Below are 42,142 nucleotides of genomic sequence, written 5' to 3' on the forward strand. Positions count from 1 at the left end.
GTCGGCGCCCGCCCCCCTTTTCGGACCGAAGGTGACATCTGGTCACTCTGAGTGACCGAGGGGCGCCCTCGCAGGAATCCGGGACCGGGCGCCGACCGGACCGAGGGCCTCCCTTGCTCACTTGGAGTGAGCAAGGGAGGCCTTCGGTCGTTCGCGGGTCCCGCCTGGGTACGTTGAGCGCTATGGCCGAACCTTCCGCGAAGGATGTCAAGAGGTGGCGACGCTACCTCGCCGACGAGCGTGCGGAGGCCGCCGTCTATCGCGACCTCGCGAGCCGACGCACCGGCGAGGAACGCGAGATCCTGCTCGCGCTGGCCGATGCCGAGGGTCGTCACGAGGAACATTGGCGACGGTTGCTCGGCGATCGCGTCGGGAAGCCGCAGCCGGGTAGTCGACGTACGCGACTTCTCGGTCTGCTGGCCAGGCGATTCGGTTCGGTGTTCGTGCTCGCGTTGGCGCAGCGCGCCGAGACACGGTCGCCGTACGCGTCGGATTCCGACGCCACCGACGCCATGACGGCCGACGAGCAGATTCACGCCGAGGTGGTGCGCGCGCTGGCGGCGCGTGGTCGCAACCGGCTGTCGGGAACGTTCCGCGCCGCGGTATTCGGCGCGAACGACGGGCTCGTCAGCAACCTCGCGCTGGTGTTGGGCATCAGCGGAAGCGGGGTGTCGAACCATATCGTGCTGGTCACCGGCCTTGCCGGTCTACTCGCCGGTGCACTGTCGATGGGCGCGGGCGAGTACGTATCCGTCCGTTCGCAGCGGGAGTTGTTGGAGGCGTCGTCACCGGATCGGTCGGCGCGTGAAGCCGTCCAGCATCTCGACGTCGACGCGAACGAGCTCGCGCTGGTGTATCGCGCACGAGGAATGACGCCCGACGAAGCCGAAGCTCGCGCGTCCGAAGTGCTCAGGAACCTCCGTCCCGACGACGAGATGCAGTCGTCGGTCGACGCTCACGAAGCCGTCGGAACCGGCCTCGGGGCCGCGTCGGCCAGCTTCTGTTTCTTTGCATCGGGTGCAGTGATTCCGGTGCTTCCGTATCTGTTCGGGCTGGAAGGCTATGTGGCGCTGGTAGGTGCATCGGTGTTGGTGGGCATTGCTCTGTTGGGGACGGGCGCGGTGGTCGGTCTGCTGAGTGGAGGCCCGCCGGTCAAGCGTGCGTTGCGTCAGCTCGCGATCGGCTACGGAGCTGCCGGGGCGACCTATCTGCTGGGCATGGTGTTCGGCGGCGGTGCCGGATAACAAATCACGCGCTTTTTCGGGTCGACGCGCGTTACTGTCATTGCCATGTCGACTCTCTCTCGTTCGCTCGTCGCTGTCTGCGCGACCGCATCTCTGGTGTTCGCCGGGGCCACTACCGCATTCGCGGACGAGGTCGATCGGACGCCGGGCACCGTCGTCGCGGTCGAGGAGTTGGCACCGGAACTGTGGCTTCCCGGCACTGCCGAGGCCAAGCGCATCACGTACTGGACCGTCGGGTCGGACAATCGGCCCGCACTGAGCACCGGTGCGTTCTTCGTCCCCGAAGGCACTGCGCCCGAGGGTGGTTGGCCTGTCATCGGATGGGCGCATGGCACCTCGGGTGTCGACGACGCGTGCGCGCCCTCGTTGGTCGGCCCTGCCGATCCCGAGCGTGACCGACAGTACCTGGGGGCCTGGCTCGGACAGGGGTACGCCATCGCGGCGACGGATTACGTCGGCCTCGGGACACCGGGCATCATGCCGTATCTCGATGGCAAGGTCTCCGCGCACAGCGTCGTCGATTCGGTGAAGGCATCGCGAGCGGTCGACGCGTCCCTGTCCGACAAGTGGGTCGTCGTCGGCCAGTCGCAGGGCGGTGGCGCAGCGATCACAACGGCCCGCTACGCGACGGAATACGGTGGCCCCGAACTGGATTACCGCGGCGCCGTCGGCACCGGTGTTCCGGCGAACATCGAATTGGCATTGCTGCCACTGGGGCCCGGTGTGCTGCCGGTATCGGCCAGCAAAGCGCTGACGACGTATCTGCTGTACATCCTGTCCGGGCTGCGCGAGGCGCATCCGGAGGTCGACATCGACTCGTACCTCACCGAGGAAGGAAGGCGAGCAGTCGACAAGGCCGAAACGTTGTGCGTCATCGAGGCCGAGGAAGAGTTCGATGGCCTGGTGTCGGGTGATCTGTTCTCGAGACCGCTCAACCAGATTCCCAACTATTACGGCCTGCTCAACGACTACATGGGTGTGCCGACGAGTGGCTACGACCGACCGGTCTTCATCGGCCAAGGTCTGACCGACGTGGATGTGCCTGCGCCGGCGGCGCTTTCGCTTGTCGCCCAGATGAGACTGAACGGCCAAGACGTCCGTCTTCACACCTATCCCACCGACCACAGCGGTGCACTACTTCAGTCACAGGCGGATTCCATCCCGTTCGTGAAGCAACTGTTCGAATAGCGCCTCCTCCTCCGAGGGGGCTGAAAGGAAACATCATGCCCCCGAAGAAGGTGGGCTCGAAGCTGCTCAACTGGGCTTCCCACATCGAGGACAACACGCTTGCGCAGGCGCGGGAGACCGCGTCCATGCCCTTCGTGCATCCGCACGTCGCCCTGATGCCCGACGCGCACAGCGGTATGGGCAGTGCCGTCGGCACGGTCATCCCGACGCTCGGCGCGGTCATACCAGCGGCCGTCGGTGTCGACATCGGCTGCGGAATGATCGGTGTACGAACGGGATTCACCAAGTCAGACCTCGGGGACCGCAACCTCGCCGACCTCCGGGCGGCGATCGAGCGGGCTATCCCTGTGTCCATGGGCAACTACAACCGTGGATTCGACGTATGGGACTTCACCGCCTCGAAGCTCGCGGAGTTGGAGGGACTTGCCGAGGCCAACGGCGTCGATCTGTCGCACTCGCCGAAGTGGCGTGAGCAGCTTGGATCGTTGGGATCGGGCAACCACTTCCTCGAATTGTGTTTGGACACAACTGATTCTGTGTGGCTCTTTCTGCACAGCGGATCCAGGGGTGTCGGGAACAAGATCGCGAAGAAGCACATCGCGATTGCGCAGCGGTTGTGCAAGCAGTGGTGGATCGATCTGCCGAACAAGGACCTCGCCTACATTCCCGAGGGAGTGCCCGAATTCGGCCGGTACATCGAGGATTTGAAGTGGGCGCAGCGGTTCGCCTACCTCAACCGGGCCGAGATGATGGACCGGTTCGCTGTCGTCTTCGCCCAGTGGATGGGTGTCGACGATCACCACGAACTCGAGCGAATAAACTGCCATCACAACTACACCGTGAAGGAGAAGCACGGAAACAAGGACGTGTGGCTGACGCGTAAGGGCGCCGTCGATGCGCACGAGGGCGTCAAGGCGATGATCCCCGGCTCGATGGGGACGAGGTCGTACGTCGTCGTCGGCAAGGGGAGTGCCGCAGGTCTGTGCTCGGCGCCGCACGGCGCCGGACGGAGGTTCTCGCGGACCGAGGCGAGGAGGCGCTACACCGTCGAGGATCTGCGGAAGCGAATGGTAGGCATCGAATTTCGCGACGGCGAAGAGTTCGTTGACGAAATCCCCGACGCCTACAAGGACATCGACATCGTCATGGCCGACGCGGTCGATCTCGTCGACATCGAGCACGAGTTGCGGCAGATCCTGAATGTGAAGGGGACATAGCGCTTGAAAGCTCGGCGTCGGGCCGTCGCAAATTTACCCTCCTGTTGTGTGGCTTTCGGTGCTCGAACCGCACAATAGGAGGGTGAATTTTGCTCGGCGGGGCGTCACAACCATTTCTGACGCTTGAACACGAGGTACAGCACGCCGGAGCAGGCGAGCATCGTCAGCAATGCGAGCGGATAGCCGATGTGCCACTTCAGTTCTGGCATGTAGTCGAAGTTCATCCCGTAGATCGCAGCGATCAGCGACGGTGCGAACAATATCGCGCCCCACGACGAGATCTTCTTTGTCTGCTCCGTCTGATCTAAGCTGACCTGCGTCATCGCGCGCATCTCGTCGTTCTGTTGTTGCGCAACGAGAGTCGCGTTCGTCTGCAACGCATTTTGCAGGTTGACGCGGAACGCTTCCACACGTTCTGCGATGCGCACACAATGGTCGAGCACATCGCGGAGATTACGCTGGAGTTCGATGTCGACGTCGTACTTGTCTTCACCACGCTTGAGCGATTCGATCATGGCCACCAAGGGTGCGGCGGCGCGTTGGAATTCGGTTACCTCGCGCGAGAGGGTGTAGATGCGTCGGGATACCGAGGGATCGCGGGAGAAGAGCTGGTCCTCGATTTCGTCGATGTCGTTCTGCAGCCCCACCACGACGGGTTCGTACTCGTCGACGACCTGGTCGAGAATGGCGTAGAGGACGGCTTGCGTTCCCTGCCGTAACAGGTCGGGTGTCTCTTCGAGTCGTTTGCGGACCGTCCCCAGCTCGGGGGACTCGGCGTGGCGGATGGTGACGACGAAGTCCGGACCGAGGAACACATGGAGTTCGCCGAATTCGACCTTTTCGGTCTCGTCGATGTAGCGAGCGGGCCGCAGCACTACGAACAGCTGGTCGCCGTAGCGTTCGAGCTTGGGCCGCTGATGTGCTGCGATTGCGTCCTCGACAGCAAGGTGGTGCAGACCGAATTCGGCTGCGATGGAAGCGATCTCATCGTCGCCGGGTCGATAAAGGCCGATCCAGGCCATGCCGTTGCGCTCGCGCATCGCCTCGTAGGTGTGGTCGAGGCTGTCGGGGTCCGCGGTGCGCACGCCGTCGACGTAGACAGCGTTGTCGACGATCGGCAACGTTCCTCACTCTGGTCTGTGGGAGTTCGTACAGTGCAAAGCCTGCCAGACCGGTGCGTCAGCCGTCAGAATGGGTGGATGGATCAGCGCATTCACTTCACGACGCTTGCGACCCCTGACCTCGACGCTGCCCGCGCCTTCTACCGCGATGGCCTCGGCTGGACCGCCCTGTTGGACGTCCCCGGCGAAATCCTGTTCTTTCAGATCGGCCCAGGGCTGGTCATGGGGTTGTTCGACGCGCAGAGGTTCACGGAGGACCTCGGGCACGATGGCGGCCCGGCCAAGGTCAGCGGGTTGACGTTGTCGCATAACGTCGACGGTCCCGCCGAGGTCGACGAGATCGTCGACCGCGCTGTCAAGGCCGGCGCGACGCTGGTGAAGCCGCCCCAGCAAGCGGCATTCGGTGGGTATCACGGGCATTTTTCCGACCCGAACGGTGTGCTGTGGGAAATCTGCCACAACCCGGGCTTCTCCATCGCCGACGACGGGACCGTTCGGCTGCAAGAGCTGTAGCCGCCCCCCCAAGCGCGCAGGTTGCAGTGACTGCGCGGGTTGCAACGTGCGCGCCGGCTGGAAGGTGCGCGGGGGGTGGGGCGGGTCGAATCCTCACCCCGATTCCCAATCCTCAGCCCATGCATCGAGTGAGAATTCGAGTTTCGCATGAGCCTGCGGTGCCCCGGTCGTTCATAGCCGGGAGCGGAGCTACCTCGGGCCCTGCGCCGAGATTCCCGACGCGTTCTCCCGATCGGTATCTGCAGTGTCGGTAAAGAACTTCCTGAATACCGCTTGCATGGCCATGACAACGTCGATGTGACTTTGCAGCACGTCGACAAGGTTGTTCGGGCCGCCTGCTGCTTTCTCGGAGAAACGTGTCGCAAGACTAATTCCGGATGGAAGGCTGCCGAGCCCCTTCACGTCTGCTAGCAGACCCGCTTCAAGTTGGTGGTCGGAGAGCTTGGAGAGGAAGTCGGTGCACGCGTAATCACACTTTCGAGCCGCCTCTGGCGACAAGTACAGTTGCCCGGACTCCGCGGCTTCTGATAGCGAATTCCAATATGCGACAGCGGGACCCACTGAATTCATTGCGGCTCATCTCGTATGGGGCGGGAAGGAGGCCAACAGGTCAGTTGCATGCGCGAGCAGTACCGTGCATGGGTCGAGCTTTGCGCGCTCGCTGCCTATGACATCGACCGAGGTTTTGATTGTTCCGTCTACCGATGCCATTGCAAGGTTGCAGTTCTCAGGCTGACCACGGATGTTCGTTTGGTAGCGAACTGCCTGTCGCTCTTGCACAGCTACGTCGATAACGTCTGAGTATGTCGAGTCCGCACGGGCATCGTCGAGAGTGTAGTCATTTGAGAATCGCACACTGAAGAAGTACCAAGGTGTGCTAATCGGGCCCCGCCAAGCGCACATGGTCCAGTCGTCAACGACCACACCATCGGACCACGTTTTCTGGCTGGCCGGATCCAACCCCGTCCCCGCGATGGCGTCTGCGGGGATGCTGCAGGGATCCCAACGCTCCTGAGGGACCCCCGTGACCTCGACCCCATCTACGCCGCTCCCACATCCGGCGGTCAAAAAGGTAACAGCAGCGATCACCGCCCACTGTTTTCGCATCGGCCCCCCTCGTCGCTGTCGAGGGTTTAGACGCAGAGGCAGGCGGCGCGGTTCCATGACGTAGTCGGCCGATAAGCCGCATCCGGCCCTGAACGACCACTATGGCCAACGACGGCAGCTCTCAGTCGCTCGGTACCAACAAGATCACCGTCGTGTCCTCGTCGGCCAAGGTTCCAGCTCGGGGCGTCGTACCGGCGACCAGACCCGTCGCATCGGGGGAGCTGGCGATCACGTTGTCGAAACCGGCCTCGCTGAGTCTTTCCGTCGCACCGAACACCGACATCCCCGTCACGTTGGGTACCCGGATCAGCTCACCAGCCTGTGCGACCCCGGCCGCGCCGAACGATATGGCTCCCGCGACCACCACACCCGCCACAACCTTTCTCATCGAAGTTCTCATGTCCCCATCGTCATCCGCACCTGGGATGGCTGGCAGCGTTCGAGGTACCAAGCCCATACCGATCGACTCTCGGAGGTCACGGCCGAGTCAAGTGCGACCATTACCCCGTGCTCGTAGATGTCCTCGGTTATGTCGGTATCGCCGCGTTCGCGGCCTCCGGTGCGTTGATCGGTGTCCGGAAACGCTTGGACCTGTTCGGCGTATGCGTCGTCGGCATCACGACGGGCATCGGCGGCGGCATCATCCGCGACCTTCTGCTGGGCATTCATCCGCCGACGTCGCTCGACCAGTGGCCGAACATCGCGGTGGCGTTGGCGTCGTCGCTGCTGGTGTTCGTCGCGCATCCCGCCATGAGCCGGGTACGTCGTGGCGTCCTGATCTTCGACGCATTCGGAATGGGCCTGTTCGCGTCGACGGGTGCAACGATCGCCCTCGACACCGGCGGCAGCTCACTGGCCGCCTGCCTCATCGGTGCGACGACGGCCGTCGCCGGTGGCGTCATCCGTGACGTCCTGGTCAACGAGGTTCCGTTGTTGCTTCGTCGTGACCTCTATGCGGTGCCCGCGTTGCTCGGCTCGACGACGGTAGCGGCCGTCGTGGGCTTCGGGTGGCCCGTGAACATCGGACTGATCGCGGGGACCGTCATCGCGACCGGCCTGCGCCTTCTTGCGCTGTGGCGACGCTGGAATCTACCGATTGCTCGACGCTTGCCCGCCGAAGACTAGGACCCTCTCAGACATATCTCAGTCCGTCGGGCCAAACTGTAACGATGCGCATCCTGGTTGTCGACGACGATCGAGCCGTCCGCGACTCGCTTCGGCGGTCCCTCACCTTCAACGGTTACACGGTCGAGCTCGCCGTCGACGGCTTGGATGCGCTCGAGAAGATCGCGGCGGCTCGCCCCGACGCGTTGGTTCTCGACGTCATGATGCCGCGCCTCGACGGCCTCGAAGTGTGCCGCCGGCTGCGCAGCACCGGCGACGACCTTCCGATCCTCGTCCTCACCGCCCGCGACTCGGTGTCCGAGCGCGTGGCAGGTCTCGACGCGGGTGCCGACGACTATCTGCCGAAGCCTTTCGCGCTCGAAGAACTTCTCGCTCGACTCCGCGCCCTTCTCCGTCGGACGGCGATGGAGGCAGGCGAAGAATCGGAAGCGATGGAATTCGCCGACCTCTCGCTGGACCCGGTGACGCGCGAAGTCACACGCGGCGGCCGCTCGATCAGCCTGACCCGCACCGAGTTCTCCCTGATGGAGATGCTCATGATGAACCCGCGTCGAGTTCTGACGCGCAGCCGCATCCTCGAAGAGGTGTGGGGCTACGACTTCCCGACGTCGGGCAATGCCCTCGAGGTGTACGTCGGGTATCTGCGTCGCAAGACCGAGGCCGACGGCGAGCCGCGCCTGATCCACACTGTCCGTGGTGTCGGATACGTTCTCCGCGAAACGCCTCCGTGATGGTCGCTCCTTTCGCTCGACGGCCTCCTGGCCCACTCACCACCGACTCGTCGATGCGTCCGCCGATGCCGTTGACCCGGTCGGTGTCGCTGCGTTGGCGCGTGACGCTCCTCGCGGCGTCGGTGGTGGCCATCGCCGTCGCGGTGATGGCGATCGCGGCCTACGCAGTGGTGTCCCGCGCCCTGTACGGCGACGTCGACAACCAATTGCGGAGTCGCGCAGACGCGTTGATCAACAGCAACGTCGTCACGTTCGACCCGCGGTATGTGGCCGGTGCGACGCTGTACAGCACCGATGTGTCCGTCGCGCTGATCTTCCCGGACCTCACCAAGTACGTCCCGCCTGGCTCGAAGGTGCCGATCGGCGAGGACGAGATCGCCGTCGCCGAGGGCAAGGTCGACAGTTCGCTGCGCACGGTCGACGGACAACGCGTCCTCAGTCAGCGCACGATGGACGGCAGCGCAATCGTCATCGCCCAGAGACTCTCTCCCACAGGGCAAGTGCTCGACCGGCTCGCATGGGTTCTGCTCATCGTGGGTGGCTGCGGTGTCGTACTCGCAGCAGGGGCGGGAATGGCCGTCGGCAGAACAGGTCTGAGGCCGATCGCGCGACTGACCGCGGCCGCCGAACGCGTCGCGCGCACCGATGACTTGACGCCGATTCCAGTAACCGGCGACGACGAATTGGCCCGGCTCACCGAGAGTTTCAACACGATGCTTCGGGCTCTGGCCGAATCCCGCGGCAGGCAAAGCCGTCTCGTCGCCGACGCTGGTCACGAACTCCGGACGCCGTTGACGTCGCTGCGCACGAACATGGAGCTGCTGATCGCGTCGGGACGTCCTGGGGCGCCGTCGATTCCGGACGAGGACATGGCAGAACTGCGATCCGACGTCGTCGCACAAATTCAGGAATTGTCGACGCTCGTCGGCGATCTCGTCGACCTGGCCCGTGAGGATGCGCCCGAGACGGTGTTCGAGCGGGTCGATCTCGCCGACGCCGTCGAACGCAGTCTCGAGCGTGCGCGACGTCGCCGCAACGAGATCGAGTTCAAAGCCGTCCTCGAACCGTGGTTCGTGTACGGCGACCAGGCGGGACTGTCACGCGCCGTACTGAACATTCTGGACAATGCGGCCAAATGGAGTCCCAGTGGCGGTGAAGTGCGCGTCATCATGCGTCAGATCGGCAATGGGCTCATGGAATTGACCGTCGACGACGCGGGCCCCGGCATTCCGGAAGAAGACCGCGAGCTGGTGTTCGAGCGCTTCTACCGTTCGACGGCGTCTCGCTCGATGCCGGGCTCCGGACTGGGACTCGCGATCGTGCGTCAGGTCGTCATCAAGCACGGTGGGACGATCGGCGTCGAGGTCTCGGACCGTGGTGGGGCTCTTATTCGGGTCGTGTTGCCTGGTGAAAGTGGTATCGACCCGTCCGGAACAGTCTCGGCAAACTGATAGCTCTGTCTCAGCGCGCTCTCAGTCCCGCACGGCAAGCTAGTCGTTAACAAGGCGGGCGACCTCGTCCTCAGGGCGAGGTTTCTACTGAAAGAAGCGACAAGCCGATGACCGACGATCGTAAAGACTCCGAGCAGAACGACTCCGAGTCGACGCAGCAGCATCCGACCCAACAGAGTTCGGCACAGCAGAATTCGACCCAGCAGTTCCCGACGCAGCAGCATGCGCCGCAGGGTGGGTACGGCCAGCAGGCCGGACAATACGGTCATTCCGCCTACGGCCACAACGCTTATCAGCAGCCGAACTACGGCTACAACCAGCAACACGCTGCGCCGCAGAATCACCAGCCGTCGCAGCAGGCCCCGGCAGCCGTCAAGAGTCGGCCGGGCCGCACCACTCTCGTGGCCGGAGCAATCGCTCTGGTTCTCGTCGGTGGCGGAATCGGCGGTGCGGTAGGCGCTTTGGCGACCAATGGTGCCAATGGCACTGGCGCGGCCACCAATTCGCTGAACTCCACTGTCACTGCAGCGCAGCCGGCCGCAAACATTCCGGACGGCTCGATCCAGGCCGTCGCGAACAAGGTGTTGCCGAGCGTCGTGCAGATCCAGGTCAAGGGCAGCCAAGCAGAGGGCGAAGGTTCCGGCGTCATTCTGTCCTCCGACGGCCTGATCCTCACCAACAACCACGTGGCGACGGGTGCGGGTGCCAACGGCAAGCTGACCGTGGCATTCTCGGACGGATCGATTGCCGACGCAACGCTCGTCGGCGCCGACGCGGTCTCCGACATGGCCGTCATCAAGGCCGAAGGCAAGACCGATCTGACGCCGATCGAGCTCGGGACGTCGTCGAATCTGCAAGTGGGACAACAGGTCGTCGCGATCGGTTCCCCGCTCGGGCTCGCCGGAACCGTCACCACGGGCATCGTCTCCTCGCTGAATCGTCCGGTGTCGACGAGCGGCGAGTCGGGCAACCAGAACTCGGTCATCGACGCGATCCAGACCGACGCGGCCATCAACCCGGGTAACTCGGGTGGTGCGCTCGTCAACACCGACGGTCAGCTGATCGGTATCAACACGGCCATCGCGACGCTCGGCGGCAGCGAGTCCTCGGGCACGCAGAGCGGTTCCATCGGCCTCGGCTTCGCGATCCCCGTCGACCAGGCCAAGCGGATCGCCGACGAACTGAGCACGACCGGCAAGGCTACGCAGGCCATGATCGGCGTCCAGGTGCCGTCGCAGGACGACGCCAACGGCGCGACGGTCGTCGAGGTCACCGAAGGCGGTCCGGCGGCGTCGGCAGGTATCCCGAAGGGCGCAGTCATCACCAAGGTCGACGACCGCGTGGTCTCGAGCGGCGACGCCCTCATTGCCGCCGTGCGGTCGCACGCACCCGGAGACTCGGTGAAGATCACTTACACCGAAGGTGGCAGCGAGAAGACCGTGGACGTGACGCTGGGAACTGCCGAGCCGCAGACCGCGTCGGTGCAGACGCCGTCCTCGGGCTCGCAGTCGCCGTTCGAGATCCCTGGCTTCCCCGGAGGCCGCTGATGCTGTCGGACATCGACCGCCTGGCGACCGTTGCAACGATTTACGCACAGCGTGAGACCGAGCAGAGGGCTACTACTACGGTGAGCAGTATGGAACTCGAGACCCCTCTGGCTGGCCGAGCGTTGGTAGTGATCGTCGACGACCGCACCGCGCACAGTAATGGACAGGATTCGACCGGCCCGCTGGTGACGGAACTCCTCACCGAAGCAGGTTTTCTGGTGGACGGAGTCGTGGCTGTCACGTCGGATGAGGTGGATGTTCGCAACGCTCTGAACACCGCGGTGATCGGCGGAGTCGACCTCGTCGTGTCGGTCGGAGGCACCGGGGTGTCTCCGCGCGACGTCACCCCGGACGTGACCGCCGAGATCCTCGACCGTGAGATTCCTGGCATCAGCGAGGCGCTGCGTTCGTCCGGGCTTGCAGCTGGAGCGATGGACGCCGGCCTGTCTCGGGGGCTCGTCGGAGTGTCGGGAAGCACCCTCGTCGTCAATCTCGCGTCCTCGCGCGCGGCGATTCGCGACGGCATGGCCACCCTGACCCCGCTGGCGAGCCAAGTGATCGCAGAACTGTCCGGGCTCGATGCTTGACCGCACCTGAACATGACAGAGAACAACAACGACGAGAGCCGGGCCCGTATCGATCGGGCCCGGCTCGCTCGCATCTTCGGGGACGTTCTGCCCGACACGACGAGCGATGAGCGCTCGCGCCGCGACGAGGGCACGACGGACGATTGGTTCGATCGAGAGCGCCCCCCGCACCACATGTGATGTGATCCACAACACATTTGGGAATGTAAATCACATCCGTGTTGGGCGAACGTTTACCTGGTGTTAGCGGGACGCGGCCCGCGGTGCCGAGCTTTCGGGTTCGAATCACGATGAGCAGAAGTGCGTCTCAAAAGACCGATTGATCCGCTTCCCGCCCGTCCCCTGCAATGTCTGCCCATTTCAGAGCCGTTTCAACTAGCGGTGAGGTTTGTAACGGAACGGCAACAACGGTCATTTTGTGACGCAGGTTACCCGCAAGTATGGTGTGAAAGCCGTTCACACACAGGAAACACATCACGATTCGGCCATGTTTGGCGCCGCTCCGTAGGGATTGTCACGATCCGGCAACTCCTCTAATGTTCCCCTCAGCTTCGGCAGCAAGGGCGTGGAACACACGCTCCGAGCCCCTGTGTCGGGACTACTTACGAACGTGATCCCAAGGATCTAGTTCTGCTCGGGAACCTTCGGCAACATGCCGACTGGCCTCGAGGGTGCAAGCCACAAGCTTCCCGTGCGAACGCGCTTGGGACTGAACATGATGAGGATTTAAATGACGGAGATCCAGAAGCCGCGGCGCAGCCGTGGACTGAAGTCCCTCGGCGCTACGGTTGTTGCCGGCGCTTCGGTTGCCGGCCTGGTGCTCGGTACCGGAACCGCGTCCGCTGCAGTCGACAGCACCAACACGGTCGTCGACGCCAACGGCAACACGATCACCGTGTCGCTGTCCGACACCTTCATCAACAGCGTTCCGCCGCTCGACGGCAACCCGCTCACCCGTGAGTGGTTCGCCAACGGCGTTGCCGGCTGGACCGTCACCGGACCTGACGCTGACGACTTCGAGGGCACGGTGACCGTCGGCTACCAGGTCGGATACCCGGCTAGCCTCGGCGGATCGATCACCTTCGGATACTCGACCCCGAACTTCAGCATCGGCGGTAAGAGCAGCAGCAACGCGGCAGGCCCCAATGGCGGAGAGTCCTCCTTCTCCACCAACGACCTCCTCCCGTCGCTCGGCTTCGAGGCCGAGATCGCTCCCGGCCCCGGCATCGTCGATGCAGTGGGCGCCTCGGGCAACGTTCAGGGCACCGAGGGCGACGCTGAAGGCCCCTCCGGCACCATCCAGATCGCCAACGTTCACGGCACAGCGACCGGCATCCTCGGCAACGTCCGCGTTCGCCCGTACGTTTCGGTCACCAGCTCCACCGGTGACGTTGCTGTCACCTACGGTCAGCCGTGGGTCTTCAACTGATCTCGATCAGTTGATCTGAGCTTCACCACCTCAGCGCTCAGGCGCTGACTACACTCGGGCCCGTCCGGAATCCTCCGGGCGGGCCCGATTTGTGTGTCCTTCCTTGTTCTCTCGAAAGCGCATGCCGACGTCAGCAAGCGTCGAGCGTGCGGGAAATGGCTGAAATTTCATGCGTCTCACACTGACTTCGGTAGTTGCCGTCTCTGCTCTGCTCGTCCTCGCGGGTTGCGGCAGCGACTCGGGCGGTGACTCGGGTTCGGGTGCAAACGCTGACGCGTGTACTCAATTCGAGGCTGCATACAATGACATCGCTGAGCTCTCCGAGGCTGGCCCCGTCGGTGGTGACGTCGAGAAGTGGACTGCGGACAAAAACGCAGCCATCGCGAAGTTCGAGCTTCTCGGTGACCAGGCGGAGGGCGACGTTCAGGCGGTTATCAAGGACGTTGCATCCGGCATGCCCGTTGACTCGCTGGAGCTGACCGAGGCTGATAGTGCTTCGGGTCAGGCGTTCGTCGACAACTCGGCTGCTGTCGCCTCGGCGTGTGAAAGCGATGGCAACCCAATAACACTCGCTGAGTTCCCGCTGCAGAAGTTCAACTGATCGAGTGCTTCGGATCACAATCCTGACACCCCAACACCTCCTGAGGTTAGGTTATGTTTGCCTTGCCTTTAACCGAAGGTAAATAGTCAGCATCTCGTTGCTCGGCGTGAGATGACTTGTCTCCGAACGCTTTGGCGTCGGAAGTGAAGGGGTACTCGAACGATGAGTTCTTGGGTTGGTCGTCGCCTGCTGGTCGGCGCGGTAGTAGCGTCTGGTGTAGTCATCCTGGCTGGGGGCACAGCGCACGCGGACGAGGACCGTGTCGACTCGTTCGTCGACGGAAGCGGGACCGCGGTCACGGTCACGCAATCCGACACTTACATCAACGGCGTCGTTCCCCTCGACGGAAACCCGTTGACGCGCGAATGGTTTCACAACGGCCGCATCGCCGTTGCTGCGGACGGTGCAAACGCGGCGGACTTCGTCGGCACAGTGAGTGTGGGCTACCAATTCGCTTACCCAATGAGTATCGGCGGTTCGGTCAGGGTGTCGTTCAACAGTCCAACTGCGTCTGTCTCCAGTTATCGCAGTACCGAAATCGATGAAAAGACCGGTGGTTCCAAGACGACGACAACGACGGATTCGGAGTTCAAAGCTGAAACCCCCAGGGCTGTCTCCGAGCTGAATCTCTCCCCAGGACCGGGTACCCAGGAAGTCGAAGTTGGCAGCGCAGATGTTGCGGGTGAATTGTCGGAACATCAGTTCGCAGGAATTCATGGCACTGCGACCGGTGTGTTCGGCAATGTCACCATTCGCCCGTACGTGAAGGTGACGTCGGCGAGCGGCAGCAGCGTGGTGTCGTACGGCGCGCCGTGGCGGCTCAACTAACAGACGCCTCGGCGCTGTGCTCGACCAGACCCGTTTCCGTTTCAAGTGCGGAAACGGGTCTTTCGCCCTTTGTGCACGGACTCGATCTGCGCGAGAGTGAATCGAGATTGCACGAATTCGTGTTCCGGGCCGCGCACGCAGTCCGTCGGACAAGGGGGCTGCGATGTGGAACAAGGGTGTCTTTGCGATGGGGGCGGCAGCGTTGCTGGCGCTGGGGGTGAGTGGGGTGGCTCAGGCTGTGCCCACCGGCCCACCTCCGTACGTGGTGGGGATGGAGTTGGATGACGCCATCGGAACGCTGGCGGTGGCCGACTATCAAGGTGTGGTCAGCACGCGTATCGGTGGGGGTGATGAATGCACGGTATTGAGTCAGTCGCCTACGACGCGGCCGCCGGACTTCGAGAACGAGTTCGAAGGCGAGTTCACCATCCTTCTAGGCGTCCGATGTGGCATCGAAGAGGACGACTGAACCCCGCAGCAAAGAATTTCGAACGAAAAGCCCGCTTTCCCGGGGAATACGGGAAAGCGGGCTTTTTGGATTCCGTCGAAAGTTATGGCTTCGCGTGCTGACCGCTGGGTGCCGAACCGTCGGTGTCGCCGATTGCCTCGCCGCTGCCGCCGGTGTCGTCGGCGGGCGTCGACAGTTTCCGTCCGACGTCGGTTCCGCCGGCCAGGATGTCCCGGATCTGGACGAGGACGTCGACGTCACTCAGTTCCTTCTCGGGCTGGCTGACGAAGCGCTTCTTCGCGGTGTTGACCGGAAGGATGAGGACGAAGTAGACGACGGCGGCGATGATGATGAAGTTGATCGCCGCGGTCACGACAGCGCCGACATTGATGAAAGTCTCTGGGCTGGAGGTGATCTGGAAGCCCCAGCCGTACTCGTTCGACCCGCCGATCGCCGCCACGAGCGGGTTGACGATGTTGTTGGTGAACGCGGTGACGATGGCCGTGAACGCTGCACCGACGACCACTGCGACGGCGAGGTCGACGACGTTTCCGCGAAGCAGAAAATCTTTGAACCCCTTGAGCATGAACCCTCCCGGATGTCGATGGTGCGGACGAGATGTTGACGCTCCCCACGAGGCTAGCCCACGTGCGGTTGCTTGGAAATGTATGTATTTCCCGGATACAGCAAAATTAATGGACTCTTGTCAATGACTGTGAGGCATTCGTCCCGTATCCTTCCCCGGGAGAATGTGCCTCGTTTCTCGGTTCGAGGTAGTCGGAGTCGTGCTTTTAAGGGGAACCATGGGAAAGTCTCGTTCGTCGGCGCTGCGCAGGTTCGGCCGCCTGGCCTCGATCGGTGCGGCAGCGGCAGTAGCCGTCGGATTGATGTCGCCGGGTGCGGCCAATGCCGAAACCTTCGTCCCGCTGCCGGGTGGTGAAAAGGTCGCGGGTCCGTACAAGATCGCCCGGTTCGACGAGTCCGCCAAGGTCGCCCCGCAGATCGCGTTCAACGGTCTGAACCGCAACGCATGGGCAACGGGCACCGCTCTCGCCGAGGTCCCCGCAGGCTCGACGGGCACGCTGAAGACCGGCTACCTCGTCGGCTGCCAGCTCGACATGACCGACCTCGAACTCGGCCTCGAAGCGGGCGCGGGCATCGAAGGCGGCAACACCAACATCGTCACGCTGTTCCCGATCCCGTTCCTCATCGGCGGCGCCGGCTGGACCGAGAACACCATCGAAGGCGGCGCGGAGTTCAACATCCCGCTGCAGGACCGTGAGGTCGCAGCCGTCGAGATCGCGTCGAAGGACGTCACCGGCCCCACGACGGCCATCCAGTACCAGGACGTCGGCATCTCCGTGCAGAACTGCGGCGGATACGCACAGGCTCGTGCGTACACCACGCTCGAGCTGACCGGAAACTACCGCTACAAGGGCACGCTGTACGGCCAGCCGTTCAGCATCGGCTGATCGATGCGCTCCCCAGACTTCGCACGAACCTCACGACGGGATGGAAAGACGTTGAAGAACAACAAGACTGCGGCTGTTCGTATGGCAGCCGTCGGTGCGGTGGGTGCCGTCGCGATCGGTTTCTGGTCCGCGGGTGCGGCCAGCGCCGACACGTTCGTACCGCTGCCGGACAACGAGATCAGCAAGACCCTGATCGACGGCACGACCGTCACGGTCAAGGGCTTCGGCCAGAGCGGACTCATCTCGCCGTCGATGAGCGCGACCCCGACACAGCGCAACGTCTGGGTCACGGGTAACTACACGGTCGAGACGTCCAACGCGACCGGCGGAAAGATCGAGCCGGGATTCCTTGTCGGATGCCAGGTCGACTTCGGTGCAGGCATCGGCGGCGGCGCCGGCGCATCGTTCGGACAGGGCAACACCGTGGAGATGGATCCCGGAAACCCGTTGTCGCTCAGCATCGACCGCACCCAGCCGAACACCTACAACATCGGTGCAGGCGTCTACCTCGACCTCGCTCCCGGTCAGCTGAACGACGTCAAACTGGTCGGCGACGAGACCACGGCCACGATCGACGGCGTCGACGTCGCCACCCAGGTCGACAATTCCTTCTCGTTCGACGGCAACGGCGGCGGATTCACCTACGCCGACGAGACGCTGAGCGTCGCAGGCTGTGCCGGGTTCGCCGAAGCCCGGTCGTACGTCGACGTCACCATCGAGACGCCGACCGTGACGTCGACCGTCACGCTGTGGGGACAGCCCTTCAGCATCGGCTGATCAGTGCAGTGTCACGGTCAGTGAGCTGACCAACGACGCGGCGGCCACGGTCGTCGCGTCGTCGGGACGCATCGCGATCAGCACGACGCGGTCGCTGCCGCGTTCCCGCGCGTCCTTCGGCGACACGAGTACGACGACCGATCGCGTCGCCAGAATCCGTGCTGCCTGATCCTCGGTGCTGGCGACGGTCAGGACGTCGACGGTGTCGCCCTCACGCAGCAGATCCGTCACGCCTGCGTCGGTGAGTCGGATCGGAACGATCCTGGCGTCGGCTGTGCCCAGCGCGGCCCCGGCGAGCCGGGAACCAAGCAGTCGGACGTCGGTGAGGGGTTCGCCGGCACGAATGGGACCTGCGACGGTGTGATCCGTCGCGTCGGCGATGTCGGTGAGAGCGCCGGACGGCGTCGAACTCGGGTCGAATTCGGCGATACGGACGTCGGCTTCGGTCAGCGGCTCACCCGGCGCGAGATCGCGAGCGGCGACGACGACGGCCGCCCGATCACTCGCGGACGCGTCTTTCACGAACAGGACCACCGCGACGAGCGCGAGTACTCCCGCAACGATGCGACGAGCCGTCGCAGTCCGAGTCCAGCCAGGTCGGAGCAGAAGCCGATCGAGCAGAGTGGCGTCGAGTCGCGATGATCGCTGAGGCATGGCGTCACGCTAGCCGGGGAGCGGACCCCCGAGAGCCGCCACAGGCCCCGGCTGTGGATAGCCGGGGCCTGTGGATAAAGCGAAGATCTACGAGCTGGCAGCAGCTGTGGACGTCGTCGACGAGGACGAACTCGACGACGTGCTCGATGTCGAGGAAGTGCTGGTGGACGTCGTCGACTCGGTCTTGGTGCTCGACTTGTCGCTCTTGGACTCGCCTGCACTCTCGCTGGCCGTGCTCGATCCGCCGCGGCTGTCGGTCCGGTAGAAGCCGCTGCCCTTGAACACGATGCCGACCGAGTTGAAGAGCTTGCGCAGCTTGCCGCTGCACTGCGGGCAGACGGTCAGCGAGTCGTCGCTGAACGACTGCACGATGTCGAATCGGTTGTCGCACTCGGTGCAGGCGTACGAATAGGTGGGCATCGATGTTCCTCCGCGCTGGTCCACTGGTCACCAAGGAGACGTCGCCTTACTCGGTCGAGACCATGGTGTGCCGAAAAACTGCTGAAAACTGCAAGAGCATTAGCACTCTACAGTCAAGACTGCCAACACAGCGATTCGGTCGGCTATTCCTTGCTCAACGTCACGAGTCCGCGCGACGGCGTGAGCGCGTGCGTCGCGCGACGATCGTGCGGTTCCTCCGGCAATTCGTCGACCAACTCCCCGTCTCGGACTACCGCCACGATCGGAACGCCCGGTCCGACGAGGTCGAGCGTCCTGTCGTAGAACCCCGCGCCGCGGCCCAAGCGAACGCCCCGAAGATCCACCGCGAGAGCGGGCACGAACACGACATCGCACCTGCTCACCGACCCTGGGTCCAGTATTTCTCCGGTCGGTTCGAGCAATCCGTACCGAGCGGATCGGAGGCTGTCTCGGCCTGTGTACTCTGCCCAGTGAAGCGGCCCTGGTTCACGTGCGACCGGCACCAGAACCTCATTCGATTCTCGGCGTAACGCGTCGAGCAGATCGAGTGAACCGGGCTCGCTGCCGACCGGCACGTAGGCCGCCACCGCGGTGGTTCGTCGCGCCGAATCGGCTGCGGCATGACAAAGTTTCAATGATTCTGCGACGCGAACGTCGGCTTCGACAGTGCGGCGAGAGGCCAGTATTCGGCTGCGCCATTCCTGTTTCGAAATCGGCGTCACGGGGTCTCCAGAGACATGGATTCGAGTTTAGGCAAGCAGGGAAGCGTCAGAACATGCGGAGCAGATCCGCAGGGACCATGGATAGGGTGGGCAGCATGACAGAAGCCGCGACAGCAGCAGCACGCCATTTTCGGACGGCGATCGTTCCTGCAGCAGGAATGGGAACTCGCTTTCTGCCTGCAACGAAAACGGTTCCGAAAGAATTGCTGCCGGTCGTCGACACACCGGGAATCGAACTCGTCGCCGGTGAAGCCGCCGACTCCGGTGCCGGACGCCTCGTGATCGTCACCTCGCCGGGCAAGGACGGCGTCGTCGCGCACTTCGTCGAAGACCTCGTTCTCGAAACCAAGCTCGAGGCCAGCGGCAAGCTCAAGATGCTCGAGAAGGTACGCGTCGCACCCGCGTTGCTCGACGTCCAATCCGTCGTGCAGAACGAGCCCCTCGGACTCGGTCACGCCGTCGCCTGCGCCGAGGAAGTCCTCGACGACGACGAGGATGCCGTCGCCGTTCTGCTTCCCGACGACCTGGTTCTCCCACGCGGCGTCCTCGACGTCATGTCGCGAGTGCGGGCCAAGCGCGGCGGAACTGTGCTGTGCGCGTTCGAGGTTCCCGAGGAGAACGTGTCGTCGTACGGTGTCTTCTCCGTCGAGACGGTTCCGGACGCCGTCAACCCCAACGTGCTCAAGGTCACCGGCATGGTCGAGAAGCCGAAGCGCGAGGAAGCGCCGTCGCTGTTCGCCGCAGCGGGTCGCTACCTGCTCGATCGAGCCATCTTCGACGCGTTGCGACGCATCGAGCCCGGCGCGGGCGGCGAGCTGCAGCTGACCGACGCCATCGCGCTGCTGATCTCCGAGGGCCACCCGGTTCATGTCGTCGTGCATCGAGGATCCCGACACGACCTCGGAAATCCCGGGGGATATCTTCGTGCTGCGGTTGACTTTGCTCTCGAACGTGACGATTACGGGCCTGCGTTGCGTGAGTGGCTGACCGAGCGTCTGAGCGACGATTGGGCGCCGCAGCTCACCAGCTACGAGTAGGCCCGACGTATGACCGGATAGAGGAAGGGCCACATTGCGCTCGGTTGAGGATCAGCAGACCCGGGTGACCGCTGCGGCGGTAGCTCCACGACCGGTTCGGGTGGCGATCTCCGAAGCGCAAGGTCTCCTCTGTGCGGAAGAAGTGGTCACCGAGCGGCCGTTGCCCGGGTTCGATCAGGCTGCAATCGATGGTTACGCGGTCCGCAGCGTCGATGTCTCGGCAGCAGGCACCGATCTGCGCAACGAGGACGACGAGCGCATCGACCTGACGTTGCCCGTCGTCGGCGAGGTCACCGCGGGTTCGCGGCAACCGATTCGGTTGCAGCCGCGTCAGGCAGTGCGCGTCGACACCGGCGCCCCGCTGCCCACGCTCGCCGACGCGGTTCTGCCGCTCGATCGGACCGACGGCGGCCATGCGCGCGTCAAGGTGTTCCGGCCGGTGCGATCGGGCGACTACGTCCGCAAGGTCGGTGACGACGTTCAGCCCGGCGACGTCGCAGTGCGGTCGGGAACCATCATCGGTGCGGCGCAGGTGGGTCTGCTCGCCGCCGTCGGCCGGGACAAGGTGCTCGTGCACCCGAGGCCGAGGCTGTCGGTCATCTCGGTGGGCGGCGAGCTCGTCGACATCGATCGCACGCCCGGCGCGGGCCAGGTCTACGACGTCAATTCCTATGCACTCGCCGCAGCAGCCCGTGACGCCGGTGCCGACGTCAACCGCGTCGGCATCGTCAGTACCGATCCGAAGCGGCTGCGCGAGGTCGTCGAAGGTCAGTTGATCCGGTCCGAGATCGTCGTCATCGCAGGCGCTGTCGGCGGAGGCGCGTCCGACGGTGTCCGAGAAGCACTCTCGGACCTCGGCGATCTCGAAGTCGAGCGCGTCGCGATGCATCCCGGATCCGTGCAGGGCTTCGGCCAACTGGGTCGCGACGAAGTGCCGACGTTTCTGTTGCCCGCGAACCCCGTCAGCGCGCTCGTCGTGTTCGAGGTGATGGTGCGTCCACTGATCCGAATCGCGCTCGGACGTCGACAGCCAATGCGCCGCATCGTCACTGCGCGAACCGTCGCGCCCATCACGTCGATCGAGGACCGCAAGGGCTTCCTCCGCGGACAGCTCATGCGCGACGAGGCCACCGGCGAATATCTCGTCCAAGCACTCGGCGGGGCGCCCGGGGCGTCGTCGCACCTGCTCGCGACGCTCGCCGAAGCGAACTGTCTCGTCGTCATCGACCCGGACGTCACCGAAGTGCGTACGGGCGAGGAAGTGGACGTGTCCTTCCTGGCGCAGCGGGGGTAGGCGACTGCGTCGCACGTGCATGAAAATACATAGAGGGCTGTGTATTTCTACGCACGTGCGCGGAGCGCCTAATATCGACTGATGCCGCGCACGTGGTCGAGCCACCCTGGTTGGCCCGCGAAACTTGGACCCCTCACCGTTGCTGCGGGCGTCGTCACCGTGCGTCCCGTACGTCTGCGCGACGCGGCCGCCTGGAGTCGCCTGCGGCTCGGCGACCGCGAACACCTCGAGCCGTGGGAACCGACCGGCGAGGGTTCGTGGGAAGCGCGCCACCACATTTCGTCGTGGCCCGCACTGTGTTCCGGGCTGAAGTCCGAAGCACGTAAGGGACACATGATCCCGATGGCCATTGAAATCGACGGCGAGTTCTGCGGACAGATCACCGTCGGCAACATCGTGCGCGGCGCGTTACGTTCGGCGTGGATCGGGTACTGGGTCGCCAAGGAAGTCAACGGGCGCGGCGTTGCGACAGCAGCTTTGGCGCTCGGGCTCGACCATTGCTTCGGTGCCGTCGGACTGCACCGCGTCGAAGCAACGGTGCGTCCCGAGAACCTGGCCAGCCAAGCCGTACTGCGCAACGTGGGCTTTCGCGAGGAAGGACTGCTGCGCAGGTACCTCGACGTCGACGGCCGGTGGCGGGACCACCTTCTCGTCGCGCTGACCGTCGACGAGGTTCAGGCCACCGTCGCGGATCGCTTGGTGCGCACGGGCAGAGCTGCCTGGGCCTGACGTCCCACCAGCGGCCGCGTCGTCAGGAATTCCACGTCTGCGGCGCCCGAGTGGGACACGACGCCCACTGGGACCCTGCAGACTCGAGACTGATGTGACTAAAGTGACGTGAGTGTAGTTCGGGTCGGCGCGTCTACCCGGTTCCGCCGGTGTAGCCGCCTAGCCTGATCAGGTCACCGTTGTAGCAGCCGACGAACAGGAAGGAACGCCGGAATGCCCAACTCGATCATCTGGATCGGTCTGGTCGCCATCTGGCTGTTCGTGCTGCTCCCGATGATGATGAGCAAGCGGCCGCGCATCATGCAGACGTCCGACGCGGCGCTCGCCACACGGGTTCTGCATCGCGGCGGCAGCAAGAAGCCCGCCCGCGGTCCCGCAGTAGGGCATGCGAGCGACCCAGATTGGCGACCCGAGTACGACGAGCGAGTGTCAGCGCCCGCGAGCGTCGTCTTCGGACGCACCGTACCGAGAATCGACGCGGAGGACCCGATGGACACTCACGCAGACGCCGAGGACACCGATCGGGACGACGTGGAAGAGCGTGCCTACGTTCCGAACCGTCGCGGACGCGGTGGATTCGACCCCGAAGCCGACGCGATCGCCCGGGCCGCCAGATACTCGTTCCGCCAACGTGCCGTTCTCGGACTGGTTTTCGCGATCATCGCGTCGGGGGCCCTGGCCGTCATCATCTCCTCGACGCTGTGGTGGGTGTGCGGACTGACAATCGTCGCCCTCGCCGGCTACATGTACTACCTCCGTCGCCAGGTGCAGATCGAACAAGAGATTCGCCGACGGCGCATGAACCGAATGGGCCGGTCGCGCCTCGGCGTCGAGTCCCGCACCGACGAGGAACTCAGGCTCGTGCCGCAGCGTCTGCGTCGGCCGGGCGCCGTCGTGCTCGAAATCGATGACGAGGACCCGCAATTCGACCACCTCGATCACTACGAGGAGCCGTTCCAGCAGTCCGCTCCGGTGCACGACGACATTCGCCGCGCATCGGGGGCGTGATTCCGGTAGGAGTGCCGTCGCTACGTCGACGAAGGCGACCCCGGGTTTCGTGGATCGAGCAGTGCTTTGGTACTGTTGCGCAGCGCGGTTCACCGACCGCGAGGGGCTGTGGCGCAGTTGGTAGCGCGTCTCGTTCGCATCGAGAAGGTCAGGGGTTCGATTCCCCTCAGCTCCACCACACAGAACAAGGCCCGGTCGACACTGTCGACCGGGCCTTGTTTCGTTCGGTGTGCAGGATCAGGAAGCGGATCCCGATCCGAGGGCGCCGAGGAGCTCGATCAGAGGAATGTCGGAAGCGGAGCTTCCCGTGGTGCTTCCGGTGGACAGAATGCTGGAGATGAAGGTTGCGAGATCCATTTCGGAAAACCCCTTGTTTCGGTGGAGGGAGTGTGCAAACCGGTTGTGCCCGACAGTGCTGCTCAACCACAGGTATTGATACCGGACCGAAGAAGACTGCGTCAGAGGTTTTCGGGTGAATTCTTGACGATTGGGAGATAGCACTATGCCCAAAAGAACTTCTGGTGGTGTGTCCCAGCGCTAGGGCGACTCGCGACGAGCCAACGCCGACGGCCACCAGATCGCCCGGCCGATGTCGTAGGACAGCGCAGGCACCAGAATGCTGCGCACGACGATGGTGTCCAGCAGAACGCCGAACGCTACTGCGAACCCGATCTCGGCCAGGAAGACCAGCGGAAGTACCCCGAGCACGGCGAACGTCGCCGCCAGGACGACGCCCGCAGACGTGATCACGCCACCCGTCACTGCGAGTCCGCGAAGGATGCCGGGCCGCGTGCCGTGCCCGAGGGTCTCCTCGCGCACACGCGTCATCAGGAAAATGTTGTAGTCGATGCCGAGTGCGACGAGAAAGACGAACGCGAACAACGGGAACGACTGGTCCGCGCCCGCGAAGTGGAACACGTGCGAGAACATCCAACCGCTGACGCCGAGAGTCGCCGCGAACGACAGCACGACGGTCGCGATGAGAATCAGCGGAATCAGCAACGCGCGCAACAGGATCGACAGCACGACGAAGATGACGACGAGCACGATGGGAATGATCAGATTGCGGTCGTGCACCGACGCCGCCTGCACGTCGACCGTCGCAGCCGAATTGCCGCCCACGAGAGTCTCGTCGATCCCGTGGAGATTCGCCCGCAGTCGTTCGACGGTGTCCAAGGCCGCGGGGGAATCGGGCGCGTCGGCGAGCGTCGCGTTGATCAGAATTCGTCCGTCGACCGGTTGTACCTGCAGAGACGGGGGCGGACACCCCGTCTGGCCGGCCAGTGCCGCCGGACCGACCGTCGCGATCAGATCGGCCAGCTTCGCGAAATCGACTTGCACACAGACGGATCCGGGTTCCTGTGCTACGCCCTGTGTTCGTTCTGCGGCACGGATGACGTCGTCGGCCGAATCCTGAGAGGTGACGATCACTGCGGGTGCGCCGGTGCCTGGGTCGAACTTCGAGGTGTACAACTGCTGACCGACGACGGCCTCCGGCTCGTTCGTGAAGTTCTCGGTCGTCGTCAGGCCGTCGGTGTCGAGGCTGGTGATGCCCACGAGGCACAGTAGAAGCAGAACCGTCGCGCCGATCCATGCCGGCCGGTGTCTGCGTTCGACCGCGGCGGCGACGCGTCCCCACAGCCCGTGCGTCGCGAGATCGGTCCTGTCGTCGACGTCGGGGCGGCGGGGCCAGAACACCCAACGGCCGCACAGGGACAGCGCGACCGGCAGGAACGTCATCATCACCAGGACGGTGCACGCGATGCCGATCGCCGCGACGGGTCCGAGGCTCTTGTTGGAGTTCAACTCGGAGAACATCAGGCACAGCAGGCCGATGATCACCGTTCCCGCCGACGCGAGAATCGCGGGCGCCGACTCCTTCCACGCCCTGGCCATCGCGTCGAACCTGCTCGGATACGCGTGTAGTTCTTCTCGATACCGCGCGATCAGCAGCAGCGCGTAGTCGGTCCCCGCGCCGATCACGAGGACGAAGAGAATGCCCTGGCTCTGGCCCGTCAGCGTCAGGACGTCGTGCTTGGCCAAGTAGTAGATGATCACCGACGCCAACCCGACCGCGAGCACAGCCGACAGGATCGGAAAGACCCAGAGCACGGGCGAGCGATAGACCACCAGCAGGATCAGCACAACGACCAGGAGAGCCGCACCGAGCAGGGCGCCGTCGAGCCCGGCGAACGCGTCGATGAACGCCACGAGCAGGCCACCGGGGCCGGCCGGAAGGACGTCGACGCCGTCGGGGACGGCCCCGCGGGCAGTGTCGACGACGGTTTCCTCGGTGGCGGCCAGGGCGTCGCCGCTGACGTCGACGCCGTCGGCCTTGGCCACCAGCGGCACGTAGAGCGCGGCGGTCTGTCCGTCCGCGGAGTACTGGGGAGGCGTCATGCCCTTGCCGTCGACCCCGTCGATGCCCGAGATCTGCCGACGCGCGTCCTCGATCGCGCGCTTGTCGTCGTCGGTCAGTCCGGAATCACGATCGAACAGGACGAATCCGGGGATGGATTGAACCGACAGGAATGCCGTCGACTCATTCGCGACGACGGTGGATTCGGCCGACCCCGGAAGGTACGACGCGTTGTCGTTCTTCTGTACCTCGCCGAGCTTGCCTTGGTAGGTGCCGCCGAATGCGCCGAGCAGCAGGGCCGCGACCGCGAGTGCGACGACGGTGAAGACCGGCCACCGGGAGAGAAGCTTCGCCGTCTGACCCATCGTCGTTCTCCTCGGATGCCTGATGCACACGAAAAAGTCGCTGGCCAAGTAGACCACGGTGACATCGCGCGGGTGATGGGAACGACGGGGTGAGCATCCCGGTAGCATTCGTGAGAAGTACGCAACTGGCCGCTACGTGGAGTGTGAATGGCTTTCGAGATTGTCGACCTCGAGGAAACGTGGGTCGCCGGTCTTCCGGTTCGTAGCCCCAAGCGGGCTCTGGGAAGACTCAACGATCCGAATTTGGATGCGGCGTGGTCGTCGGTGTTGAACCAGGAGATCCCGGGACCGCTGGCGTCGATCTACACGGACTTCGCGCCCGGAATCGGTTCGTACAACACGCAGATCGTCGGCTATCGATGTTCTGCGCTGAGCCAGGTGACGCGTGGGCATCTCGTCGCCAAGGTTCCGCGTGCCAAGTACGCAAAGTTCTCGTCGGTCGGCCACTTCCCCGACATCATGACGCGATTGTGGAAGCAGATCGATCACGCAGAGGAGGAGGGCGAGATCACCCGTACCTTCACCGCGGACTACGAGTACTACCCGCACGCGTACAAGATCGATCTGTACCTGTCGATCGAGCAGACAGGATTCAAAGCGTGACGCACCGAGTGACCGCGCGGTCCGCGGAGTTGTTCGGCGGCCTGGTCGCGCCACGCATCACCCCCGGCGCCGAGGTGAGCAACAGCGAGTTGATCCGATTCCTCCGTGAGCGCATCCGCGAGCGTTCGGCCGACGACATCGTGGTCAGCACCGTTTTCGTGCCCGACGCACACGGCGTCTACAACGCGGTCGTGGCGGTCAAGCATCTGTCTCCCGGCGACGTGCCCATCGGTGACGTCTTCGTCGAGGTCCCGAGCGGCGTGTACGCCGTCTTCTCTCCGAGTGGCACCCTGCGCGACCCGATCCAGGACGTGTGGGCGCAGGCCGAGGAAGCGACGGAATCGGGTGCGATATTCCGCGCGTACAAAGAGGACATCGAGGTCGTTACAAATTCCGGCGAAGTGGAACTTTTTATTTCGATCGTTATGTGAAGCGGCGATTATGCCGACCGAATGTCACTTCTGGATCACGAAGAGTGGTTCGTTGCAGTTAGTATTATCTCGCGCAACCGGACAGACGGTAGGTGCGGCGAAGTTCGAGCCCACGGATTCGCCCAGGCCACCACTGATCACAGCTGGTCGGCGTCGGTGTCAAACAGGCAACTGAGCAGGGGTGAAGCTACATGGTTAGGCAATTGAGGGCAGAAGCGACACGTGCGGCAGCGCTGCGCGCGGCAGCCGATCTCTTTCTCGAAGTAGGTCATGCAAATGCGACATTGAGTCAGGTGTCCGCGCAGTCCGGTGTCACCAAGGGTGCGCTGTATTTCCATTTCGCGTCCAAGGAAGAACTGGCCAAGGCGATCGTCGACGAGGGACACGAGCGTGTCTCGACGGCATGCGCGGGCCTGGTCGACAGCCGCTCGCCTGCTCTCGAATCGGTCATCGGCATCTCGTACTCGGTGCTGGAACTGGCCGCCTCCGACCCCCTCGTGCGCGTCATGTACCGCTTGCAGATGGAGATCGACGGGTCCGAGACCGCGCGGGGCAGCGTGTTCGGAACGTGGGGGAACATCTTCGAGCACCTCTTCGACCGTGCCATCGAACACGGTGACGTCGCCGATCACCTCGACTCCTCCAATGCTGCACTGCTCGTCTGCGAGATGCTCGCCGGCGTGCTGATGGTGTCCGAGGCTCAGTCGACGCTCGAGACGGCTCCGTCGCGCATGGAGAAGGTCTGGCACACCGTGCTGCCGTCGCTCGTTCCGCCGAACAAGCTCGGATACTTCCGGGAATTCGCGGCTCGCAGCCTGTCCAGCTTCGTGCCCGCCGAGATGGCGACGTCGCCCGTCGACGCCTAGTTCTCACCCTCCTTGCGGGGAGTCGGCGTCGGGCGGACACTGTGTGACATGGAGCACACAGCAGTGAATCACAGGATGTCCGACGCCGAACTCCGCAAGGCAATCGGCACACTTCAGAGCCGTGCCGACGACGCCCGTAAGCGCGGCGCCGACCAGGATGCGGACAGCATCGAACGGACTGTCGCCGAGTATCGAGAAGAGATGAGCAGGCGGCTCTAGCGTGCGATTCCGACCGGGCCGAAACGCTCGGTCTTGACCCTGAACGGCATATGTCCCTGCGTGACGAGGACGTCGGCGACCATCTCGACGAACCCTGTCGGGCCGCAGACGAAACACCGCGGGGCGATGTCCGGTGACCAGCCGCCCGATGCGATCGCGTCGGGAGTGAGCCGTCCCGGATGGCCGTTCGGATCCTCGCGCGTGTAGCGGATGGCTACCTCCACTCCCGCCTGCATCGATGCGAGTTCCGACGCGTACATCACCTCCGCGGGTGAGCGAACCGAGTAGATCAGTCGGAACGGTGCGGTGGAACCGCTCCGGCGACGCGCTCTGATCATCGCCATCAACGGCACGATGCCGGACCCGCCTGCGATCAACAGCACCGGTGCGTCGTCGGCCTCGTCCCAGACGAACCAGCCTCCGATCGGCCCCTTCAGTTCGACCTGTGCGCCGACCTCCAGCACGTCGGCGAGGTACGGCGAGACCTCGCCGTCGTCGACGGTCTGAACGGTGAGCACGACGGTACTGCCGTCGGCGGGTGTTGCCATCGAGTAGCTGCGCTGCGCGCTGTAGCCGTCCTCGGCGGTGAGGCGGACATCCACGTGCTGGCCGGGCCGATGGCCGGGCCACCCGTCGACATCGAACGTCAGTGTTGTCGAGGTGGGCGTTTCGGTCGTTCTGTCGGTCAGGGTAGCGACGAGCCAGTTCACGCGTTCAGTCTCCCTGATACCGCTGCTCCTGCCACGGATCGCCGTAGTCGTGATAGCCGTTGCGTTCCCAGAACCCGGGCTCGTCGCGCACCATCAGCGTCAGCGTGCTCACCCACTTGGCGGACTTCCAGAAGTACAGGTGTGGCACGAGAAGTCGTGCAGGACCGCCATGTTCGGGCCGCAGCGGCGCGCCGTCGTACTCGAACGCGAGCCATGCTCTGCCACCGCGTAATTCGGTCAACGGGAGGTTGGTGGTGTAACCGTCGTAGCTGCTTGCCATGACATGCGTTGCTGCAGTGTCGATTCCATCAAACAACGTATCGAGCGACACACCGCGCCAACGAGTGTCGAGCTTGGACCACGTCGTCACACAATGGATGTCCACCACCGGCTTCTCGTTCGGCAGCGCGCGCATCTGCTGCCAGTTCCACCGATGCGTCTCGCCACGCTCGGTGACGATCGCGAATTCCCAACGGTCCGTCGTGACCCGCGGCGTCGGACCGACCGACAACACAGGGAAATCCGTCGTCAGATGCGGACCGGGTGGGGTACGGCCGTCGTTGCCGCGGCGCTTGCCGTGGAACCCCTTCGAGACGATTGCCATGAAACCTCCGGTGGTGCCGCGTGACTGCCGCGTATCGTGCAGTAGGGAATCGATCTTCGAATGTGGGGGGACCAGCACCCGATGACCATCACGAATCTACGCGGAAAGAAGACGTTCATCACCGGGGCGGGCAGTGGGATCGGCCGTGCCACCGCGCTTGCCGCCGCGAACGAGGGCGCCGAGCTGTATCTGACCGATATCAACGAGGCGTCGCTGAAGGACACGGTCGCGGCCGTCGGCAACGCCGCAGCGATGTCGCAGGCGTTCGACGTCTCCGACTACGACGCCGTCACCGCGTTCGCGACCGAGGTGCACGACGCGGCAGGCAGCCTCGATGTCGTCATGAACATCGCGGGAGTGTCGGCGTGGGGGACTGTCGAAAATCTCGAGCATCGGCAGTGGAAGTCCATGGTCGACGTCAACCTCATGGGCCCGATCCACGTGATGGAGAACTTCCTGCCACCGATGATCCACGCCGGACGCGGTGGGCATCTGGTCAACGTGTCGTCGGCGGCCGGACTCATTCCGTTGCCGTGGCACGCGGCCTACAGTGCGAGCAAATACGGTCTGCGCGGTGCGTCGGAAGTGTTGCGGTACGACATGAAGCGGCACGGCATCGGCGTCAGCCTCGTCGTGCCGGGTGGAGTGAAGACCGGGCTCGTCGACACCGTCGAGATCGCGGGCGTGGACCGCGACGATCCGCGGGTGAAGAAGTTGCAGCACCGCTTCGAAAAGCGTGCTGTCACACCGGACAAGGTGGCCGAGGCCATTCTGAAGGGCATCTACAAGAACCGTTATCTCGTGTACTCGTCGAACGACATCAGGTTCGGATACTGGTGGGCTCGGAAGTTCGCGCCGCCGTACGAGTTCGTGCTGCAGAAGGCGAACGATCAGTTCAGCAAACTGCTATAGATCCACATCGAGTCGACGTGCGCCCGGTCCGGATTGCGCCAACTCGTCCTGCGGATTCGCGAGAGTGCAGCTGGTCAGCGAGAGGCAGCCACAGCCGATGCAGCCGGTCAGGTCGTCGCGCAGCCGAATCAGTTGCGCGATGCGATGTTCGAGGTCGTCGTGCCAGCGGCCCGACAGCCGGGCCCAATCTCGCTTCGTCGGCGTGCGCTCCTCCGGAAGCTCGGCGAGGGCGTCGCGAATTTCGGCCAACGGAATGCCGACCTTCTGCGAGATGCGGATGAACGCGACACGCCGGAGCGTCTCACGCGGGTAGCGACGCTGGTTGCCCGACGTCCGTCTGCTGCTGATCAACCCTTGCTTCTCGTAGAAATGCAGCGCCGACACGGCAACTCCGCTGCGATCGGAAAGCTGTCCCGGGGTGAGTTCGCGGACGTTCCAGTCGGGCATCGGCATGGTGACGAGAGTACGCAGCGCGCCGAAGGCGCATCATTGAACGATGACTGATCGACTGGGCGCCGATTCCGAGGTCGGCACGCTGCGCACCGTCATGTTGCATCGACCGGGCGACGAGTTGCGCCGCCTCACCCCTCGCAACAACGACCAACTGCTGTTCGACGGTGTGCCGTGGGTCGACCGGGCGCAGGAGGAGCACGACGCGTTCGCGGAACTCCTGCGGGGCCGAGGCGTCGAGGTGCTGTTGTTGTCGGACCTGCTCACCGAGACTCTGACGGCGAGCGGTGCCGCGCGCATGCAGGGAATCTCTGCCGCGGTCGACGAGCGCAAACTGGGCCGGGCTCTTGCGCAGGACCTCAGCGTTCACCTTCGCGGCGTTCCTGCCCCCGAGCTGGCCAAGGTCCTGATGGCCGGCATGACGTTCGACGAACTGCTTGCCGCCGAGACCGGAGTGCCCGAGGTGGGCGGGTCCTCGTTGGTGCGACGTATGCATCACGGCGCCGACTTCGTCATCGATCCGCTGCCGAATCTGTTGTTCACGCGGGACTCGTCGTTCTGGATCCGCAACCGGGTGGCCATCACGTCGCTCGCGCTGCCCGCTCGGTTGCGGGAGACGTCGCTGACGGATCTGATCTACGCGTTCCATCCGCGCTTCCTCGGGGTGCGTCGGGCGTACGAGTCGCGCACCGCGCCGGTCGAGGGCGGCGACGTGCTGCTGCTGGCGCCGGGTGTGGTGGCCGTCGGCGTCGGCGAGCGGACGACGCCTGCGGGCGCGGAAGCGTTGGCGCGCAGCCTCTTCGAGGACGATCTGGCGCACACGGTGCTGGTGGTGCCCATCGCGCAGGAGCGTGCGTCCATGCACTTGGACACCGTGTGCACGATGGTCGACACCGACGCCGTCGTCATGTACCCGGCTATTCGAGACACGTTGTCCGCGTTCACGATTCGAAAGGAAGGCCATGGCGTCCGCATTCGCGGCGCCGACCCGTTCCTCGCCGCCGCCGCCGACGCGATGGGCATCGAGAAGCTCCGCGTCATCGACACCGGACTCGACCACGTCACCGCCGAACGCGAGCAGTGGGACGACGGGAACAACACCCTCGCGCTCGCGCCGGGCGTCGTCGTCGCCTACGAGCGGAACGTGGAGACGAATGCCCGGCTGGCCGCGTCGGGAATCGAGGTGTTGACGATCAGCGGGTCGGAACTCGGGTCCGGTCGAGGTGGGCCCCGCTGTATGTCGTGCCCGATTGCGCGGGACAGTGCGGCTTCGCCGCCCGTGAGTGCGAATGTGTAGCCCGCTATACATTCGCACTCACAAGACGTCCTGGACCTTGTCGGCCGGTCGTGCGAGCACGGTCCCCTTGTCGGTCTTCACGATCGGACGCTCGATGAGGATGGGGTGATCGACCATGGCGGCAATCAATTCGTCGTCCGACGCGTCGGCGAGACCCAGCTCTTTGTAGACGGCTTCCTTCGTGCGAATGGCCTGCGACGGCGTCAGACCCGCGTCGTCGAGCAGTGTGCGGAGCCCGTCCGTCGTCGGCGGAGTCTCGAGGTACTTGACGACGGTCGGCTCGATCCCCGCCTCCTGGATCGCCTTCAGCACCGTCCGGGACGTGTTGCAGCGAGGGTTGTGGTAGATGATCGCGCTGGTGGTCATGACAGAGGATCTTGCCACTGTTTGTCCACGGGGCCCGGCGGGTAGGCGTCGGGAATGACTGATCGACGAGTAGTGATTGCCGGAGGACACGGAAAAATCGCTCAGCAGTTGACCGAAGTGCTGACTGCGCAGGGCGATCGGGCGGTGGCGTTGATCCGAAATCCCGACCACAGCAACGCCGTGGCGGCCCTGGGCGCGTTGCCGGAGGTCATCGATCTCGAACACGCATCGGTCGACGACGTCGCCGCACTCTTGCACGACGCCGACGCGGCCGTCTTCGCTGCGGGCGCGGGAGCGTCGGGAGGCGTCGAACGCAAGGACACCGTGGACCGGGCGGGCTCGGTGTTGCTGGCCGACGCGGCCGAGAAGGCAGGCGTGAAGCGGTTCGTCCAGGTCAGCTCGTTCGGCGCGGGCGAACCCGTCGCCGACGACGCCGAGGACACGTGGAAGGCGTACATCGCGGCCAAGACCGCGGCCGAAGAGGACCTGAAAGCGCGAACGAAGCTGGACTGGACCATCGTTCGACCGGGCGGATTGACCGACGACGACCCGACGGGACACGTCACGCTGTCGGAACCACCGCTGGAGCGCGGAACCGTGCCGCGTGCCGACGTCGCGCACGTCATCGCCCTGGTGCTCGAAACGCCGTCGACGATCGGGAAGACCGTGATGTTGACGTCGGGGGACACCCCGGTCGAGGACGCAGTCAAGGGCGTGTAGCCGGCGTAGGTTCTCCGTATGCACGTGCGTATCGACCCGGCGTCGAAGACCCCGCTGTACGAACAACTTCGCGCCGGGATTCTCGACCAGGTGCGTAGCGGAGAACTGATCGCGGAGACCAAGATTCCGACGGTGCGCGGTCTCGCCGAGGAATTGCAGATCGCACCGCACACTGTTGCGAAGGCGTACAAGGAACTCGAAGCCCAGGGCGTCATCGAAGCACGCGGTCGGCGCGGAACCTTCATCGCGTCGGGTGGTGATCCCACCGAGGACAACGCGGCGCGCGCAGCCGTCGCGTACGTGGCGGAGTTGCGCGCGCTGGGAATGGACGACGATCGCATCAGAGAATTCGTCGACGCAGCACTGCGCCGAGGTTGACGCTTCAACAACGATGTGCCAGGGTGGTCGGGTCCCGTTGCCGTGCCCGAAGGAATTCTCATGAACTCGACCATCTTCCGCGACTTCGCCACCCTGGTTGCCCGGATCGGCCTGGGCATCGTCTTCATCGCCCACGGTTGGCAGAAGCTCAACACCAACGGTCTCGACGCCACCAAAGCCGGATTCGAAGGAATGGGCGTACCCCTACCTGCCGTGTCCGCCTACTTCGCGACGTTCGTCGAGCTGATCGGCGGCATCGCGCTTCTGCTCGGCATCTTCACCCCGATCGTCGGCATCCTGCTGTTCCTCGACATGGTCGGTGCGTTCGCGTTCGTGCACTACGACCTCGGCGTCTTCGTGTCCGAGGGTGGCTACGAACTCGTCGTCGCGCTGGGCGTCGGCTCGCTGTTGCTCGCGGCTGTCGGTGCCGGACGCTTCAGCCTCGACGGTGTCTTCGGCGGTAAGACGAGCTTCTCGAAAGCTCGCGCATAACGCTTGCGGCACAGGCGCTTCGCACCCGTGCGCGCGAATGTACAGCCCGCTGTACATTCGCGCGCACGTGGCGCGCTAGCGCCAACTGGGCAGCCACAACTGCCGCTGCCACATCTCGGGCGTGATGGGCATGGCCGTCAGGATGGGCCACAACCAGATGAAGTTCGCGATGACGAGGCCGACGTAGAGGCACACCAACAGCAGTCCGGTGCCTCTCCGTTCGGCCGAGGCACGCGCCGATCCGATGATCTGCCCGAGTATCAGCGCGAAGCCCATCACCATGAACGGCGCGAGGGCGACGGCGTAGAAGTAATACATCTGACGATCGAGCGTCAGGAACCACGGCAGAAAACCCGCGGCGTAACCGGTGAGCACGACGGCGAAGCGCCAGTCGCGTCGCACGAACACCATCCACATGCACCAGAGCAGCATCGGGACGGCGAGCCACCACATGGCCGGGGTACCGATCAACATGATGGCTTTGACGCACGACCCCGCCGAGCAGCCCTGGACGGTGTCGCCGTCGGCGAAGTAGTACAGCATGGGCCGCAGACCCATCGGCCACGTCCACGGCTTCGATTCCCACGGGTGGTGATTGCCGGCCGAGTTCGTCAGACCGGAGTGGAAGTCCAGCACGTTGCCGCTGTAGTACCACAGTGACCGCAGCGCGCCCGGCACGAACGAGAAAGGCCCGTCCGTCCCGATCTGATTTCCGACGGCGTGACGATCGACGCCGTTCTCGCTCGCGAACCACCCTGCGTACGTGCACAAATAGACGAATACGGGGATCACGACGAGTGCGTAGAGGCCCGGACCGATGTCGCGCACGGCAGTGCCGAGCCAGGGGCGTCGAACACCGTTCGCGCGTCGGGCCGCGAGATCGAAAGCGACACACAGCAGTCCGAAGAAGGCAATGAAGTACACGCCGGACCACTTGGTGCCACATGCGAGTCCGAGCAGTATGCCCGCGCCGAACCTCCACCACCGCACGCCGAGTCGGGGGCCGAATTCGCTTGCGTCGATGCGTCCTTCGAGCCGGGCCTTGGCCATGCGCGCGCGTACGTCGTCGCGGTCCACGACGAGACATCCCATCGCCGCGGTGACGAAGAACGCCAGGAAGATGTCGAGCATCCCGATGCGCGACGACACGAACGTGACTCCGTCGACGATCAACAGGATTCCGGCGATCGCACCTACAAGAGTCGACCGTGCCAAGCGTCGCACCGTGCGAATCACGATCAGCACCAACAACGTTCCGAGCAGCGCGGCCGAGAAGCGCCACCCCCAGCCGTTGTAGCCGAAGATCGCCTCGCCGACCGCGATCAACTGTTTGCCGACGGGCGGGTGCACGACGAGCCCGTACGCCGGGTTGTCCTCGATTCCGCCGCCGGTGAGGACCTGCCATCCTTGCGGCGCGTAGTGCTTCTCGTCGAACACCGGAGTGCCGGCATCGGTCGGGTAGCGCAGCATCGCGAACCGTGTGACGGCGGCGATGGCCGTGATGACCAGTGTGACCATCCAACCCCGCATGCGGTCGACGTCGCGGTAGAGATCGGCAGCCCGAGACGTCGGACCGGGACTGACGACGTACCGCTCGGTCAACAAGGTCACATGCCGATGGTAGGCGGCGGGCCGCGATACGGGACGATGGAGGCATGCTGATCCTTGCCGCAACCCCCATGGGCGACGTCGGCGACGCGTCGCCACGACTGCGCGACGCGCTCGCGACGGCCGAGGTCGTCGCGGCCGAGGACACGCGTCGCACCAAGCAGTTGGCGTCGGCGCTCGGGGTGACGATCACCGGCAAGGTGGTCAGCTTCTACGACCAGGTCGAGTCCAACCGTCTGCCGATGCTCGTCGACGCCGTCCGCGAAGAGAAGAAAGTCCTTCTCGTCACCGATGCGGGCATGCCGTCGGTCAGCGATCCCGGCTATCGACTCGTCGCCGCGTGCGTCGAGAACGACCTGCCGGTCACGTGCCTCCCTGGCCCCTCCGCGGTGACGACGGCCCTTGCGCTCTCCGGTCTGCCCGTCGAACGCTTCTGTTTCGACGGCTTCCCACCGCGCAAGCAGGGCCAGCGTCGTGCGTTCTTCGAGACCCTGAAGACCGAACCGCGGGCGTGCGTGTTCTTCGAGGCGCCGCATCGTCTGGATGCGTGCCTGGCCGACGCGGTCGCCGTGCTCGGGTCCGAACGACGCGCCGCGGTCTGCCGAGAGCTCACCAAGACCTACGAAGAGGTCAAGCGTGGAACCCTCGGCGAACTCGCGACGTGGGCCGCCGACGGGGTCCGCGGCGAGATCACCGTGGTTCTCGCCGGCGCACAACGCGTCGTCGAGAACCCCGAGGACCTGATCGACGACGTCGAAGAGCTGGTCGCGTCGGGCATGCGGCTCAAGGACGCGTGCGCCCAGCTGGCGGTGAACGGCGTCGGCAAGCGGGAACTGTACGAGGCAGTCCTCGCATCGCGGGCGGGAGTGGAGCCTGCGGAATGACCAGATCTACACCAGGGCGGGAGTGGAGCCTGCGGAATGACCAGGACCTACGTCTAACCCACGACCTGCTGCCGTAGCCCCTCGGTCGCGGCTTCGAGCACCGTCTTGGTGCCCTTCTTGACGAGGAAACCGGGCACCGGGATCTTCGGGTCGACCGTCAGCGAGAACGCGACGTGCGTGCCCTTCTCGGTCGCCGTCAGCGTGTACTCGCCGTGCTGCGCTTTCTGCTGCGAGCTTTCGACGAGATCCCACGACACCTTGTCGTCCGACCACGTGTATTCGACGACCTGATCGTCGTTGATACCGAGGATCGACACGGCCATCTTGACGTGGTGCGGCTTCCCGTCGTCGTACCGATCCACGACCTCGATCTTCTTGTGGACCGGCGACCACGACGGCAACCCTTCGACGTCGGCGAGAACCTCGAGCACAGCTGCGGGTTCGGCCGCGATGTCGACCTCTTTGTTTCCTGTTACTGCCATGGTTGCAACGTTACTCACGCAGTGCTCGGGGCGGCGTCGAATGCGCAGTGCGATCGCACGAACTCGCCGATCTCGATCATCGCCCGACGTGCCTCCGGCAGGAAATCGGCCGCCTGGAAGACGTGCACCTGCTCGTCCCACACCTGCAGTTCGCACTCGACGCCCGCCTCTTCGAGGCGGATGGCCATGAGTTCGGCGTCGGCGAGAACCATTTCGGTCGAACCGACCTGGATCAATACCGGCGGAAGACCGGTCAGATCGGCGTCGACCGGCGAGATGCGAGGCCCGCGCTTGCCCTCGACGACGATCTTCGCGTCGACCCGGTCGGCCATCACCGTCAGCGCCGGAACCGCACCGGCCGGGAACACGGCACACTTCCGCGCGTTCTCGTGCTCGATCTTGCGCGTCGGGTCCATGTCGGTCAGTGGTGACATGACGAAGATGCCCGCAGGTCTGGGCAGGTTCACGGTCCGCAAAGCCAACGCGACCATGAACGCCAGATAACCGCCGGCGGAGTCACCTGCGATGAAGATCTGATCGGGCCGATAGCCGGCCGCAAGCAGGTAACGGTAGCCGTCGACGCCGTCTTCGACCGCGTGTGAGATCGGGTTTCTCGGCATCATGCGGTAGTCCACCGACAGAACCGGCGCGTCGGCGCTCTGCGAGACACGGGAGACGAGTCGGCGGTGGGTGTTCATGCCGCAACAGACGAACGCGCCTCCGTGCAGGTAGAGCACGACGTTGTCCTCGGAGACGCCGTCGGCGGTGACCCATTCCGCCCCACAGTCGGCGAGTTCGACGCGTCGGCTCCTGGTGCCCTTGAGCTGGGGAACCAACCGTCCGGCGTAATCGATCACGTGAAACGGCCACGGAAGATGTGCCGTCCTGGCCCAGACGGACAGAAACGGACGGACCGTGTGCTGCAGATACGCGGCGAGTGCCTTCGACGCCAGGCTTCCGCTGGGCATGTCGGCCCGGCTCGACGTGTGGGTAGCCGGGGTGAATCCCGGCCTTGGCGTAGCGGTGAGCACCGTTGTCATGCGCTCGCCTCCGATCTGCAGTTGCGTAGGACCATCGGTAACGGACAATAACCAGAGACTTAGGTCCTTTAAACGTAGAGTCGTGTTCGACGTCACACCGTTATGCAAACTAGGTGTAAAGGTGATCGCACATGGCCCTGATGCCCGTTACCGAATCCATGTTCCTGATCGCGGAATCGCGGGAGCACCCGATGCACGTCGGGGGTCTCCAACTGTTCGTTCCCGCAGGTGAACCGCATGATCTCGCAGACGAGATCCACCGCAGGTTCACAGGCGGTGAGGTGCACGACTTGTTCCGCAAACGGCCAGGTAGGCCAGTCGACATCGTCGGCAAACTCGCGTGGTCTCGCGAGACCGACATCGACTTCGAATACCACGTACGACGCGTGGTTCTTCCGTCTCCCGGGAGGATTCGAGAATTGTTCCAATTCCTCTCTCTTCACCACAGTGCGCCTCTTGACAGATACCGTCCGATGTGGGAGCTGCACATCGTCGAGGGGCTGGCCGACGGGAGGATCGCGCTCTACACCAAGGTGCACCACTCGCTCGTCGACGGCGTGTCCGCTCTGAAGCTGATGCTGAACACGCTGACCGAGGATCCGGACGACCGAAACGGCGTCGCGACGTGGGACCCGAGCCTGTTCGACGGCAAGCCGCAGCGTCGCAGTCCGTCGACTCTCGAACGGATCACCGGAGGTCTGTCGACGGGGCTCGGACTCGCGGGGGACATGTTCGATTTCGTCCCGGCCGCGGCGCGCATCGGACTGCGTGCGTTGCGTGACGAAGGTGCGCAGCTGCCGCTGCGCGCACCGCGGACGATGTTCAACGTTCCGATCGGTGGTGCGAGACGATTCGCCGCCGATACGTGGTCGATCGAGCGAATGCGTTCGGTGGCAGAGGGATTGGACATCACGCTCAACGACGTGGTGCTGGCGATGTGTGCAGGCGCCCTACGTGCCTACCTGCTCGGCGAGAACGCGCTGCCTGAATCTCCTTTGATCGCAATGGTTCCCGTGTCGCTGCGCAAGCCGGGTGAGGGCGACGCGGCAGGCAACTCGGTGACGACCATTCTGTGCAATCTCGGCACGCACGAGTCGGACCCGATGACCCGATTGCAGTGCATCACCGAATCGACGACGCGCGGCAAGGACATGATGCGCGAGCTGAACACGTTGGAGTCCTTGGCATTCGGGGCCGTGACGATGCTGCCGTTGCTGTTCGGTCCGGTTCCGGGATTCGTGCGTAGCACCCCGCCGCCGTTCAACGTCATCATCTCCAACGTTCCGGGCTCGCCGAAGGAGCTGTACTGGAACGGAGCACGTCTCGACGGCATCTACCCGGCATCGATCGTGTGCGACGGCATGGCGCTCAACATCACCGTCGCCAGCAACGGGGATTCGCTCAACTTCGGGCTCGTCGGATGTCGTCGTAGCGTCCCGCATCTGCAGCGGATGTTGACGCATCTCGAGACGTCACTGCAGGAGTTGGAGAAGGCGGCGTAGCCGCACGTGCGCGCGAATGTATAGCCCGCTATACATTCGCACGCACGGCGCGTAGTGCCTACTCGTACTTCGGGAACACCGGCGACGGCGCGGGCAATGCCTCACCGGGCACGATGCGCGTCGCGATGTCGCTGAACTGGTGCGCCGGGTTACCGAGCTGTTCGAGGATCTTCGCCGCCGAACCGGGCATCACCGGCTGCACGAGAATGCCGACGATGCGCAGTACCTCGAGCGTCACGTACAGGACGGTCGCCATGCGGGCCGGATCGGTCTTGCGCAGCACCCACGGTTCTTGCTGCGAGAAGTACCGGTTGGTCTCGCCGAGCACCGACCAGATCGCCTCTAGTGCGGAATGCAGCGCCTGGACGTCGAACTCCTTGCGGCAGATGTCGAGTAGCGCGTCGGCGCGGGCCAGCAGAGCCTCGTCGTCCGCGGTGAACTCGCCGGGCGTCGGAACCTTGCCCTCGAGATTCTTCGCGACCATGGTCAGCGACCGCTGGGCCAAGTTGCCGAGTTCGTTCGACAGGTCCGCGTTCATCCGCGTCACGATGGCCTCGGGACTGTAGCTGCCATCCTGGCCGTAGGACACCTCGCGTAGCAGGAAGAAGCGCAGCGGATCCAGACCGAACTCGGCGACCAGATCGAACGGGTCGACGACGTTGCCGACCGACTTCGACATCTTCTCGCCCTTGTTGTTCAGGAAGCCGTGCACGAACACACGCTGCGGCAACTCGATACCCGCCGACATCAGGAACGCAGGCCAGAACACGGTGTGGAACCGCGTGATGTCCTTGCCGATGATGTGCAGGCTCGCGGGCCAGAACTTTCGGAACTTCTCCGACGACGTATCGGGGTAGCCGACGCCGGTGAGGTAGTTGGTCAACGCGTCGACCCACACGTACATGACGTGGTCGGGGTCGTTCGGAACCTGGACGCCCCAGTCGAACGTCGTTCGCGAGATCGACAGATCCTTCAGTCCACTCTTGACGAAGTTGACGATCTCGTTGCGACGCGTCGCAGGTGCGATGAACTCCGGCTGCGTCTCGTACAGCTCCAGCAGCTTGTCCTGATAGGCCGAAAGCCGGAAGAAGTAGGTGGACTCCTCCGTCCACTCGACGGGCGTCTTCGTCTCGGTGGCGACACGCGATCCGTCGTCGACGACCGTCGTCTCACTCTCGGTGTAGAAGGCCTCGTCGCGCACCGAGTACCAGCCCGCGTACGTGTCGAGATAGATGTCGCCGCGCTCGACCATCTTGGTCCAGATGGCCTTGCTCGCCTCGAGATGATCGGCGTCCGTCGTACGGATGAACCGGTCGTAGGAGATGTCGAGCGTCTTGTCCAGCTCCTGGAACACATCCGAGTTACGTGCTGCCAGGTCGCGGACGTCGATGCCTTCCTTGACCGCGGTCTGCTGCATCTTCAGGCCGTGCTCGTCCGTGCCCGTCAGGAACATGACGTCGTATCCGTCGAGGCGCTTGAAGCGCGCGATGACGTCGGTCGAGATGTACTCGTACGCATGCCCGATGTGCGGGGCACCGTTCGGGTACGCGATCGCGGTCGTGACGTAGAAGGTGGGCCGTGAGGCATCAGCTGGCGCAGTCATGGTGGCGCCTACTCTATCGGCGTGAGAAGAGAACGTCCCGCGCCACCTTTGCCCGAGCCGCTGCACAGCCTCGTCGACGCGCACACACACCTCGACGCGTGCGGTGCCACTGATGCCGCGTCGACGGCCGAGATTCTCGATCGCGCCGAATCCGTCGGCGTCGGACGCGTGGTGACCGTGGCCGACGACCTGGCTGCCGCGCGTTTCGCCGTCGACGCAGCCCAGTGGGACCCGCGGGTGTGGGCGGCCGTCGCCATTCATCCCACTCGCGCCAACGTTCTCGACGACGCCGTGAAGGCCGAGATCGAGCGGTTGGCCTCCGATCCCCGCGTCGTCGCTGTCGGGGAGACCGGCCTCGACTACTACTGGCCGGGCAAGCTGGACGGCTGCGCGACGATCGACGAGCAGCACGACGGCTTTCGCTGGCACATCGATCTCGCGAAGCGTCTCGGCAAGCCGCTGATGATTCACAACCGCGAAGCCGACGAGGATCTGCTGTCCGTGTTGAAGCACGAAGGCGCTCCCGAGACCGTGATCTTCCACTGCTTCTCGTCGGGACCCGAGATCGCGCGAGCCTGCATCGACGCGGGCTACGTGCTCAGTCTGTCGGGCACCGTCAGTTTCAAGAACGCGCACGCTCTGCGTGAGGCGGCAGTGCTGATTCCCGACGACCAACTGCTCGTCGAGACCGATGCGCCGTTCCTGACGCCGCACCCGTTCCGGGGTGCGCCCAACGAGTCGTACTGCCTGCCGTACACGGCGCGGGCTCTGGCGGAGATTCGTGGCCAGGATCCTGTCGAGCTGGCGTCGCACGTCACCGAGAACGCCGAGCGGGTGTATGCGCTGCGCGCCCGTGAGTGATTAGTCGGACCCTGGAGCCTGTTGCTTAATTGGTGTGCGGGCGGGCGGCTGGTGGCCCGTGTTTTCTGGTGGCCGGTGGCCGGTGGCTGGTGGTGGATGTCGTCGGCCACCGGCCCCTGCCGTGTCAGGCAGCCAGTGCG

The 42,142-nt window shown here is 64.3% G+C and carries 48 protein-coding genes and 1 tRNA gene; 32 read left to right on the top strand and 17 right to left on the bottom strand.

Annotated features, from left to right (window positions below):
* Positions 1-182: 182 nt before the first annotated feature.
* Genes HQ354_RS23620 through HQ354_RS23630 form a run of 3 tightly spaced genes read left to right on the top strand, consistent with a single transcriptional unit; the run spans position 183 to position 3,649 of the window.
* Positions 183-1,244, top strand: a complete 1,062-nt coding sequence (locus HQ354_RS23620) for a VIT1/CCC1 transporter family protein (protein ID WP_222634645.1) — start codon at positions 183-185, stop codon at positions 1,242-1,244.
* A gap of 45 nt (positions 1,245-1,289) precedes the next feature.
* Complete coding sequence (locus tag HQ354_RS23625; RefSeq protein WP_068423881.1) at positions 1,290-2,432, top strand: lipase family protein; 1,143 nt, start codon at positions 1,290-1,292, stop codon at positions 2,430-2,432.
* Positions 2,433-2,467: 35 nt separating this feature from the next.
* Positions 2,468-3,649: an RtcB family protein gene (locus HQ354_RS23630; RefSeq protein ID WP_068423882.1), complete on the top strand. Its 1,182-nt coding sequence runs from the start codon at positions 2,468-2,470 to the stop codon at positions 3,647-3,649.
* A gap of 104 nt (positions 3,650-3,753) precedes the next feature.
* Here HQ354_RS23630 and corA read toward each other — a convergent pair whose 3' ends face one another.
* A complete protein-coding gene (corA, locus tag HQ354_RS23635) occupies positions 3,754-4,770 on the bottom strand; it encodes a magnesium/cobalt transporter CorA (protein WP_068423884.1) in 1,017 nt (338 codons plus the stop codon).
* A 78-nt stretch (positions 4,771-4,848) separates the two neighbouring features.
* On the opposite strand from corA, the gene HQ354_RS23640 reads away from it, so the two are divergent.
* A complete protein-coding gene (locus HQ354_RS23640; protein WP_068424019.1) occupies positions 4,849-5,283 on the top strand; it encodes a VOC family protein in 435 nt (144 codons plus the stop codon).
* A gap of 189 nt (positions 5,284-5,472) precedes the next feature.
* Here the strand turns inward: HQ354_RS23640 and HQ354_RS23645 are convergent, their stop codons facing one another.
* The 3 genes from HQ354_RS23645 to HQ354_RS23655 form a co-directional block, all read right to left on the bottom strand.
* Positions 5,473-5,853 (bottom strand): hypothetical protein, encoded by a 381-nt coding sequence (locus HQ354_RS23645; RefSeq protein ID WP_068423886.1) that lies wholly within the window; start codon positions 5,851-5,853, stop codon positions 5,473-5,475.
* A gap of 6 nt (positions 5,854-5,859) precedes the next feature.
* Complete coding sequence (locus HQ354_RS26045; protein ID WP_084423654.1) at positions 5,860-6,447, bottom strand: DUF3558 domain-containing protein; 588 nt, start codon at positions 6,445-6,447, stop codon at positions 5,860-5,862.
* Between the two features lie 64 nt (positions 6,448-6,511).
* Entirely contained in the window at positions 6,512-6,778 is a 267-nt protein-coding gene (locus HQ354_RS23655; protein ID WP_222634644.1) for a PASTA domain-containing protein, read from the bottom strand.
* A 119-nt stretch (positions 6,779-6,897) separates the two neighbouring features.
* Between HQ354_RS23655 and HQ354_RS23660 the strand changes: the two genes are divergently transcribed.
* From HQ354_RS23660 to HQ354_RS23700, 9 genes are all read left to right on the top strand, one after another.
* Positions 6,898-7,515 (top strand): trimeric intracellular cation channel family protein, encoded by a 618-nt coding sequence (locus HQ354_RS23660; protein WP_114330181.1) that lies wholly within the window; start codon positions 6,898-6,900, stop codon positions 7,513-7,515.
* 44 nt (positions 7,516-7,559) lie between these two features.
* Positions 7,560-8,246: a response regulator transcription factor gene (locus tag HQ354_RS23665; RefSeq protein WP_068423894.1), complete on the top strand. Its 687-nt coding sequence runs from the start codon at positions 7,560-7,562 to the stop codon at positions 8,244-8,246.
* A complete protein-coding gene (locus tag HQ354_RS23670; protein ID WP_222634643.1) occupies positions 8,246-9,697 on the top strand; it encodes a HAMP domain-containing sensor histidine kinase in 1,452 nt (483 codons plus the stop codon). The genes HQ354_RS23665 and HQ354_RS23670 overlap by 1 nt, the downstream gene beginning before the upstream one ends.
* 107 nt (positions 9,698-9,804) lie before the next feature.
* On the top strand, positions 9,805-11,244 hold the full coding sequence (locus HQ354_RS23675) for a S1C family serine protease (RefSeq protein ID WP_222634642.1): 1,440 nt from the start codon (positions 9,805-9,807) through the stop codon (positions 11,242-11,244).
* Positions 11,245-11,333: 89 nt separating this feature from the next.
* Positions 11,334-11,831 carry a molybdenum cofactor biosynthesis protein B gene (locus tag HQ354_RS23680; protein WP_206031301.1) on the top strand — a complete coding sequence of 166 codons (498 nt, stop codon included), beginning with the start codon at positions 11,334-11,336 and terminating at the stop codon, positions 11,829-11,831.
* Positions 11,832-12,561: 730 nt separating this feature from the next.
* The gene (locus tag HQ354_RS23685) at positions 12,562-13,260 is read left to right on the top strand and encodes an MspA family porin (protein ID WP_222634641.1); all 699 of its coding nucleotides are present in this window, start codon (positions 12,562-12,564) and stop codon (positions 13,258-13,260) included.
* A 169-nt stretch (positions 13,261-13,429) separates the two neighbouring features.
* Positions 13,430-13,861: a hypothetical protein gene (locus HQ354_RS23690; protein WP_222634640.1), complete on the top strand. Its 432-nt coding sequence runs from the start codon at positions 13,430-13,432 to the stop codon at positions 13,859-13,861.
* A 162-nt stretch (positions 13,862-14,023) separates the two neighbouring features.
* Entirely contained in the window at positions 14,024-14,689 is a 666-nt protein-coding gene (locus HQ354_RS23695; RefSeq protein ID WP_222634639.1) for an MspA family porin, read from the top strand.
* Between the two features lie 163 nt (positions 14,690-14,852).
* Complete coding sequence (locus HQ354_RS23700; RefSeq protein ID WP_167678945.1) at positions 14,853-15,158, top strand: hypothetical protein; 306 nt, start codon at positions 14,853-14,855, stop codon at positions 15,156-15,158.
* An 82-nt stretch (positions 15,159-15,240) separates the two neighbouring features.
* On the opposite strand, the gene mscL is transcribed toward HQ354_RS23700, so the two are convergent.
* The gene (gene mscL, locus HQ354_RS23705; protein ID WP_068423902.1) at positions 15,241-15,723 is read right to left on the bottom strand and encodes a large conductance mechanosensitive channel protein MscL; all 483 of its coding nucleotides are present in this window, start codon (positions 15,721-15,723) and stop codon (positions 15,241-15,243) included.
* Between the two features lie 217 nt (positions 15,724-15,940).
* On the opposite strand from mscL, the gene HQ354_RS23710 reads away from it, so the two are divergent.
* Both HQ354_RS23710 and HQ354_RS23715 read left to right on the top strand, forming a co-directional pair.
* Positions 15,941-16,609 (top strand): MspA family porin, encoded by a 669-nt coding sequence (locus HQ354_RS23710; RefSeq protein WP_068423904.1) that lies wholly within the window; start codon positions 15,941-15,943, stop codon positions 16,607-16,609.
* Between the two features lie 51 nt (positions 16,610-16,660).
* Complete coding sequence (locus HQ354_RS23715; protein ID WP_084423658.1) at positions 16,661-17,386, top strand: MspA family porin; 726 nt, start codon at positions 16,661-16,663, stop codon at positions 17,384-17,386.
* On the opposite strand, the gene HQ354_RS23720 is transcribed toward HQ354_RS23715, so the two are convergent.
* The 3 genes from HQ354_RS23720 to HQ354_RS23730 all read right to left on the bottom strand — a co-directional run bounded on the left by HQ354_RS23720 (position 17,387) and on the right by HQ354_RS23730 (position 19,173).
* Complete coding sequence (locus HQ354_RS23720; RefSeq protein WP_222634638.1) at positions 17,387-18,040, bottom strand: SAF domain-containing protein; 654 nt, start codon at positions 18,038-18,040, stop codon at positions 17,387-17,389.
* Positions 18,041-18,127: 87 nt separating this feature from the next.
* A complete protein-coding gene (locus HQ354_RS23725) occupies positions 18,128-18,460 on the bottom strand; it encodes an FmdB family zinc ribbon protein (protein WP_084423665.1) in 333 nt (110 codons plus the stop codon).
* Between the two features lie 143 nt (positions 18,461-18,603).
* Entirely contained in the window at positions 18,604-19,173 is a 570-nt protein-coding gene (locus HQ354_RS23730) for a 5-formyltetrahydrofolate cyclo-ligase (protein ID WP_167678973.1), read from the bottom strand.
* Positions 19,174-19,277: 104 nt separating this feature from the next.
* On the opposite strand from HQ354_RS23730, the gene HQ354_RS23735 reads away from it, so the two are divergent.
* The 5 genes from HQ354_RS23735 (at position 19,278) to HQ354_RS23755 (ending at position 23,428) form a co-directional block, all read left to right on the top strand.
* A complete protein-coding gene (locus HQ354_RS23735; RefSeq protein ID WP_068424029.1) occupies positions 19,278-20,219 on the top strand; it encodes a UTP--glucose-1-phosphate uridylyltransferase in 942 nt (313 codons plus the stop codon).
* 34 nt (positions 20,220-20,253) lie between these two features.
* Positions 20,254-21,513 (top strand): gephyrin-like molybdotransferase Glp, encoded by a 1,260-nt coding sequence (glp, locus tag HQ354_RS23740; RefSeq protein WP_068423910.1) that lies wholly within the window; start codon positions 20,254-20,256, stop codon positions 21,511-21,513.
* Between the two features lie 81 nt (positions 21,514-21,594).
* Positions 21,595-22,242 (top strand): GNAT family N-acetyltransferase, encoded by a 648-nt coding sequence (locus tag HQ354_RS23745; protein ID WP_222634636.1) that lies wholly within the window; start codon positions 21,595-21,597, stop codon positions 22,240-22,242.
* A gap of 213 nt (positions 22,243-22,455) precedes the next feature.
* Positions 22,456-23,250 carry a gephyrin-like molybdotransferase receptor GlpR gene (gene glpR / locus HQ354_RS23750; RefSeq protein WP_222634635.1) on the top strand — a complete coding sequence of 265 codons (795 nt, stop codon included), beginning with the start codon at positions 22,456-22,458 and terminating at the stop codon, positions 23,248-23,250.
* A 102-nt stretch (positions 23,251-23,352) separates the two neighbouring features.
* Positions 23,353-23,428, top strand: a tRNA-Ala gene (locus HQ354_RS23755).
* A gap of 359 nt (positions 23,429-23,787) precedes the next feature.
* On the opposite strand, the gene HQ354_RS23760 is transcribed toward HQ354_RS23755, so the two are convergent.
* Positions 23,788-25,974, bottom strand: a complete 2,187-nt coding sequence (locus HQ354_RS23760) for an MMPL family transporter (protein ID WP_167678939.1) — start codon at positions 25,972-25,974, stop codon at positions 23,788-23,790.
* Between the two features lie 147 nt (positions 25,975-26,121).
* Between HQ354_RS23760 and HQ354_RS23765 the strand changes: the two genes are divergently transcribed.
* The 4 genes from HQ354_RS23765 (at position 26,122) to HQ354_RS23780 (ending at position 28,093) form a co-directional block, all read left to right on the top strand.
* Positions 26,122-26,577, top strand: coding sequence for an effector binding domain-containing protein (locus tag HQ354_RS23765; RefSeq protein WP_114330169.1), 456 nt, complete (start codon positions 26,122-26,124; stop codon positions 26,575-26,577).
* A complete protein-coding gene (locus HQ354_RS23770) occupies positions 26,574-27,008 on the top strand; it encodes an effector binding domain-containing protein (protein WP_068423920.1) in 435 nt (144 codons plus the stop codon). The genes HQ354_RS23765 and HQ354_RS23770 overlap by 4 nt, the downstream gene beginning before the upstream one ends.
* A 203-nt stretch (positions 27,009-27,211) precedes the next feature.
* Positions 27,212-27,874, top strand: a complete 663-nt coding sequence (locus tag HQ354_RS23775; protein WP_240931434.1) for a ScbR family autoregulator-binding transcription factor — start codon at positions 27,212-27,214, stop codon at positions 27,872-27,874.
* A 48-nt stretch (positions 27,875-27,922) separates the two neighbouring features.
* Positions 27,923-28,093: a hypothetical protein gene (locus HQ354_RS23780; protein ID WP_165839545.1), complete on the top strand. Its 171-nt coding sequence runs from the start codon at positions 27,923-27,925 to the stop codon at positions 28,091-28,093.
* On the opposite strand, the gene HQ354_RS23785 is transcribed toward HQ354_RS23780, so the two are convergent.
* Together HQ354_RS23785 and HQ354_RS23790 are read right to left on the bottom strand one after the other, a co-directional pair.
* Positions 28,090-28,803: a ferredoxin reductase gene (locus HQ354_RS23785; RefSeq protein WP_222634634.1), complete on the bottom strand. Its 714-nt coding sequence runs from the start codon at positions 28,801-28,803 to the stop codon at positions 28,090-28,092. The two genes, HQ354_RS23780 and HQ354_RS23785, sit on opposite strands and share 4 nt — an antisense overlap.
* 4 nt (positions 28,804-28,807) lie before the next feature.
* Entirely contained in the window at positions 28,808-29,407 is a 600-nt protein-coding gene (locus HQ354_RS23790) for a molybdopterin-dependent oxidoreductase (RefSeq protein ID WP_222634633.1), read from the bottom strand.
* Positions 29,408-29,488: 81 nt separating this feature from the next.
* On the opposite strand from HQ354_RS23790, the gene HQ354_RS23795 reads away from it, so the two are divergent.
* Positions 29,489-30,319: an SDR family oxidoreductase gene (locus tag HQ354_RS23795; RefSeq protein ID WP_068423927.1), complete on the top strand. Its 831-nt coding sequence runs from the start codon at positions 29,489-29,491 to the stop codon at positions 30,317-30,319.
* Here HQ354_RS23795 and soxR read toward each other — a convergent pair.
* Positions 30,314-30,772 (bottom strand): redox-sensitive transcriptional activator SoxR, encoded by a 459-nt coding sequence (gene soxR / locus HQ354_RS23800; protein ID WP_222634632.1) that lies wholly within the window; start codon positions 30,770-30,772, stop codon positions 30,314-30,316. The genes HQ354_RS23795 and soxR overlap by 6 nt on opposite strands.
* Before the next feature lie 43 nt (positions 30,773-30,815).
* On the opposite strand from soxR, the gene arcA reads away from it, so the two are divergent.
* Positions 30,816-32,066, top strand: coding sequence for an arginine deiminase (gene arcA / locus HQ354_RS23805; RefSeq protein ID WP_222634631.1), 1,251 nt, complete (start codon positions 30,816-30,818; stop codon positions 32,064-32,066).
* Between the two features lie 18 nt (positions 32,067-32,084).
* Here arcA and arsC read toward each other — a convergent pair whose 3' ends face one another.
* The gene (arsC, locus tag HQ354_RS23810) at positions 32,085-32,432 is read right to left on the bottom strand and encodes an arsenate reductase (glutaredoxin) (protein ID WP_222634630.1); all 348 of its coding nucleotides are present in this window, start codon (positions 32,430-32,432) and stop codon (positions 32,085-32,087) included.
* A gap of 54 nt (positions 32,433-32,486) precedes the next feature.
* On the opposite strand from arsC, the gene HQ354_RS23815 reads away from it, so the two are divergent.
* The 3 genes from HQ354_RS23815 to HQ354_RS23825 are packed head-to-tail and all read left to right on the top strand — an operon-like array spanning position 32,487 to position 34,022.
* Entirely contained in the window at positions 32,487-33,152 is a 666-nt protein-coding gene (locus tag HQ354_RS23815) for an NAD(P)H-binding protein (protein WP_167677039.1), read from the top strand.
* 18 nt (positions 33,153-33,170) lie between these two features.
* On the top strand, positions 33,171-33,530 hold the full coding sequence (locus HQ354_RS23820) for a GntR family transcriptional regulator (protein WP_222634629.1): 360 nt from the start codon (positions 33,171-33,173) through the stop codon (positions 33,528-33,530).
* A 60-nt stretch (positions 33,531-33,590) separates the two neighbouring features.
* Complete coding sequence (locus HQ354_RS23825) at positions 33,591-34,022, top strand: DoxX family protein (protein ID WP_114330302.1); 432 nt, start codon at positions 33,591-33,593, stop codon at positions 34,020-34,022.
* A 75-nt stretch (positions 34,023-34,097) separates the two neighbouring features.
* On the opposite strand, the gene HQ354_RS23830 is transcribed toward HQ354_RS23825, so the two are convergent.
* Positions 34,098-35,633, bottom strand: coding sequence for a dolichyl-phosphate-mannose--protein mannosyltransferase (locus tag HQ354_RS23830; protein ID WP_068423939.1), 1,536 nt, complete (start codon positions 35,631-35,633; stop codon positions 34,098-34,100).
* A 44-nt stretch (positions 35,634-35,677) separates the two neighbouring features.
* Here HQ354_RS23830 and rsmI point away from each other — a divergent pair, with 44 nt between their 5' ends.
* Positions 35,678-36,514, top strand: a complete 837-nt coding sequence (rsmI, locus tag HQ354_RS23835) for a 16S rRNA (cytidine(1402)-2'-O)-methyltransferase (RefSeq protein WP_222634628.1) — start codon at positions 35,678-35,680, stop codon at positions 36,512-36,514.
* A 53-nt stretch (positions 36,515-36,567) separates the two neighbouring features.
* On the opposite strand, the gene HQ354_RS23840 is transcribed toward rsmI, so the two are convergent.
* Both HQ354_RS23840 and HQ354_RS23845 read right to left on the bottom strand, forming a co-directional pair.
* Complete coding sequence (locus HQ354_RS23840; protein WP_068424035.1) at positions 36,568-36,996, bottom strand: SRPBCC family protein; 429 nt, start codon at positions 36,994-36,996, stop codon at positions 36,568-36,570.
* A gap of 14 nt (positions 36,997-37,010) precedes the next feature.
* The gene (locus HQ354_RS23845; protein ID WP_068423943.1) at positions 37,011-38,036 is read right to left on the bottom strand and encodes an alpha/beta hydrolase; all 1,026 of its coding nucleotides are present in this window, start codon (positions 38,034-38,036) and stop codon (positions 37,011-37,013) included.
* A gap of 131 nt (positions 38,037-38,167) precedes the next feature.
* On the opposite strand from HQ354_RS23845, the gene HQ354_RS23850 reads away from it, so the two are divergent.
* Positions 38,168-39,538, top strand: coding sequence for a wax ester/triacylglycerol synthase family O-acyltransferase (locus tag HQ354_RS23850; RefSeq protein ID WP_222634627.1), 1,371 nt, complete (start codon positions 38,168-38,170; stop codon positions 39,536-39,538).
* Positions 39,539-39,596: 58 nt separating this feature from the next.
* On the opposite strand, the gene metG is transcribed toward HQ354_RS23850, so the two are convergent.
* Positions 39,597-41,141 (bottom strand): methionine--tRNA ligase, encoded by a 1,545-nt coding sequence (gene metG / locus HQ354_RS23855; RefSeq protein WP_222634626.1) that lies wholly within the window; start codon positions 41,139-41,141, stop codon positions 39,597-39,599.
* A 21-nt stretch (positions 41,142-41,162) separates the two neighbouring features.
* Between metG and HQ354_RS23860 the strand changes: the two genes are divergently transcribed.
* The gene (locus HQ354_RS23860; protein WP_222634625.1) at positions 41,163-42,002 is read left to right on the top strand and encodes a TatD family hydrolase; all 840 of its coding nucleotides are present in this window, start codon (positions 41,163-41,165) and stop codon (positions 42,000-42,002) included.
* Positions 42,003-42,142: the final 140 nt, after the last annotated feature.

This window comes from Rhodococcus sp. BP-261, from assembly GCF_019835205.1.
In the GTDB taxonomy this organism is placed as follows: domain Bacteria; phylum Actinomycetota; class Actinomycetes; order Mycobacteriales; family Mycobacteriaceae; genus Rhodococcoides; species Rhodococcoides kyotonensis_B.

What these genes read in the sequence shown, in the direction of transcription:
- HQ354_RS23630 (WP_068423882.1), top strand. Translation starts at nt 2,468, where the DNA reads ATGCCCCCGAAGAAGGTGGGCTCGAAGCTGCTCAACTGGGCTTCCCAC.
- HQ354_RS23620 (WP_222634645.1), top strand. Translation starts at nt 183, where the DNA reads ATGGCCGAACCTTCCGCGAAGGATGTCAAGAGGTGGCGACGCTACCTC.
- HQ354_RS23680 (WP_206031301.1), top strand. Translation starts at nt 11,334, where the DNA reads ATGGAACTCGAGACCCCTCTGGCTGGCCGAGCGTTGGTAGTGATCGTC.
- HQ354_RS23765 (WP_114330169.1), top strand. Translation starts at nt 26,122, where the DNA reads ATGGCTTTCGAGATTGTCGACCTCGAGGAAACGTGGGTCGCCGGTCTT.
- soxR (WP_222634632.1), bottom strand. Translation starts at nt 30,772, where the DNA reads ATGCCGATGCCCGACTGGAACGTCCGCGAACTCACCCCGGGACAGCTT.
- HQ354_RS23665 (WP_068423894.1), top strand. Translation starts at nt 7,560, where the DNA reads ATGCGCATCCTGGTTGTCGACGACGATCGAGCCGTCCGCGACTCGCTT.
- HQ354_RS23760 (WP_167678939.1), bottom strand. Translation starts at nt 25,974, where the DNA reads ATGGGTCAGACGGCGAAGCTTCTCTCCCGGTGGCCGGTCTTCACCGTC.
- metG (WP_222634626.1), bottom strand. Translation starts at nt 41,141, where the DNA reads ATGACTGCGCCAGCTGATGCCTCACGGCCCACCTTCTACGTCACGACC.
- HQ354_RS23640 (WP_068424019.1), top strand. Translation starts at nt 4,849, where the DNA reads ATGGATCAGCGCATTCACTTCACGACGCTTGCGACCCCTGACCTCGAC.
- HQ354_RS23720 (WP_222634638.1), bottom strand. Translation starts at nt 18,040, where the DNA reads ATGCCTCAGCGATCATCGCGACTCGACGCCACTCTGCTCGATCGGCTT.
- HQ354_RS23840 (WP_068424035.1), bottom strand. Translation starts at nt 36,996, where the DNA reads ATGGCAGTAACAGGAAACAAAGAGGTCGACATCGCGGCCGAACCCGCA.
- glpR (WP_222634635.1), top strand. Translation starts at nt 22,456, where the DNA reads ATGCCCAACTCGATCATCTGGATCGGTCTGGTCGCCATCTGGCTGTTC.
- HQ354_RS26045 (WP_084423654.1), bottom strand. Translation starts at nt 6,447, where the DNA reads ATGGAACCGCGCCGCCTGCCTCTGCGTCTAAACCCTCGACAGCGACGA.
- HQ354_RS23790 (WP_222634633.1), bottom strand. Translation starts at nt 29,407, where the DNA reads ATGGCAATCGTCTCGAAGGGGTTCCACGGCAAGCGCCGCGGCAACGAC.
- HQ354_RS23780 (WP_165839545.1), top strand. Translation starts at nt 27,923, where the DNA reads ATGGAGCACACAGCAGTGAATCACAGGATGTCCGACGCCGAACTCCGC.
- HQ354_RS23700 (WP_167678945.1), top strand. Translation starts at nt 14,853, where the DNA reads ATGTGGAACAAGGGTGTCTTTGCGATGGGGGCGGCAGCGTTGCTGGCG.
- HQ354_RS23670 (WP_222634643.1), top strand. Translation starts at nt 8,246, where the DNA reads ATGGTCGCTCCTTTCGCTCGACGGCCTCCTGGCCCACTCACCACCGAC.
- HQ354_RS23825 (WP_114330302.1), top strand. Translation starts at nt 33,591, where the DNA reads ATGAACTCGACCATCTTCCGCGACTTCGCCACCCTGGTTGCCCGGATC.
- HQ354_RS23725 (WP_084423665.1), bottom strand. Translation starts at nt 18,460, where the DNA reads ATGCCCACCTATTCGTACGCCTGCACCGAGTGCGACAACCGATTCGAC.
- rsmI (WP_222634628.1), top strand. Translation starts at nt 35,678, where the DNA reads ATGCTGATCCTTGCCGCAACCCCCATGGGCGACGTCGGCGACGCGTCG.
- HQ354_RS23695 (WP_222634639.1), top strand. Translation starts at nt 14,024, where the DNA reads ATGAGTTCTTGGGTTGGTCGTCGCCTGCTGGTCGGCGCGGTAGTAGCG.
- HQ354_RS23655 (WP_222634644.1), bottom strand. Translation starts at nt 6,778, where the DNA reads ATGAGAAAGGTTGTGGCGGGTGTGGTGGTCGCGGGAGCCATATCGTTC.
- HQ354_RS23745 (WP_222634636.1), top strand. Translation starts at nt 21,595, where the DNA reads ATGCCGCGCACGTGGTCGAGCCACCCTGGTTGGCCCGCGAAACTTGGA.
- mscL (WP_068423902.1), bottom strand. Translation starts at nt 15,723, where the DNA reads ATGCTCAAGGGGTTCAAAGATTTTCTGCTTCGCGGAAACGTCGTCGAC.
- HQ354_RS23690 (WP_222634640.1), top strand. Translation starts at nt 13,430, where the DNA reads ATGCGTCTCACACTGACTTCGGTAGTTGCCGTCTCTGCTCTGCTCGTC.
- HQ354_RS23625 (WP_068423881.1), top strand. Translation starts at nt 1,290, where the DNA reads ATGTCGACTCTCTCTCGTTCGCTCGTCGCTGTCTGCGCGACCGCATCT.
- arsC (WP_222634630.1), bottom strand. Translation starts at nt 32,432, where the DNA reads ATGACCACCAGCGCGATCATCTACCACAACCCTCGCTGCAACACGTCC.
- HQ354_RS23645 (WP_068423886.1), bottom strand. Translation starts at nt 5,853, where the DNA reads ATGAATTCAGTGGGTCCCGCTGTCGCATATTGGAATTCGCTATCAGAA.
- HQ354_RS23685 (WP_222634641.1), top strand. Translation starts at nt 12,562, where the DNA reads ATGACGGAGATCCAGAAGCCGCGGCGCAGCCGTGGACTGAAGTCCCTC.
- HQ354_RS23820 (WP_222634629.1), top strand. Translation starts at nt 33,171, where the DNA reads ATGCACGTGCGTATCGACCCGGCGTCGAAGACCCCGCTGTACGAACAA.
- arcA (WP_222634631.1), top strand. Translation starts at nt 30,816, where the DNA reads ATGACTGATCGACTGGGCGCCGATTCCGAGGTCGGCACGCTGCGCACC.
- HQ354_RS23735 (WP_068424029.1), top strand. Translation starts at nt 19,278, where the DNA reads ATGACAGAAGCCGCGACAGCAGCAGCACGCCATTTTCGGACGGCGATC.
- HQ354_RS23815 (WP_167677039.1), top strand. Translation starts at nt 32,487, where the DNA reads ATGACTGATCGACGAGTAGTGATTGCCGGAGGACACGGAAAAATCGCT.
- HQ354_RS23795 (WP_068423927.1), top strand. Translation starts at nt 29,489, where the DNA reads ATGACCATCACGAATCTACGCGGAAAGAAGACGTTCATCACCGGGGCG.
- HQ354_RS23850 (WP_222634627.1), top strand. Translation starts at nt 38,168, where the DNA reads ATGGCCCTGATGCCCGTTACCGAATCCATGTTCCTGATCGCGGAATCG.
- HQ354_RS23845 (WP_068423943.1), bottom strand. Translation starts at nt 38,036, where the DNA reads ATGACAACGGTGCTCACCGCTACGCCAAGGCCGGGATTCACCCCGGCT.
- HQ354_RS23675 (WP_222634642.1), top strand. Translation starts at nt 9,805, where the DNA reads ATGACCGACGATCGTAAAGACTCCGAGCAGAACGACTCCGAGTCGACG.
- HQ354_RS23710 (WP_068423904.1), top strand. Translation starts at nt 15,941, where the DNA reads ATGGGAAAGTCTCGTTCGTCGGCGCTGCGCAGGTTCGGCCGCCTGGCC.